At 72.3% G+C, this 47,165-nt stretch carries 39 protein-coding genes; 29 read left to right on the top strand and 10 right to left on the bottom strand.

Annotated features, from left to right (window positions below):
* The 3 genes from G5C51_RS11750 to G5C51_RS11740 all read right to left on the bottom strand — a co-directional run.
* On the bottom strand, positions 1–1,126 hold a 1,126-nt coding region (locus G5C51_RS11750; protein ID WP_206313715.1), incomplete at its 3' end, for a hypothetical protein.
* Positions 1,126–1,419, bottom strand: coding sequence for a cupredoxin domain-containing protein (locus G5C51_RS11745; RefSeq protein WP_240929575.1), 294 nt, complete (start codon positions 1,417–1,419; stop codon positions 1,126–1,128). The genes G5C51_RS11745 and G5C51_RS11750, both read right to left, overlap by 1 nt.
* Before the next feature lie 122 nt (positions 1,420–1,541).
* Positions 1,542–3,614 (bottom strand): right-handed parallel beta-helix repeat-containing protein, encoded by a 2,073-nt coding sequence (locus G5C51_RS11740; protein ID WP_165236145.1) that lies wholly within the window; start codon positions 3,612–3,614, stop codon positions 1,542–1,544.
* Positions 3,615–3,709: 95 nt separating this feature from the next.
* On the opposite strand from G5C51_RS11740, the gene glgP reads away from it, so the two are divergent.
* From glgP to G5C51_RS11660, 16 genes are all read left to right on the top strand, one after another.
* Positions 3,710–6,364, top strand: a complete 2,655-nt coding sequence (gene glgP / locus G5C51_RS11735; RefSeq protein ID WP_165236142.1) for an alpha-glucan family phosphorylase — start codon at positions 3,710–3,712, stop codon at positions 6,362–6,364.
* 100 nt (positions 6,365–6,464) lie between these two features.
* Positions 6,465–8,705: a glycogen debranching protein GlgX gene (gene glgX, locus G5C51_RS11730; protein ID WP_165236139.1), complete on the top strand. Its 2,241-nt coding sequence runs from the start codon at positions 6,465–6,467 to the stop codon at positions 8,703–8,705.
* 35 nt (positions 8,706–8,740) lie between these two features.
* Positions 8,741–10,534: an ABC transporter ATP-binding protein gene (locus tag G5C51_RS11725; protein WP_165236136.1), complete on the top strand. Its 1,794-nt coding sequence runs from the start codon at positions 8,741–8,743 to the stop codon at positions 10,532–10,534.
* Entirely contained in the window at positions 10,531–12,426 is a 1,896-nt protein-coding gene (locus tag G5C51_RS11720) for an ABC transporter ATP-binding protein (RefSeq protein ID WP_165236133.1), read from the top strand. Before G5C51_RS11725 ends, G5C51_RS11720 begins: the two co-directional genes overlap by 4 nt.
* A gap of 205 nt (positions 12,427–12,631) precedes the next feature.
* A complete protein-coding gene (locus G5C51_RS11715) occupies positions 12,632–13,828 on the top strand; it encodes a L,D-transpeptidase (protein ID WP_165236130.1) in 1,197 nt (398 codons plus the stop codon).
* Between the two features lie 45 nt (positions 13,829–13,873).
* Positions 13,874–14,647 (top strand): enoyl-CoA hydratase/isomerase family protein, encoded by a 774-nt coding sequence (locus tag G5C51_RS11710; protein WP_165236127.1) that lies wholly within the window; start codon positions 13,874–13,876, stop codon positions 14,645–14,647.
* Between the two features lie 230 nt (positions 14,648–14,877).
* On the top strand, positions 14,878–15,381 hold the full coding sequence (locus tag G5C51_RS11705) for an ATP-binding protein (protein ID WP_165236124.1): 504 nt from the start codon (positions 14,878–14,880) through the stop codon (positions 15,379–15,381).
* Positions 15,382–15,475: 94 nt separating this feature from the next.
* Positions 15,476–17,173 carry a sensor histidine kinase gene (locus tag G5C51_RS11700; protein ID WP_165236121.1) on the top strand — a complete coding sequence of 566 codons (1,698 nt, stop codon included), beginning with the start codon at positions 15,476–15,478 and terminating at the stop codon, positions 17,171–17,173.
* Between the two features lie 64 nt (positions 17,174–17,237).
* Positions 17,238–17,819, top strand: a complete 582-nt coding sequence (locus tag G5C51_RS11695; RefSeq protein ID WP_165236119.1) for an Rv1733c family protein — start codon at positions 17,238–17,240, stop codon at positions 17,817–17,819.
* A gap of 403 nt (positions 17,820–18,222) precedes the next feature.
* On the top strand, positions 18,223–19,563 hold the full coding sequence (locus G5C51_RS11690; RefSeq protein ID WP_338118102.1) for an enolase C-terminal domain-like protein: 1,341 nt from the start codon (positions 18,223–18,225) through the stop codon (positions 19,561–19,563).
* Positions 19,560–20,318, top strand: a complete 759-nt coding sequence (locus G5C51_RS11685; protein WP_165236113.1) for an SDR family NAD(P)-dependent oxidoreductase — start codon at positions 19,560–19,562, stop codon at positions 20,316–20,318. The genes G5C51_RS11690 and G5C51_RS11685 overlap by 4 nt, the downstream gene beginning before the upstream one ends.
* 29 nt (positions 20,319–20,347) lie before the next feature.
* Positions 20,348–21,346, top strand: a complete 999-nt coding sequence (locus tag G5C51_RS11680; RefSeq protein WP_165236160.1) for an aldo/keto reductase — start codon at positions 20,348–20,350, stop codon at positions 21,344–21,346.
* Positions 21,347–21,350: 4 nt separating this feature from the next.
* Positions 21,351–22,055, top strand: coding sequence for a (Fe-S)-binding protein (locus G5C51_RS11675; RefSeq protein WP_165236110.1), 705 nt, complete (start codon positions 21,351–21,353; stop codon positions 22,053–22,055).
* On the top strand, positions 22,055–23,512 hold the full coding sequence (locus G5C51_RS11670; protein ID WP_165236107.1) for a LutB/LldF family L-lactate oxidation iron-sulfur protein: 1,458 nt from the start codon (positions 22,055–22,057) through the stop codon (positions 23,510–23,512). The genes G5C51_RS11675 and G5C51_RS11670 overlap by 1 nt, the downstream gene beginning before the upstream one ends.
* Positions 23,513–23,550: 38 nt before the next feature.
* Positions 23,551–24,207, top strand: coding sequence for a LutC/YkgG family protein (locus G5C51_RS11665; protein WP_165236157.1), 657 nt, complete (start codon positions 23,551–23,553; stop codon positions 24,205–24,207).
* A 9-nt stretch (positions 24,208–24,216) separates the two neighbouring features.
* Positions 24,217–25,068 (top strand): amidohydrolase family protein, encoded by an 852-nt coding sequence (locus G5C51_RS11660; RefSeq protein WP_165236104.1) that lies wholly within the window; start codon positions 24,217–24,219, stop codon positions 25,066–25,068.
* Here the strand turns inward: G5C51_RS11660 and G5C51_RS11655 are convergent.
* From G5C51_RS11655 to G5C51_RS11645, 3 genes are all read right to left on the bottom strand, one after another.
* Positions 25,065–26,462, bottom strand: coding sequence for an FAD-binding oxidoreductase (locus G5C51_RS11655; protein ID WP_165236101.1), 1,398 nt, complete (start codon positions 26,460–26,462; stop codon positions 25,065–25,067). The two genes, G5C51_RS11660 and G5C51_RS11655, sit on opposite strands and share 4 nt — an antisense overlap.
* Before the next feature lie 98 nt (positions 26,463–26,560).
* Positions 26,561–29,263, bottom strand: a complete 2,703-nt coding sequence (locus tag G5C51_RS44025) for an AAA family ATPase (protein ID WP_165236098.1) — start codon at positions 29,261–29,263, stop codon at positions 26,561–26,563.
* Positions 29,264–29,300: 37 nt separating this feature from the next.
* Positions 29,301–29,747 (bottom strand): GNAT family N-acetyltransferase, encoded by a 447-nt coding sequence (locus G5C51_RS11645; RefSeq protein ID WP_165236095.1) that lies wholly within the window; start codon positions 29,745–29,747, stop codon positions 29,301–29,303.
* A gap of 101 nt (positions 29,748–29,848) precedes the next feature.
* Between G5C51_RS11645 and G5C51_RS11640 the strand changes: the two genes are divergently transcribed.
* The 3 genes from G5C51_RS11640 to G5C51_RS11630 all read left to right on the top strand — a co-directional run bounded on the left by G5C51_RS11640 (position 29,849) and on the right by G5C51_RS11630 (position 32,344).
* Positions 29,849–30,421, top strand: a complete 573-nt coding sequence (locus G5C51_RS11640) for a maltokinase N-terminal cap-like domain-containing protein (protein ID WP_165236092.1) — start codon at positions 29,849–29,851, stop codon at positions 30,419–30,421.
* Between the two features lie 248 nt (positions 30,422–30,669).
* Positions 30,670–32,106 (top strand): pyridoxal-dependent decarboxylase, encoded by a 1,437-nt coding sequence (locus G5C51_RS11635; RefSeq protein ID WP_165236089.1) that lies wholly within the window; start codon positions 30,670–30,672, stop codon positions 32,104–32,106.
* 13 nt (positions 32,107–32,119) lie between these two features.
* Complete coding sequence (locus G5C51_RS11630; RefSeq protein ID WP_165236086.1) at positions 32,120–32,344, top strand: hypothetical protein; 225 nt, start codon at positions 32,120–32,122, stop codon at positions 32,342–32,344.
* 4 nt (positions 32,345–32,348) lie between these two features.
* Here the strand turns inward: G5C51_RS11630 and G5C51_RS11625 are convergent, their stop codons facing one another.
* Positions 32,349–34,058, bottom strand: a complete 1,710-nt coding sequence (locus G5C51_RS11625; protein WP_165236082.1) for an FAD-dependent oxidoreductase — start codon at positions 34,056–34,058, stop codon at positions 32,349–32,351.
* 38 nt (positions 34,059–34,096) lie between these two features.
* The gene (locus G5C51_RS11620) at positions 34,097–34,960 is read right to left on the bottom strand and encodes an AurF N-oxygenase family protein (RefSeq protein WP_165236080.1); all 864 of its coding nucleotides are present in this window, start codon (positions 34,958–34,960) and stop codon (positions 34,097–34,099) included.
* Between the two features lie 220 nt (positions 34,961–35,180).
* Here G5C51_RS11620 and G5C51_RS11615 point away from each other — a divergent pair, with 220 nt between their 5' ends.
* Positions 35,181–36,821 (top strand): GMC oxidoreductase, encoded by a 1,641-nt coding sequence (locus G5C51_RS11615; RefSeq protein WP_165236078.1) that lies wholly within the window; start codon positions 35,181–35,183, stop codon positions 36,819–36,821.
* 77 nt (positions 36,822–36,898) lie between these two features.
* On the opposite strand, the gene G5C51_RS11610 is transcribed toward G5C51_RS11615, so the two are convergent.
* Entirely contained in the window at positions 36,899–37,333 is a 435-nt protein-coding gene (locus tag G5C51_RS11610; RefSeq protein ID WP_165236076.1) for an SRPBCC family protein, read from the bottom strand.
* A gap of 77 nt (positions 37,334–37,410) precedes the next feature.
* On the opposite strand from G5C51_RS11610, the gene G5C51_RS11605 reads away from it, so the two are divergent.
* From G5C51_RS11605 to mnhG, 6 genes are read left to right on the top strand one after another with little or no spacing between them, the layout of a single operon-like run.
* Positions 37,411–40,299 (top strand): Na+/H+ antiporter subunit A, encoded by a 2,889-nt coding sequence (locus G5C51_RS11605; protein WP_165236074.1) that lies wholly within the window; start codon positions 37,411–37,413, stop codon positions 40,297–40,299.
* Positions 40,296–40,847, top strand: a complete 552-nt coding sequence (locus G5C51_RS11600; RefSeq protein WP_165236072.1) for a Na(+)/H(+) antiporter subunit C — start codon at positions 40,296–40,298, stop codon at positions 40,845–40,847. The genes G5C51_RS11605 and G5C51_RS11600 overlap by 4 nt, the downstream gene beginning before the upstream one ends.
* Positions 40,844–42,391, top strand: coding sequence for a Na+/H+ antiporter subunit D (locus G5C51_RS11595; protein WP_165236070.1), 1,548 nt, complete (start codon positions 40,844–40,846; stop codon positions 42,389–42,391). Before G5C51_RS11600 ends, G5C51_RS11595 begins: the two co-directional genes overlap by 4 nt.
* A complete protein-coding gene (locus G5C51_RS11590) occupies positions 42,388–42,933 on the top strand; it encodes a Na+/H+ antiporter subunit E (protein ID WP_165236067.1) in 546 nt (181 codons plus the stop codon). The genes G5C51_RS11595 and G5C51_RS11590 overlap by 4 nt, the downstream gene beginning before the upstream one ends.
* Positions 42,930–43,223 (top strand): MrpF/PhaF family protein, encoded by a 294-nt coding sequence (locus tag G5C51_RS11585; RefSeq protein WP_165236064.1) that lies wholly within the window; start codon positions 42,930–42,932, stop codon positions 43,221–43,223. Before G5C51_RS11590 ends, G5C51_RS11585 begins: the two co-directional genes overlap by 4 nt.
* Positions 43,220–43,564, top strand: coding sequence for a monovalent cation/H(+) antiporter subunit G (mnhG, locus tag G5C51_RS11580; RefSeq protein WP_165236061.1), 345 nt, complete (start codon positions 43,220–43,222; stop codon positions 43,562–43,564). The genes G5C51_RS11585 and mnhG overlap by 4 nt, the downstream gene beginning before the upstream one ends.
* On the opposite strand, the gene G5C51_RS11575 is transcribed toward mnhG, so the two are convergent.
* A complete protein-coding gene (locus G5C51_RS11575) occupies positions 43,561–44,088 on the bottom strand; it encodes a CGNR zinc finger domain-containing protein (protein ID WP_165236058.1) in 528 nt (175 codons plus the stop codon). The genes mnhG and G5C51_RS11575 overlap by 4 nt on opposite strands.
* A 26-nt stretch (positions 44,089–44,114) precedes the next feature.
* Here G5C51_RS11575 and G5C51_RS11570 point away from each other — a divergent pair, with 26 nt between their 5' ends.
* From G5C51_RS11570 to G5C51_RS11560, 3 genes are all read left to right on the top strand, one after another.
* The gene (locus G5C51_RS11570; RefSeq protein ID WP_240929574.1) at positions 44,115–45,356 is read left to right on the top strand and encodes an MFS transporter; all 1,242 of its coding nucleotides are present in this window, start codon (positions 44,115–44,117) and stop codon (positions 45,354–45,356) included.
* On the top strand, positions 45,356–45,793 hold the full coding sequence (locus G5C51_RS11565) for a hypothetical protein (protein ID WP_240929573.1): 438 nt from the start codon (positions 45,356–45,358) through the stop codon (positions 45,791–45,793). The genes G5C51_RS11570 and G5C51_RS11565 overlap by 1 nt, the downstream gene beginning before the upstream one ends.
* A 132-nt stretch (positions 45,794–45,925) precedes the next feature.
* Complete coding sequence (locus tag G5C51_RS11560; protein ID WP_165236055.1) at positions 45,926–47,068, top strand: LacI family DNA-binding transcriptional regulator; 1,143 nt, start codon at positions 45,926–45,928, stop codon at positions 47,066–47,068.
* Positions 47,069–47,165: the final 97 nt, after the last annotated feature.

Raw genomic sequence — 47,165 nt, 5'->3', positions numbered from 1 at the left:
GGGCGGCCGGGGGCGGGTTGTCAGTGCCGTATGCGAGGGTGACTGTGCGTGGGGCTTCGGTGGCGAAGAGTGAGAAGTAGTGGGCGATGAGATAGCCGGTGGCGATGGGGAGGAGGGAGTGGGCGAAGGCGCGTGAGCCGGCTTTCCGGGTGGAGATGAGGGCGTCGGAGTTGAGGCCGTCGGAGTTGAGGCGGGCGCCTGAGATGAGGCGGGCGGCGGAGGTGCAGAGGGTGAAGAGGGCGGCCGCGGCGGCGATGGCGGCGAGCAGTCCGAGGGTGGCTGCGCCGGTGCGGCCGAGGGGGGAGGTCTGGAGGGTGTCGATCCAGGAGGGGGTGGCGGAGAAGCCGTCGTAGGCGGTGGAGCCGAGCAGCACACAGGCGGTGGCGGCGAGGCCGGGGAGCTGCGGGACGGCGTCGAGGCTGTGGAAGGGGTGCCGCAGCACGAGGCGGCCTTGGGGTCCGCGGCCCAGCGGTGAGAGGTGCCCGAGCAGGGCGGAGTAGACCTCGAAGGCGTCGCCGCGGGCGAACCAGGCGCTGCCGTAGCGGGCGGCGGCGAGGAGGTGCGCGATGGCGTAGCCGGTGATGAAGGTGAGGAGGGTGGTGCGGGAGGCGGGTTCGGGCGAGGCGAGTTCAAGCCAGGTGAAGGCGGTGAGCCCGGCCGCGGCGGGCCAGAAGCCGAGTCGCGACGGCAGCGGCCGGCCGCCGGCGTCGGGGTCGCGCCGCAGGGCGCGGCACAGGAGGAGATGGAGGGTGCGGAGTGGATTGAGGAGTCGCCATACGGGACCGAAGAGGAGCGAGGCGGGCACGAGCCCGACCCAGAGGACGACGTAGATCGCGCCCGGCGCCGGGTTGCGATCGGGGTCGTCGGGGCCGAGCAGCAGATGCCCGAGGACGAGGGCGGCACCGGCGAGTCCGGCCACCCGCAGGCTCCGACGCAGCACGCGGCCGTCGACAACTCGCCGCAACCAGGCGGGGAGCGGCCGTCCGGCGGCGGCGGAGAACCGCGACTCGGGCCAGAGCAGCCCCAGCGCCAGAAAGGAGACGAAGAGCGCGGCGAACGCGCCCGCATACGCATAGAAGACCGAGATCGGCAGGTCCTGCCGGTCACCGACGCCGTGCGCGAGCATCACCGTACGAGCAGCTGGGTCAGCACGAGATGCGCGGAGTGCGTCTCCACCTGGAACAGTCCGCTCCGGTCCGCGGTGAATGCCACGGTCGCGGCCTTGCCCGGCTTGAGTTGGGCGGACTTGTCGTAGCCGTGGACGTGCAGCTCGTCGGCGACATCGCTGGTGACGCGAAGCTCTACGCGCGCGCCACGCTCGACCTCGACGCGGCCTGGCTTCGGGCTGACTTTGCCGCCGGCGATACGGATGACGACCTCACGCCGCTCCCCGGGCGCGGGCTGGGTCGCCGGTGCCACGGACCCGGTGGCCTCCTCGTGGCTGGTTCCGGGCCGGTGATGAGTGGTCGGCAACGAGCAGCCGCTCACGGCCAGAAGAACCGCGGCGAGCAGCGTGGTGCACGCACCCCGAACCGCGGGCGTCACGACACCGCCCCCGCCGCCGCGGCGGGTGGAGTGTCCGCGGGGCCGGATTCCATCGCATCCGCCTCTGCCGACCGCGAGGGCGTCCGCAGGCGGGCCGCGGCCACCACCGCCCAGACGACCCACACCACACCGAGCAGCATCCGCGCCCAGGCCGGGCTCAGCGGGATCCACGGGAGCATGAACACCGCCTTGTCGAAGGCGTCGAGCAGCGTCAGCGCCCCCATCGCCATCGTCACCCAGGCGAACGCCCGCCGTTCCTCCCGCAGCACCCACCCGGTCGCCGCCCACCAGCCGCCGAGCAGCACCAGCGCCACGACCGGGATCAGCGTGTCCGCGTACGACCCGGCAGACCCGACCACGTCGAGCACCAGACCCGCCGCCCCTGCCAGCGCCGCAGCCCCGGCCACGCGGCTGGACCGCAGGCGCCACCACAGCACGCCGCCGACCAGCGCCAGCACCCCGGCCACCCCGAGCGCGAGCTGCACCTCGACCCGTTCAACACCCCGCGCGCCGTACCAGTCGCACCCCGCCGGCAGTTTCCGCGCGCCCGCGTCGTACTCCGCGCACACCATCAGCTGCGCCAGCTTCCCCGGCTCGCCGGCCACCCGGTCCGTATCCCCGGAGACATCGCCCCGCCTGTCGCCGCAGGACGGGAGCGATCGCGGGTTGGAGGCGCCCGCGCTCGCCTGCCAGCAGTTGCCGCCGCCCTGGCCGTCCCACCACACGTCCATGTCGTTCGGGTGCGAGCGGCCCGCGCGGTCCGTCCCGAAGCGGTTCCCCGCGTACCGGTTGTGGTGCGACGTGTCGAATTGCTTGCCCAGCGCGCCCTCGCCCCGGATGAAGGCGGGGACGGCGCTCAGGAAGATCCCGGCCCGCTGATGGCCGTGGATCCAGTTGTTCTCGTAGATGTTCCAGTTTCCGCCCGCCGTGATGATCCCCGTCCCCGGCGGCATGGAGATCTGCGGGCACACCACGCCGCGCTCGTATCCCCGCTCGGCAGGCGGCTTGGCGCAGGTGCCGTCGCGTACGTACCGGTAGTAGTTCGCGTTGTTGTCGTGGATGTCGTTGCGCTCGAAGCGGGCGTGGTTCTGCGGCAGGCCCGGGTGGCCGGGGAAGGCGCTGTCCATCGAGGCGCCGCCCATGTTGTGGTCGAACTCGTTGTCGTGGACGTGGACGGAGTCGCCCGCGGTGCCGGAGTAGCCGACCATGTTGTGGTGGCTGCGGCAGCCCGTGATCTCGATCGAGTAGCGCGGGACGTCGTAGCCCCGGCCGTTGTTGATGTCCGACGCGCTGCCCGGGTAGATCCCCGAGTCGCCGTTCCCGTACGACTCGCAGTTCTTGTACAGGCCGTGATCCGAAGCGAAGGTCAGGAAGCCGTACTCGTCGTTCCAGCGGGTCAGCATGTCGTCGATGACGAAGCCGTCGCCGGCCAGCACGTACAGCGAGTTGAAGGTGGACCGCTGGGCCGTGAAATTCCGGAAGTAGACCCCGTCCGAGCCGTCCGCGCGGATCACGTTCAGCTTCTTGTACTGGCCGTCGATGATGACGTCCGAGCGGGACTGGCCCGTGCCCTCGATCTGCAGGTTCTTCTTGCCGAGGATGGCGACCAGGTTCTGATTGGACGGGCAGCGCTTCTGCTGCGCGTACGACAGGATCTGGTAGCCGAACGACGACTTGCGGGCCTTCAGCCGGGCGCAGGCGCCCGAGGGCTTCGGCTGGGTCGGCTGCTCCTGGTAGACGCCGGGCAGGATGGCGATGTTCATGTCCGGGCGGTCGACGGCGTCGACCGCGGCCTGCAGATGCCGGTAGCCGTCGCGCAGGCAGCGCTCGAAGTACCGCTCGTTGCGCTCCCGCAGCGGGCGCGGATAGTCGGCGATGCGCCGCTCGAAGTCCGCGCGGTCGGTCTTGCACACCAGCAGATCCGGCGCGCCCTCGCGGTACTTCGGCACGCTCCCGGAGCCGTCCGGGAAGGACACCGGCCGCTCCTCGTGCGCCCCCGCGGGAGCCGCACCCACCAGCACCACGAGCAGCGCCGCTACAGCGGCCAGGGCCTTACGCGTCCACGACATGCGCGGAAGAGTAGAACAACTCTCATCTTTTGTGAGCCCTATCGGCGTACGATCATTCTGGGCAAATCGGCCATCGCGCGGCTACCTTCGTGTACGTGAAGGCGATTCGTAGGTTCACCGTCCGCCCCGTCCTCCCCGAACCGCTGCGCCCGCTCAGCGAGCTGAGCCGGAATCTGCGGTGGTCCTGGCACCCCGAGACCCGCGAGCTGTTCGAGTCCGTAGACCCCGACCGATGGCGCGAGACCGGGGGCGACCCGGTGCGCCTGCTCGGCTCCGTCGCCACTGACCGCCTCACCGCGCTCGCCGACGACCGCCGCTTCCTGCGCCGGCTCGAGGCCGTACGGGAGGATCTGCGCGACTACGTCACCGGGCAGCGCTGGTACCAGCAGACGCAAGCCGGCGGGGGCGACCTGCCCGCCGCCATCGCGTACTTCTCGCCGGAGTTCGGCATCACCGGAGCGCTGCCGCAGTACTCCGGCGGTCTCGGCATCCTCGCCGGCGACCACCTCAAGGCGGCCAGCGACCTCGGCGTGCCGCTGATCGGCGTCGGCCTGCTCTACCGGCACGGGTACTTCCGGCAGTCGCTCTCCCGCGAGGGCTGGCAGCAGGAGCACTACCCGGTGCTCGACCCCAACGAGCTGCCGCTCGCCCGCCTCGCCGAGGACGACGGACGCGCGGTGCAGATCCGCCTCGCCCTGCCGCACGGGCGCTCGCTGCGCGCCGCGGTGTGGGTGGCGAAGGTCGGGCGGGTGCCGCTGCTGCTGCTCGACTCCGATGTGGACGAGAACGACCCGGGCGAGCGGGACGTCACCGACCGGCTCTACGGCGGCGGTTCCGAGCACCGGCTGCTGCAGGAGATGCTGCTGGGCATCGGCGGGGTGCGGGCGGTACGGGCGTACTGCCGGATCACCGGGCACCCCGGGCCTGAGGTCTTCCACACCAACGAGGGGCACGCCGGGTTCCTCGGCCTGGAGCGGATCCGCGAGTTGATCGCGGCGGCGGGGCAGGGCGACGACAAGGACGGCCTCGACTTCCAGGCCGCGCTCGAATCCGTCCGCGCCGGCACCGTCTTCACCACCCATACGCCGGTGCCGGCCGGCATCGACCGCTTCGACCGCGAGCTCGTCGCCCGGCATCTCGGCGACGACGCGGAGCTGCCCGGGATCGACGTCGAGCAGGTGCTGCGGCTCGGCCTGGAGTCGTATCCGGGCGGCGAGCCGAACTGCTTCAACATGGCGGTGATGGGGCTGCGGCTGGCACAGCGCGCCAACGGCGTGTCCACGCTGCACGGGAGCGTCAGCCGGGCGATGTTCGCCGGGCTGTGGCCGGGCTTCGACCCGGAGGAGGTGCCGATCGCGTCCGTGACGAACGGGGTGCACGCGCCGACCTGGGTGGCGCCCGAGGTGTTCCGGCTCGGGGCGCGGCAGATCGGGGCGCAGCGTACCGAGGACGCGCTCTCCGTCGGGGCCTCCGAGCGGTGGGACGCGGTCGCGCAGATCCCGGACGGCGATGTGTGGGAGCTGCGCAGGTCGCTGCGCGAGCAGCTGGTCGAGGAGGTACGGAACCGGCTGCGCGCCTCGTGGCGGGAGCGCGGCGCGGGCGCGGCCGAGCTCGGCTGGATCGACGGGGTGCTGGACCCCGACGTGCTGACGATCGGGTTCGCGCGCCGGGTGCCGTCGTACAAGCGGCTGACGCTGATGCTGCGCGACCGCGACCGGCTGATGGAGCTGCTGCTGCATCCGGAGCGGCCGGTGCAGATCGTGGTCGCGGGGAAGGCGCATCCGGCCGATGACGGCGGCAAGGCGCTGATCCAGGAGCTGGTGCGGTTCGCGGACGATCCGCGGGTGCGGCACCGGATCGTCTTCCTGCCGGACTACGGGATGACGATGGCGCAGAAGCTCTACACGGGCTGCGACGTCTGGCTGAACAACCCGCTGCGGCCGCTGGAGGCGTGCGGGACCTCGGGAATGAAGGCCGCCCTGAACGGCTGCCTCAACCTGTCGATCCGGGACGGCTGGTGGGACGAGTGGTACGAGCCCGACTTCGGCTGGGCGATCCCGACCGCCGACGGCTCCGCGACCGATGACGAGCGGCGGGACGAGCTGGAGGCGGCGGCGATCTACACGCTGCTGGAGGAGCGGGTGACGCCGCGGTTCTACGACACGGACGGCGGCGGGCTGCCGCGCCGGTGGATCGACATGGTGCGGCAGACGCTGGTGCACCTGGGGCCGAAGGTGCTGGCCGGGCGGATGGTGCGGGAGTACGTGGAGCGGCTGTACGCGCCGGCCGCGCGGGCGCACCGGACGCTGACGTCCGACATCGCCTCCGAACTGGCGGCGTGGAAGGCCCGGGTGCGGGCCGCGTGGCCGCGGGTCGCCGTGGAGCACGTCGAGGCGAGCGCGCAGCCGGCGGCCGCGGAGCTGGGGTCGACGCTGAACCTGCGGGTGCGGGTGACGCTCGGCGAGCTGGCGCCGGACGACGTGGAGGTGCAGGCGGTCGCGGGGCGGGTGGATGCCGGTGACCGCATCTCGGAGGCGACGGTGGTGTCGCTGAAGCCGTCGGCAGGGCCGGACTTGGAGGGCCGGTGGGTGTTCGAGGGGCCGCTGTCGCTGGACCGGACGGGGGCCTTCGGGTATACGGTGCGGATTCTTCCGGGGCATCGGCTGCTGGCGTCGCCGGCGGAGTTGGGACTCGTGGCGGTGCCTACCGAGGGCGGGGCCGAGCAGGAGGCAGGTGTGCTGCTGCGCTGACCGGGCGGCCCCTGGTCCGCGTTGCGTGGTGGTCGCGCGGGAACAACTGTTTCGAGGACGGGACTCCTCACCATTTGCCGCGAGCCGCTGGAGGCCATACGTGTCGAGCGCTGCCGACCAGGAGGCACTGCCCGAGAACGACATACGCCCGGCCGCGGCTGTGTGGCCGGGTGCACCACAGCCGCTGGGGGCGCGCTATCGGGCGCCGGGTAACGGGGCCGTCGAGGGCACCAACTTCGCCCTGTGGGCGGGCGGTGCGGAGGCGGTCGAGCTGTGTCTCTTCGACGAGGGCGGTGGCGAGCGGCGGCTGCCGCTCACCGAGCTGACGCATGAGATCTGGCACGGCTTCGTGCCGGGCGTCCGGCCCGGCATGCGGTACGGGTATCGCGTGCACGGGCGGTGGGATCCGTGGACCGGGCACCGGTTCAATCCGGCGAAGCTGCTGCTCGATCCGTATGCGCGGGCCGTGGACGGGGCCCGCGGCGGAGCCGCTGATGGATTCAGCGGCACGCCCGCCGAGGTCTACGCGCATGTGCGGGACTGGCCCGACCGGCATCTCGCGGACACGGTGCGCGATGAGCGGGACTCCGCGCCGTACGTACCCAAGGGCGTCGTGGTGGGCGGGGACGTAGGGGCCGATGAGTGGCTCGACGATCGCCGGCCCAAGACGCCCTGGCCCGACTCGGTCGTCTACGAGCTGCATGTGCGCGGCTTCACCATGAGGCACCCGGGGGTGCCGGAGCGGCTGCGGGGCACGTATGCGGGGCTCGGGCATCGGGCCGCCGTGGAGCATCTCGCCGGCTTGGGTGTGACGGCCGTCGAGCTGCTGCCGGTGCATCAGTTCGCGCACGAGGACGCGCTCGGGCGGCGGGGGCTGCGCAATTACTGGGGGTACAACTCCATCGGCTACTTCGCCCCGCACGCCGGGTACGCCGCCACCGGGACCCGGGGTGAACAGGTCGGGGAGTTCCGGCAGATGGTGCGGGCGTTGCATGCCGCGGGGATCGAGGTGATCCTCGACGTCGTCTACAACCACACCGCCGAGGGCAGCGAGCTCGGGCCCACCTTTTCGCTGCGCGGGATCGACAACCGCGGCTACTACCGGCTGGGGCCCGATCCGCGGCACTACGCCGACTACACGGGGTGCGGGAACACCCTGGGCGTCGTGCAGCCGCAGGTGCTGCGGCTGATCACGGACAGCCTGCGGTACTGGGTGACCGAGATGGGCGTGGACGGCTTCCGGTTCGACCTGGCGTCGGCGCTGGCGCGGGTGGCGCGGGGCGGGGACGACGGGTTCGACATGCTGCATCCGTTTCTCGCCGTGATCTCGCAGGATCCGGTGCTGCGGCGGGTGAAGCTGATCGCCGAGCCGTGGGATGCCACGGCGGGGGGCTATCAGGTGGGGGGCTTTCCGCCGCTGTGGTCGGAGTGGAACGACCGCTACCGGGACGCGGTGCGGGACTTCTGGCGGGGGGCGCTGCCGGATGTGCGGGACCTGGGGTACCGGCTGTCCGGGTCGAGCGATCTGTACGGGTGGGGCGGGCGCCGGCCGTACGCCTCGGTGAACTTCGTGACCGCGCACGACGGGTTCACGCTCCGGGACCTCGTGTCGTACGAGCGGAAGCACAACGAGGCCAATGGGGAAGGGAATCGGGACGGGACGGACGACAACCGGTCCTGGAACTGCGGGCATGAGGGGGAGACCGACGACGCCGGCATCAACGAACTGCGCCGCAAGCAGGTGAAGAATCTGCTCGCCACCCTGCTGCTCTCCACCGGCGTCCCGATGCTGGTGGCCGGGGACGAGATGGGCCGTACGCAGCGCGGCAACAACAACGCGTACTGCCAGGACAACGAGGTGAGCTGGGTCGACTGGTCGCTGCTCGACGACCCGGGGTGGGGCTCCGTGCACCGCCTCGCGCGGCGGCTGATCGAGCTGCGCCGCACCCACCCGGTGCTGCGGCGGCGCGCCTTCTTCGCCGGGCGGCCGCACGGGGACGGCGGGCTGCGGGATCTGGCGTGGTTCACGGCGCGCGGGACCGAGATGAGCGAGGCGGACTGGTACGCGCCGCGCGACACCTTCGGGATGTTCCTGTCGGGTACGGACATCGCGCAGCGCGGGCCGCAGGGCGAGGCGGTGCTGGACGACAGCTTCCTGGTGGTGCTGCACGCGGGCGGCGCGGAGACGGACTTCGTGCTGCCGGGGGCGCCGTGGGCCAGGGAGTACGAGGTCGTGGTCGACACCGCCGCGGAGGAGACGGGGGCGGAGAAGCGGGTGCCGGGCGGGGAGCGGCTGCCGGTGGCGCCCCGCTCGGTGATCTTGCTGAGGAAAACGGGATGAGGTCTGTCAGTAGCGGAACGTAGTCTCGTGAGTTGATGCCTCCTGCAAACAAACGCCGCTCTGCCGTCCGCTCCCTACTCCGTCTGTGGCCCTATGTGCTTCCCGTGCGAACGCGGGTGTTCGGTGCCGCCGCGGTCGCCGTCGTCGCCTCCTGTCTGGGGCTCGTCATTCCGCTGGTGCTGAAGTGGATCGTGGACGGGCCGGTGGCCGACCGTGATCCGGCCGGCGTGTGGCTGGGCGGCGGGATGCTGCTGGCGCTCGGGGTGGCGGAGGCGCTGCTGTTCGGGCTGCGGCGGTGGCTGGTGGCGCGGCCGCTGGCCGGCGTGGAGGCGGCGATGCGGGCCGATCTGTACCGGCATCTGCAGCGGCTGCCGGTGTCGTTCCACGACCGGTGGGCGTCCGGGCAGCTGCTCTCGCGCGGCACCACGGATCTGATGCTGCTGCGCATGTTCCTCGCCTTTCCGATGACCTTTCTGCTGGTCAACGGGGTCACGATCATTGCCGGGTTCGGCATTCTGCTGTCGCAGCGGTGGTCGCTCGGGCTGGTGCTGCTGGCGCCGGTGCTGCCGCTGGTGGCCGGCTGCTTCCTCTTCGAGAAGAAGTACTTCAAGGTGGCCCGGCGGGCGCAGGACCAGGTCGGCGATCTCACCACGGTCGTCGAGGAGTCGGTGCTCGGGATCCGTATCATCAAGGGCTTCGGACGGCATCGCAGCCAGGCCCGCGCCTTCCGCGAGCTGACCCGCACGCTGCGCGGGACGGAGCTGAACAAGGCGCGGCTGCTCAGCGCGATCATGGCGCTGATCACCACACTGCCGGAGCTGGCGATCGGCATCGCGCTGGTGCTCGGCTCGGTGCAGGTGGCGGACGGCGACCTGTCGGCCGGGACGCTGGTGGCCTTCCTGTCGACCGCGCTGGCGCTGCGCTGGCCGGTGGAGTCGATCGGCTTCCTGCTGGCGATCAGCAATGACGCGGCATCGGCCGCGGACCGCTTCTTCGAGGTGATGGACGAAAAGCCGGCGGCGGCCGGCGACGCGGCTCCACGGCAGCGGACGAAGAGCCTGCCGGCCCAGCAGGCCGGCATGAGCTTCGACGGCGTGGTCTTCCGCTATCCCGATGCCCCGCCCGACACCCCCGCCACCATCGAAGGCGTCGATCTGCACATCCGGCACGGCGAGACGATGGCGCTCGTCGGCGCCACCGGGTCCGGCAAGACCACGCTCACCGCGCTGGTGCCGCGGCTGTACGAGCCGACGTCCGGGCGGATCACCCTCGACGGGCGCGACATCACCGCCATGCCGCGCGAGGAGCTGCGCGAGCTGGTGGCGGTGGCGTTCGAGGAGCCGACGCTGTTCTCCGCCAGTGCGGGGGAGAACGTGCTCATGGGCGCGGCGAGCGCCGAAGAGCACGATCTGCTGCGGGCGTTGGACGTGGCGCAGGCCTCCTTCGTGCACGACCTGCCCGACGGGCACGCCACCCAGGTCGGCGAGCAAGGGCTGAGCCTGTCCGGCGGGCAGCGGCAGCGCCTCGCGCTGGCGCGGGCCATCGTCGGGCGGCCGCGCTTCCTGGTGCTCGACGACCCGCTGTCGGCGCTGGACGTGCACACCGAGGCGCTGGTCGAGGCGGCGCTCCGGCGCGTACTGGCGGAGACCACCGCGCTCGTGGTGGCGCACCGGCCGTCCACGGTGCTGCTCGCCGACCGGGTCGCGCTGCTGTCCGGCGGGCGGATCGCGGCGGTGGGCACGCACGACGAGTTGCTGCACGGCAATGCGGAGTACCGCGAGCTGATGTCGGGCGCCGAGGCACAGGAGCAGGAGGCGATCAGCCGATGACCACCACCGCATCGCACCCGGAGCAGGAGAAGTCCGGGAAGCGCGCCGACGATCCCGAACTGCCCGCGGGCCAGGGCCAGAAGGCCGGGCCCGGCGACCCCTTCGACCAGGACGTCCTCCCCGCCCCCAAGGGCGCCCCCCGCCGCCTGCTCGCCTCGCTGCTCGGGCCGCGCAAGGCGCGGGTGTGGCTGACTGCGGTACTCATCCTGCTGCAGCAGGCCGCCGTGCAGGCGGGGCCGCTGCTCGTCGCGTACGCCATCGACCACGCCGTGCCCGGCTTCCGCCGCGACGGCTGGTCCTGGACCGGGCCGCTGGCCGCCGTAGCCGCCGGGTATGCGGTGTGCGCCCTCGCGGGCGGCGTGCTGCAGCTCCTGTTCGTACGGTCCGCCGCGCGCGTCAACCAGGACGTGCTGGTCGATCTGCGCGGGCGGATTTTCCGGCACGCGCAGGCGCTCAGCGTGGACTTCCACGACCGGTACACCTCGGGACGGCTCATCTCCCGCTCCACCAACGACGTCGAGGCGCTGCGCGAGCTGCTCAACGAGGGGCTGCAGGAGCTCATCGTCGTCGCCCTGTCCACCGTCTACATCGCCGCGATGCTGCTGTGGCTGGACCTCGGCCTCGGCGGCGCGGCGCTGCTGTCGTTCGTGCCGCTCTTCGCCTGGGTGCGGTTCTTCCAGCGGCGCTCGCACCGGCTGTACAAGAAGCGGTCGACGGCCATCGCCGCCGTGATCGTGAAGTTCGTCGAGACCATGAACGGCATCCGCCCGGTGCAGGCCTTCCGCCGCGAGCCCGCCAACGACGGCGACTTCCACCGCCTGAACCGCCACCACGAGCGGATCAACGGCGACTCGATCCTGGAGATGGCGCGGTACGTCGTCGGCTCCCGGCTGACCGCCAACTTCTTCGTCGCCGCGGTGGTGGTCTGGGGCGCGTACCGGGTGGCCGAGGGCGAGCTGGCGCTGGGCGTGCTGGCGGCCGCGGTGCTCTATCTGCGGCGGCTCTACGACCCGATCGACCGGCTCGCCATGTTCCTCAACTCCTATCAGTCCGCGGCCGCTTCGCTGGAGAAGATCTCCGGGCTGCTGGCCCAGGCCCCGTCCGTACCGGAGCCGGCCGAGCCGAAGACGCTGCCCGAGCGGGCCGCGGGCGCGCCGGGGCGCGAGGTGGTCTTCGACGGCGTCAGCTTCGGCTACCGGACCGGCGGCGAGGTGCTGCCGCGCTTCGACCTGACCTTCCCGGCCGGGCAGACGGTCGCGGTGGTCGGCGCGACCGGGGCCGGGAAGTCCACCCTCGCCAAGCTGCTGGCCCGCTTCTACGACCCGACGGTCGGCGAGGTCCGCCTCGACGGGGTCGACCTGCGCGAGCTGGCCACCGCCGAGCTGCGCCGCGGGGTGGTGATGGTGACGCAGGAGGCGTTCCTGTTCTCCGGCACGGTCGCCGAGAACATCGCCATCGGCAGGCCGGACGCCGGCCGCGAGGAGATCGAGCAGGCCGCCAAGGCCATCGGCGCGCACGACTTCATCACGCGCCTTCCCGAGGGGTACGACACCGATGTGCGCAAGCGCGGCGGCCGCATCTCGGCCGGGCAGCGGCAGCTGGTCGCCTTCGCCCGCGCGCTGCTCGCCGACCCGGCGGTGCTGATCCTCGACGAGGCCACCTCGTCACTGGACATTCCGGGCGAACGGGCCGTACAGGCCGCCATGCACACGGTGCTGCGGGGCCGTACCGCCGTGGTGATCGCGCATCGGCTGTCGACGGTGGAAATCGCCGACCGGGTACTCGTGATGGCCGAAGGAAAGGTCGTCGAGGACGGCTCTCCCGAGGAACTGATCGCGGGCCGGGGCCGGTTCGCGGAACTGCATCAGGCGTGGCGCGAGAGCGTCGTGTGAGGCGGAAAGCGATTGGAACTGAACGGTGACATTCGCCAGAGGTGGCCCGACCGATGGTGTGGTTATCTATCTGAGGTGCGCGTATCGCGCTCGGGGGTATGCATAACGGGGCGTGCGAGGGGAGATCTCGGTCTTGATGGTGGAGCCGACGCGGGCAGGGACAGCCCGGACCGACCGGCCGGGGAAGCGTACGGGACGAAGCCTGATGGCGGTGCTCGCCGGCGCCGTAATGGTGCTAGTCGCGGCGTGCGGTGGCGGCGACGGGGACGACGACAAGGGCAAGTCCGGCGAAAAGGGCAAGGACGACAAGAAGGCCTCGCAGGCCGTCGTCGAGATCGCCCCGAAGAACGGCGCGGACGGTGTCGCCACCGAGGACGCGCTGAAGGTGACCGCGAGCAAGGGCAAGCTGACCTCTGTCAAGGTCGCGGACGCCAAGGGCAATGCGGTCAAGGGCGATATATCCAAGGACCGGACCGAGTGGAAGCCGGCTGACCACCTGGCCACTCAGACCAAGTACACGGTGAACGCCGTCGCCGAGGACGAGGAAGGCCTGAAGGCCGCCAAGCACGCCACCTTCACCACCGTCGTGCCGAAGAACACCTTCGTCGGCTACTTCACCCCGGAGAACGGCGAGACCGTCGGCGCGGGCATGCCGGTCTCGATCAACTTCAACCGGCCGATCGAGGACCGTCAGGCGGTCGAGGACGCGGTCAAGGTGACCGCGGACCCGGGCGTCGAGGTCGAGGGCCACTGGTTCGGCAACCAGCGCCTGGACTTCCGCCCGAAGACCTACTGGGTCTCCGGCACCAAGGTCAGTCTGAGTCTCCGCCTTGACGGCGTGCAGGGCGCCGATGGCGTCTACGGCAAGCAGTCCAAGGACGTGAAGTTCACCGTCGGCCGCAGCCAGGTCTCCACCGTCGACGCCAAGACGAAGAAGATGACGGTCGAGCGGGACGGCAAGGTCATCAAGACCATCCCGATCACCTCCGGGGCGCCGTCCAACCCGACCTGGAACGGTCAGATGGTGATCAGCGAGAAGCTCAAGGTCACCCGCATGAACGGCGCCACGGTCGGGTTCACGGACGACGACGGCGAGGGCGAGTACGACATCAAGGACGTGCCGAACGCGATGCGGCTGTCCACGTCGGGCACGTTCATACACGGCAACTACTGGCTGGCCAAGTCGTCCTTCGGCCAGGTCAACGGCAGTCACGGCTGCGTCGGCCTCTTCGACCAGCGCGGCGGGCGCAGCAAGACGACGCCGGGCGCGTGGTTCTTCAACAATTCGATGATCGGCGACGTCGTCATCGTGAAGAACTCCAACGAGAAGACGGTCGCCCCGGACAACGGCCTGAACGGCTGGAACATGTCCTGGGACGAGTGGACCGCGCCACAGGACTGACCGCGTTATGGCAGGTCATGGGGGCGGGCGGCTAGCCTCGCCCCCATGACTGCTGCTGCAACCCTCGACGTGGCCGACGGCGTCGGCACCCTCCGGCTCGACCGTCCGCCCATGAACGCCCTGGACGTCGCCCTCCAGGACCTGATCCGCGATCTCGCCGACGAGGCGGCCCGGCGCGATGACGTGCGCGCCGTGGTGGTCTACGGCGGCGAGAAGGTCTTCGCGGCCGGCGCGGACATCAAGGAAATGCAGGCCATGGACCACGCCGCGATGGTGGCGCGGGCCCGCGGGCTGCAGGACGCCTTCACCGCGGTCGCGCGGATCCCGAAGCCGGTGGTCGCGGCCGTTACGGGCTACGCGCTGGGCGGCGGCTGCGAACTGGCGCTGTGCGCGGACATCCGGATCGCCGGGGAGTCCGCGAAGCTCGGCCAGCCGGAGATCCTGCTCGGGCTGATCCCGGGGGCCGGCGGCACCCAGCGGCTGGCGCGGCTGGTGGGCCCGGGCCGGGCCAAGGACCTGATCTTCACCGGGCGGATGGTCAAGGCCGCCGAGGCGCTCGAGATCGGCCTCGTCGAGAAGGTGGTCCCGGACGCGGAAGTGTACGAGCAGGCGCACGCCTGGGCCGCACGCCTGGCGCAGGGCCCGGCGATCGCGCTCCGCGCCGCGAAGGAGTGCGTCGACGGCGGCATCGAGACGGATCTGGACACCGGACTCGCCCTGGAGCGGAGCTGGTTCGCGGGCCTGTTCGCCACGGAGGACCGGGAGACCGGGATGCGCAGCTTCGTGGAACAGGGCCCGGGCAAGGCCAAGTTCCGCTGATGCGCGGCGTGGTGGGAGCCTGCGGCGGGGATTAGGCCGACCTTAAGTGAACCTTAAGCGAATCCGGGGCGATACGGTGCGTGATCAACTGGATACGCCGTAACGCCGCAGGCCAAGGCGTCCTGTTCAGCCTTAAGTGCTTCTGGCATATGACAACGTCCACCACCGGAACGGTCAGTTCCGGTGGATTGATTCCGGCAGATCCCCTCCAAATAAGCGCCGTCGGCGCCATGATGGTGGGCATGGCGGGCCTCGAGGGAATGCAGCAGTCGCAGCGGCGGGCACCCGCCGCGCGCCCCGGGCCGCTGGACGAGGCCGCGCTCAAGGCCCTTGACCTGTGCGGCAATCCGTCGGTGGACGAGGTGCGGCTGCCCTCCCGGCCGGAGTCGGCGGCGACCGCCCGGCGGCTCACCGAGTCGGTCTGCCTCGGCACCTGGGGCCTGTCGGCCCAGCTCGCCGAGCATGCCGTGCTGCTTGTCTCGGAACTGGTCGGCAATGCCGTCCGGCACACCGGGGCCCGTACCTTCGGGCTGCGCATGCTGCGCCGCAGGGGCTGGATCCGGATCGAGGTCCGTGACCCCTCCCGCGGTCTGCCCTGCCTGATGCCGGTCCGCGAAATGGACACCAGCGGCCGCGGCTTGTTCCTGGTTGACAAGCTCGCGGACCGCTGGGGCGTGGATCTGCTGCCGCGCGGCAAGTCCACCTGGTTCGAGATGCGCGTCGCTGACCGCTAGGTGGCACCGTCGCAAGAGAAGAATCCGGGGGCTCCGCCCCAGACCCCCTGCCGAGTTCGTCCCGCGATGCGTGGGTGGTCGATAACGTGGGGTAATGGCGGACAGTGACAAGGCCGTGGCGCGGCTGCAGTTGGATGAGCTGCTCGACGAGCTCCAGGTGCGTATCGACGGCGTGCGCGGCACCCGGGACCGGGTGCAGGGGCTGCTGGAAGCGGTGCTCACCGTCGGTCGCGAGCTGGATCTGCGGCAGGTGCTGCACAGCATCGTCGAGGCGGCCGTGGTGCTTGTCGATGCCGAGTACGGGGCGCTGGGCGTGATCGGCGAGGGGCAGCGGCTGGCGCAGTTCCTGACGGTGGGCGTGGACGAGCGGGAGCAGGCGGAGATCGGACCGCTGCCCGAAGGGCACGGCATTCTCGGCGAGTTGATCCGCCATCCGGAGCCGCTGCGGCTCGAGGAGATCTCCCAGCATCCGGCGTCCTACGGCTTTCCGCCGGGGCATCCGCCGATGCACTCCTTCCTGGGCGTCCCGATCCGGGTGCGGGACGAGGTGTTCGGCAATCTGTATCTGACGCAGAAGCGCGCGGCGAAGGAGTTCGACGTCGAGGACGAGGCCGTGCTGGCCACCCTCGCCGTCGCCGCCGGCGTGGCGATCGAGAACGCCCGGCTCTACGAGGAGGCGCGCAGCCGGCAGCGCTGGCTGGAGGCGGCGGCCGAGGTGACCAACTCGCTGCTCTCCGGCTCCGACGAGCACGAGGTGCTGGAGCTGATCACCGAGCGGGCCTGCGCCATCCTCAGTGCCGACCGGGGGAGCGTGTCGCTGCCCACGGCACCCGACGGCGGGCTGCGGGTGGAGCTGGTCAGCGGTGCCGGCGCCGAGCGGCAGCTGGGCCGGGACGTACCGCTGCACGGCACCCTGACCGGCGCCGCCTACCGCACCGGCGAGACCGCCCTCACCGACGACGTCGACACCGATCCGCGGGTGACCGCGAGTCTGCTGCTCGACTCCGGCATCGGCCCCGCGGTGGCCGCGCCGATCGGCACCGGCGAGGGCGTGCGCGGCGTGGTGCTGCTGGCCCGGGTCCGCGGCAAGCCCGCGTTCACCCCGGAGGAGACGGCGCCGCTGCACACCTTCGCCGGGCAGGCCGCCCTGGCGCTCGAGCTGGCCGGGCGGCGGCGCGACGCCGAGCAGGTGCGGCTGTACGCGGACCGCGACCGGATCGCCCGCGACCTGCACGACCTGGCGATCCAGCGGCTGTTCGCCACCGGGATCACGCTGCAGTCGGCGACCCGCTTCGTCAAGGCGAAGGAGGGGCAGGAGCGGCTGGCCCGGGCGGTCGACGATCTGGACGAGACCATCAAGATCATTCGGACCACCATCTTCGGGCTGCGGGTGCACGAGTCCGGACCCGCGGTACGGGGCCTGCGGATACGGGTGGTCGAGGCGCTCGAAGAGGCCGTGCCCACGCTGGGGTTCACGCCGTCGCTGCGGGTGGAGGGCCTGGTCGATACGAACGTGGAGCCGCGGCTCGCGGACCAGGCGCTCGGCGTCCTCGGCGCACTGCTGACGGCGGTCGCCGAGGCCGGCGCCGGGTCCGCGGGGGTCGCACTGATGGCGGCGGACGGGGAGCTGGCGCTGACCGTCGCGGTGGACGGCGAGCGGGGCGCGGCCGTCTCGCTGGGCCTGGACGGGCTGGCGGAACAGGTGCGTGAGACGGGCGGGGAGCTCGCGGTGCGGCCCCAGGAGGGCGGCGGGGCACGGGTGTTGTGGCGGACGCCACTGTCCGTTAGCTGACCCCTCCTCGATGGGTACCCGGTGCGACACTGGAAAGGCCGGGGGGCATTGAGGGGCGCGATCGATGAAGCAGAGGCTGTGGTCGTGGCGCTGGCGGGAGAGTCCGCTGCGGCGCGGGGTTGATGTGGCGGAGGGGTGGCTGATCCTTGCCGCCGTGACGCTGGCGGCGGTCGGCGGACTGCTCGCGGGCGTGCGCACGGCGGGTGCCGTCGACGACTACCTCGACCGGCAGCGGGTGGAGCGCCAGCGCACCCCCGCCGTCCTGCTGCAGAACCCCAAGCAGCCACCGCGGGTGGACGGCACGAGCGAGGTGCACGGGGAGCGGACGCGGGCCAAGGTGCGGTGGCTGGACGGCGACGGCCGGCCGCACCGGGCGATGACGCGGGTCGCGTCGGACCTCAAGGTCGGCCAGACCACGCAGGTGTGGACGGACACGTCGGGCCGCCGGATTCTGCCGGCCCCGGCGTCGGGCGGTCAGGCCGCGGTGCAGAGCGCCTTCACCGGCGCGTCGGCGGCGCTGGGTGTGGTGGCGCTGGTGGCGGTCGGCTGCCGGCTCGGGCAGCGGCGCATCGACCGGGCGCGCGAGCGGTGGTGGGCGGCGGAGTGGGCCCGGGTGGGACCCGAGTGGCGGCGGAACGACGCGTAACGCCTTCCGGCGGGGTGGGTCCTGGTGGGCTCGGCGCCCCCGTTAGGGGTCCGCGACGACCGTTCGGGATGCGGTGGCCCGGCAGCCAGGTCAAATGCCGGGGTGCCGCCGGTCGCCGCGGCTGGGTGTTTCGGGCCGGCCCGGCGCCGCTCAAAGAACCGGGCCGGCCTTCCTTCCCCCCAACGTGCCTCCCCCGACATCACGGATCGGCGGGACGAGGCGTGACGTAATGATTGCGCCGCGTCATGGGCGGCCGCATGGGGCCGAATGGCCCCATCCGAAGCTCAGCGGCCAGTCATCGGAGCAATGCGGCCCGTCGGTGCCAATTCTCTTGCACTGTGCCTGTTGACGTGGGTGATTGGTCTGATGAATATTCACGGCTATGGCAGCGATCCCCGGTACCGTGTCCGACTCTGAGCCCGCGTCCGCCGTCGTCACCGCCGTCGACACGTACGACGTCCGCTTCCCCACCTCCCGCGAACTCGACGGCTCCGACGCCATGAACCCCGACCCCGACTACTCGGCCGCCTACGCGGTGCTGCGCACCGACGCGGGGGACGGGCTCGAGGGGCACGGCTTCACCTTCACCATCGGCCGCGGCAACGACATCCAGGTCGCCGCCATCGACGCGCTGCGGCCGTACCTGATCGGCAGATCCGTGGCGGAGCTCTGCGCCGACCCCGGCTCGCTCGCCCGCGACCTCACCGGCGACAGCCAGCTGCGCTGGCTCGGTCCGGAGAAGGGCGTGATGCACATGGCGATCGGGGCCGCCGTCAACGCCGCCTGGGACCTGGCCGCGAAGCGGCAGGGCAAGCCGCTGTGGCGGCTGCTCGCCGACGCCGACCCCGAGTGGCTGGTCCGGCAGATCGACTTCCGCTACCTCAGCGACGCGCTGACGCCCGAGGACGCGCTCCAACTGCTGCGCGCAGGGCGCGAAGGCGCCGCGGAGCGGGCCGCCACGCTCGGCGAGCGCGGCTATCCCGCGTACACCACCGCCCCCGGCTGGCTCGGCTACAGCGACGAGAAGCTCACCCGCCTCGCCAAGCAGGCCGTCGCCGACGGCTTCACCCAGATCAAGCTCAAGGTCGGCGCCGACCTCGACGACGACCGCCGCCGGATGCGCGCCGCCCGCGCCGCCGTCGGCCCGGACGTCCGTATCGCCATCGACGCCAACCAGCGCTGGGACGTCGGCCCGGCGGTCGAGTGGGTCAAGGCCCTTGCCCCGTACGACCCGTACTGGATCGAGGAGCCCACCAGCCCGGACGACGTCCTCGGGCACGCGGCGATCCGCGCGGGCGTCGCCCCGGTGAAGGTCGCCACCGGCGAGCACTGCCAGAACCGGATCGTCTTCAAGCAGTTGCTGCAGGCCGGCGCCATCGACATCCTGCAGCTCGACGCCACCCGCGTCGCCGGCGTCAACGAGAACCTGGCGATCCTGCTGCTCGCCGCCAAGTTCGGCGTGCCGGTGTGCCCGCACGCGGGCGGGGTGGGGCTGTGCGAGCTGGTGCAGCATCTGTCGATGTTCGACTACGTGGCGCTGACCGGGACGACCGACCAGCGCGCCATCGAGTACGTCGACCATCTCCACGAGCACTTCGAGGATCCGGTACGGATCGAGCGCGGGGCCTATCTGCCGCCCACCGCACCGGGGTTCTCCGGTCAGCTCAAGGCGGAATCGATCGCGGCCTACCGTTATCCCGGCGGGACGTACTGGGCGGCAGAAGGCGAGGAGGCGGCCGTATGAGCGGCGAATTCGAAGGGCTGAAAGCGCTGGTCACCGGCGGTGGCAGCGGGATCGGGCTGGCCACCGCGCGGCTGCTCGCGGAGCGCGGGGCGGAGGTGGCCGTACTCGATCTGAAGCCGGACGCGGTCGAGCCGCCGATACGGGCCTACGCCGCCGACGTCGCCGACGACGCCTCCGTGCAGGCGGCCGTCAGCGCGGCGGCCGGGGACCTGCGCGGCCTGGACATCCTCGTCAACAACGCCGGCATCGGCGCGGCGGGGACGGTCGAGGACAACGACGACGCCGAGTGGCAGCGGGTCCTGGACGTCAACGTGCTGGGGATGGTGCGCACCAGCCGCGCCGCGCTGCGCCATCTGCGCCGCTCCGCGCACGCCGCCATCGTCAACACCTGCTCCATCGCCGCCACCGCAGGACTGCCGCAGCGCGCCCTCTACAGCGCCAGCAAGGGCGCCGTGCTGTCGCTGACCCTCGCCATGGCCGCCGACCACGTACGCGAGGGGATCCGGGTCAACTGCGTCAACCCCGGCACCGCCGACACCCCGTGGGTCGGGCGGCTGCTGGACGCCGCCGCCGACCCGGCCGCCGAGCGGGCCGCGCTGGAGGCCCGGCAGCCGATGGGCCGCCTCGTCAGCGCGGACGAGGTGGCGGCGGCGGTCGCGTATCTCGCCAGTCCGGCGGCCGCGTCCGTCACCGGCACCGCCCTCGCGGTCGACGGTGGCATGCAGGGGCTGCGGCTGCGTCCCGCGGGGCAGTGAGGATGGCGACCACCGAACCCCCGGCGCCGCTGCGTGTCCGCACGCTCGGCCGCAGCGCCGTCCCGGTCACCGCGCTCGGCTTCGGCGGCGCCTCCATCGCGGGCCTGTACACGCCGGTCGACGCGGACACGGCCGCGCGGACCATCGAGGCCGCCTGGCACCAGGGCGTCCGGTATTTCGACACCGCGCCGCACTACGGCGTGGGCCTCTCCGAGCGGCGGCTCGGCGAGGCGCTGCGCGCGAAGCCGCGTGCGGAATACGCCCTCTCCACCAAGGTCGGCCGGCTGCTGGTGCCCCGGGAGGAAGGGGCCGGGGCGGGCGACGACCTCGGGCACGGCTTCGCCGTCCCCGGTACGTACACCCGCCGCTGGGACTTCTCCGCCGACGGGGTGCGCCGCTCGATCGAGCAGAGCCTGGAGCGGCTCGGCCTCGACCGGATCGACGTGGCGCTGATCCACGACCCCGACCGGCACGAGGAAGCCGCCTTCCGCGAGGCCTACCCGGCGCTGGAGCGGCTGCGCGCAGAAGGCGTCGTCGGCGCGATCGGCGCGGGCATGAACCAGGCGGAGATGCTGTCCCGGTTCATGACGGACACCGACGTCGACGCGGTGCTGTGCGCCGGCCGCTACACCCTCCTCGAACAGCCCGCCCTCGCCGAGCTGCTGCCCGCGGCGGCGGCCCGCGGCAAGTCGGTCATCATCGGCGGCGTCTTCAACTCCGGCCTGCTGGCCGACCCCGCGGCCCCCGGCGCCACGTACAACTACGCGCCCGCCGGCGATGAGGTCCGCGAGCGCGCCCGCCGCATGCAGGTGATCACCGAGTCGTACGGGGTCCAGCTGCGCACCGCCGCGCTGAACTTCCCCTTCGGGCACCCTGCGGTCGCGAGCGTGCTGGCCGGCGCCAGGTCGACCGCCGAGGCCGCGGACGCCGCGGCGGCGATGCGGCACCCCATTCCGGCGGCCATGTGGCGGCAGCTGCGGGACGAGGGACTGATGGGGACGGATGTGCCGGTCCCGGGAGAGTATTGAGCCCATGCGGATAGCGCTCTTCATCACGTGCTTCAACGACACGATGTTCCCGGACACCGGCAAGGCGGTCGTCCGGCTGCTGGAACGGCTCGGCCACACCGTGGACTTCCCGGCGGGCCAGGCGTGCTGCGGGCAGATGCACTTCAACACCGGCTACCGCCGCGAGGCGAAGCCGATGGTGGGCCGCTTCGCCGAGGCCTTCGCCGGTTACGAGGCCGTGGTGACGCCGTCCGGGTCCTGCGCCGGGATGGTGCGCGACTACCACAAGGTGCTGGATCCGGAGGTCGATCCGCCGCCCGTGTACGAGCTGTCCGAGCTGCTGGTCGACGTCCTCGGCGTGACGGACGTCGGCGCATATTTCCCGCACCGGGTCACGTACCACCCGACCTGCCATTCGCTGAGGATGCTGCGGGTCGGCGACAAACCGCTGAAGCTGCTGCGGGCGGTGCGCGGCATCGACCTCGTGGAGCTGCCCGCCGCCGAGTCCTGCTGCGGCTTCGGCGGCACCTTCGCGCTGAAGAACGCCGACACGTCGGACGCGATGCTCGCCGACAAGATGCGCCATGTGCAGTCGACCGGCGCCGAGGTGCTGACGGCGGGCGACAACTCGTGTCTGATGCACATCGGCGGCGGCCTGTCCCGGCTGCGTACGGGCGTGGGCACCCGGCACCTCGCCGAGATCCTGGCCGCGCAGGAAGGAGACGCGTGATGCCCGACAACGTGACCTGGCTGGGCACCCCCGCCTTCCCCGAGGCGGCCCGTACGGCCCTCGGCAACAACCAGCTGCGCACCAACCTCCGCAAGGCCACCGGCACCATCCGCGACAAGCGGCTCGCGGTGACCGGCGAGCTGGCGGACTGGGAGCAGCTGCGGGACGCGGGCGCGGCCCTGAAGCTCCGCACGCTGCGGCATCTGGACTCCCATCTCGTACGGCTGGAAGAGGCGGTCACCAAGGCCGGCGGCACGGTCCACTGGGCCGCGGACGCCGCCGAGGCGAACCGGATCGTGACCGAGCTGGTGCGCGCCACCGGCCAGACCGAGGTGGTCAAGGTCAAGTCGATGGCGACCGCGGAGATCGGCCTCAACGAGGCCCTCGCGGAGTCCGGCATCAGCGCGTACGAGACCGACCTCGCCGAGCTGATCGTGCAGCTCGGCGACGACCGGCCCTCGCACATCCTGGTCCCCGCCATCCACCGCAACCGCGCCGAGATCCGGGAGATCTTCCGCGGCGCGATGGGGGAGTGGGGGCGGGCGGCGCCCGACGACCTCACCGACGAGCCGCGGGACCTGGCGGAGGCGGCGCGGCTGCATCTGCGGGAGAAGTTCCTGCGCGCGAAGGTCGCCGTCTCCGGCGCCAACTTCGCGGCGGCGGACACCGGGACGGTGGGGGTCGTCGAGTCCGAGGGGAACGGCCGGATGTGCCTGACCCTCCCCGAGACGCTGATCACCGTCATGGGCATCGAGAAGGTGCTGCCGTCCTTCGCCGACCTGGAGGTCTTCCTGCAGCTGCTGCCGCGCTCCTCGACCGGCGAGCGGATGAACCCGTACACGAGCATGTGGACCGGCACGACGGAGGGCGACGGCCCGTCGGACTTCCACCTGGTGCTGCTCGACAACGGCCGCACGGCGACGCTGGGCGACGAGGTCGGGCGGCAGGCGCTCGGCTGCATCCGCTGCTCGGCCTGCCTCAACGTCTGCCCGGTGTACGAGCGGACCGGCGGGCACGCCTACGGGTCCGTGTACCCCGGGCCGATCGGCGCCGTGCTGACGCCGCAGCTGGTGGGGGTGGCGGACAAGCAGGCGGCTTCGCTGCCGTTCGCCTCGACGCTGTGCGGGGCGTGCTACGACGCGTGCCCGGTGAAGATCAATATCCCGGAGGTGCTGGTGCATCTGCGGGCGCGGGCGGTGGACGAGAAGCGCGGCCCGGTGCCGTCGCCGGAGACGCTGGTGATGAAGGCGGCGGCGATGACGCTGAGTTCGCCCCGGCGGCTGGGCTGGGCGCAGCGGTTCGGCGCCATCGGCGGGCGGCTGGTCTCGCGCGGCGGGCGGATCGGGCGGCTGCCGGGTCCGCTGAAGCGCTGGTCGGATACGCGGGATACGCCCGTACCGGCGAGGGAGAGCTTCCGCGCTTGGTGGCAGCGGACGCGCGGAGAGGGGCGCTCGTGACGGAGCATGCGAACGACAAGGCGGGGACGAGTGCCCCGGTGACCGCGGGCGGCGCGCCCGCGGCCCGCGCGACGATCCTCGGGCGGATCAGGACCGCCCTTGCCGACGTGCCGGCGAGCGAGCAGCCCGACGACGTCGAAGTCCCGCGCGATTACGCGCGTTCGCACGCCGGCTCCGACCACGTGGCGCTCTTCGCCGAGCGGGTCGCGGACTACCGGGCGACGGTCACCCGTGCCAGGGCCCGGGAGGCCCGGAAGGTGATCGCGGGGTCGCTGTCCGCGCGCGGGGTGAAGAGCCTCGTGGTGCCGGACGGCTTCCCCGCCGACCTGCTGCCGGACGAGAACGGGCTCGCGGTGCTCACCGACGAACCGCCGCTGTCCGTACGGACCCTGGACGCCGCCGGCGGCGTGCTCACCACCTGCGCCGTCGGGATCGCCGTCACCGGCACCATCGTGCTGGACGCGGGCCCGGGGCAGGGGCGGCGGGCGCTGACGCTGCTGCCGGACTATCACCTGTGCATCGTGCGCTCGTCGCAGATCGCCGAGGACGTGCCGGAGGCGCTGGAGCGGCTGGAGCCGACCCGGCCGCTCACCTTCATCTCTGGGCCTTCCGCCACCAGCGACATCGAGCTCGACCGGGTCGAGGGCGTGCACGGGCCGCGCACGCTGGACGTAGTGATCATCGAGGAGCCGTAGGGAGCCGCCGTGGCCTTCACCGACGCCCACCACCATGTCTGGGATCTGTCCGTACGCGACCAGGAGTGGATCACGGGCGCCGCCATGGCCCCGATCCGCCGCGACTTCGCGATGGCCGACCTGGAGCCGGAGGCACGGGCGGCCGGGGTGACGCGCACCGTGCTCGTGCAGACGGTCACGGTGGCGGCCGAGACCCCGGAGTTCCTGGCGCTGGCGGCGGCGCACGACCTGGTGGCCGGGGTGGTCGGCTGGACGGACCTGACGGCCCCTTCGGTGGCCGAGGAGCTGGCGCGGCTGCGCGAACTCCCCGGCGGCGAGCACCTGGTGGGCATCCGCCACCAGGTGCAGGGCGAGCCGGATCCGCGCTGGCTGGAGCGCGAGGACGTGCTGCGCGGGCTGCGCGCGGTCGAGGCGGCGGGGCTGACGTACGACCTGCTGGTGCTGCCGCACCAGCTCCCCGCCGCGGTGACCGCGGCTCGCGCCGTGCCGGGCCTCAGCTTCGTCCTGAACCACCTCGCCAAGCCGCCGATCGCCGCCGGCGCCCTGGAGCCCTGGGCCGCCGACCTCCGCCGGCTGGCCGCCCTCCCGAACGTCGCCGCCAAGCTCTCCGGCCTGGTCACGGAGGCCGACTGGCGGCATTGGTCGGTCAAGGACCTGCGCCCGTACGCGGATACGGCCCTGGACGCCTTCGGCCCCGACCGGCTGATGTTCGGCTCGGACTGGCCGGTGTGCCGGCTGGCGGCGTCGTACGCCGAGGTGGTGGAGGCGGCCGAGGCGCTGACGGACGCACTCAGCCCCGCCGAGCGCGACCTGTTCCGGTCGGGCACGGCGAGGCGGGTGTACGGGCTGGACGGGCGCTAGACGGACGCCGCCGGCTCGATGTTCTGGTTGATCCGGAAGACGTTCTCCGGGTCGTACTCGGCCTTGATACGCGCCAGCCGGGCGTAGTTGTCGCGATAGCTGGCGCGGACCCGCTCCTGGCCCTCGTCCATCATCATGTTCACGTAGGCGCCGCCCATCGAGTACGGGTGCAGGGCGTCGAAGTAGTCGACGGTCCAGCGGCTGACGAGATCCGCGTTCGCCGCGTCGGCGTCCACGCCCGCGTAGACCGAGGCGAAGTTCGCGTCGCGGAAGGACCAGGCGGTGTCCTCGGAGGCCAGGTCGTGGGCCGCGCCGCTGACCGGGTAGAGGTGCATCGTCGACTGGCCAGTGGGCAGCTCCGCGGCGAACTTGGCGTGCAGCGCGGCCGCGTCGTCCGGGATGTCGCGGACGAAGTCGGCGCGCCAGTACCACTGCTGGCCCGGCGGGTAGAGGCCGTCGAAGGCGGCCTGGATGCCGGGGTGCGGGACCTCGTGCGGTCCGTGCAGCAGCGGCTCGGGGAGCACGTCGAGGAACGGCTTCATCGCCGTCTGCGCCGCCTCCAGGTCGGGCTTGGCGTAGTGCCAGACCACGCCGCAGATCTTGTGGCCCCAGAGGTCCTCGGGGAACGGCTCGGCGGGCGGCACCGCGCCGATCAGGAAGAAGCCGTTGAGGTCGCGCGGTGCGGTGCCGATGAAGTCGCGGTAGGCGACGAGGACTTCAGCCGTCTGCTCGACCGGCCAGAAGGTCGGCCCGGCGATGACGTCGCCGACCGGGTGCGCCCGGAAGACGAACGAGGTGACGACGCCGAAGTTCCCGCCGCCGCCGCGCAGCGCCCAGAACAGCTCCGGGTTCGTGGTCGAGTTCGCCCGCACGCTCTCGCCGGAGGCCAGCACGACGTCCGCCTCGAGGAGGTTGTCGATGGTCAGGCCGCCGCGCCGGGTCAGGTGCCCGACGCCGCCGCCGAGCGTGAGGCCGCCGACGCCGGTGGTGGAGATGATCCCCGAGGGGACCGCGAGGCCGTGCTCGTACGTGGCCCGGTCCACGTCGCCCCAGACGGCGCCGCCGCCGACGCGGACGGTGCGGCGCTCGGGGTCGACGCTGATCTCGTTCATCGGCGACAGGTCGAGGACGATCCCGTCGTCGACGGAGCCGAGCCCGGCGCCGTGGTGGCCGCCGCCGCGGACGGCCAGCGGGAGCTGCTGCGAGCGGGCGAAGCGGATGACGCGGGCGGCGTCGGCGGCGTCGGTGCAACTGGCCACCACGGCCGGGCGCTTGTCGTGCATGGCGTTGTAGATGGCGCGGGCCTCGTCGTAGCCGGCGTCGCCGGGGCCGGTGATCCGGCCGCGGAAGCCGGTGAGCTCGCGGCGGGCGGCCTGGGCGGGTGTGGTCGTCATGAGTGTGCTCCCCCTCGGGCGATGTCGATGGGGCAGTTCTACGCGGGGAGAACGGCGCGCGTATGGGGGGCGATTGCCTATCCCGCGAGGTGACCTACCTAGACCGGGCGCCGCGCCGGGAGCAGGCCCAGGGCAGCGGCACGGGACAGGACGTCGCGGCGGGACTGGGCGCCGAGCTTCTCCAGGACGGCGGCGACGTGGTTGTCCACGGTGCGTACGGACACCACCAGACGCGCGGCGATCTCGGCATTCGTCAGCCCCTGCGCCAGCAGCCGCATCACCTCCAGCTGGCGGCCGGTCAGCCCGGCGGCGTTGCTACGGGTGGCGGGCGCCGGGCCGCGCGGAATGTGCCGCACGCCCTCGGCCTTCAGCCCCGCCCGGACGACCCGCGCGAGCGGCCGCGCGCCGAGGGCGTCGAGCTGGGAGAGGGCGGCGAACCGGTCCTCGGGGAGCGGCGATCCGGCGAGGGCGGCGGCACGCTCGTACGGGCAGCCGGCTTCCTGCCAGGCGGCGGCCGCTTCGCGCCAGAGTCCGGCGGCTTGCAGGTCGTACGGGTGGCTAAGAGGCTGTGGGCGGGCGTTCCGCGGGGCGGATCCCGTCCCACCGAAAGCCGGACCGCACGCGGCGGCGTCACCGGCACCGAGCTCCGGCGCCCCCGCCCACCACAGCCAGTACCCCAGCTCCGCCCGCAGGTGCTCCACACCCAGCCGCTGCGCCTGCTCGTACACCGGCAGCGCCGCCGCGACCACCGCGGGATCGTCGCCGCGTAACGCCGCCGCCTCGGCCATCGCCGCCGCCACCGGTCCGGTCCGCTGCAGCTCCCCGGTCCGTACGGCCAGCTCCCACGCCTGCGCCAGCAGCTCCTCGCCGCCGGGGCTGCCGGTGCGCACGCGGATCCGCCCGAGCACGGTGAGCGCCGGGCAGCGGGCCGGGACGTGCAGGTCGGCGGCGAGGCCCGCGGCGCGGGCGGCGGCGTCCCAGCGGGCGGCGGCGAGTTCGCGCATGGCGCGTTCCGCGTACATATAGCCCAGGAAGCCGAGGTGTTCGGCGTGGTCGGCGAGGTCCATCGCGGCGGTGAGGAAGCGGTCGGCGTCGGCGTACTTGAGGTTCTCCAGCAGGCTCCAGACGATATTCACGTACGCCCGGCAGGCGTGCTCCACCTCGCCGGCGGCCAGGGCCACCCGGAGGCTCTCCTCGAGCACCGGCCGTCCCGCGGCCGCGTCGCCGCTCCGCCAGCGGGCGCAGCCGACGTTGTTGAGGGCGTGCGACAGCAGCGCGGGATCGCCGAGTTCGCGCGCGAGCGCCACCGCGCGCTCGCCGATGTCGATCGCGGTGGCGTGCCGGTCGCCGAGCATGTGGAGCTGCGCCTGGTTGCTGAGGGCGAGGGCCAGGAGCTCGGGGTCGCCTTCGCGTTCGAGTACGGCGATGGCCTCGCGCGCGGCCTCGGCGGCGAGCGGCACATCGCCCGCCCACCAGTGGATGCGGGACAGCCAGCGCAGGTCGGCGCCGAGCTTGCGGTTGTCGCCGAGGGCGCGGCGCAGCGCCACCGCGTCGTGCTGGGCGGCGACGGCGGTCCCGGAGTCGCCGAGGGTGTAGCACTCGATGGCGTACTGCTCCAGCAGCGTGGCCAGTTCGGGCGGCTCGTAGCGCCCGCGCTGCCGCAGCACGAGCGCGAGGTGCGCGGCCGCCTCGCGGTGCGCGCCCGCGCGGGCGGCGTCCGCGGCGGCGGCGGGGCCGTGCCGGGCGAGGGCGTCGAGGTCGCCCGCCTCGGCGGCATGGTGCATGATCCGCGACAGATCGCAGGCGCCGCCGCCGTCGCAGGACGCGGACTCGGGGTACGCCAGCAGGGCGGTGAGCACCTCGCGGTTGAGCGCGATGCGGCGGGCGGCGGGGAGGGAGTCGGCGAGTGCGCGGCGGATCAGTTCGTGCCGGAAGCCGGCCCGGTCAGGGGTGACGACGAGCAGGCCGCGCTGCTCGGCGGCGGCGAGCGCCTGGATGCCGCCGGGCACGAGGGTGTCGACGAGCCACCGCTCCAGCGCCGTCGGCACCACGGCGAGCTGTTCCAGGGCGTCGACGGTGGCCGGGGGCAGGCCGCGCAGGCGGCCGAGGACGGCGTCCACGACGGTCGGCGGGACGCCGCCCTCCTGCCCGTTGGCGAGTACCTCGGTGACGAAGAAGGGGTTGCCCGAGGTCACCGCGTACACCTCCGCCGGGTCCAGGCGGCTGCCCGCGCCCAGGGTGCGTACCGCCGCCTCGCTGAGGCGGGGGAGCGGCAGCCGGTGCAGCCGGTCCGAGCGCGGGACTTGGCCGAGGAGGTGGCGGAGGGGGTGTTCGCGGTCGAGCTCGTCGTCGCGGTAGGTGAGGACGAGGAGGGCGGGGAGCTGCGCCATGCGGCGGACCAGGTAGCGAAGGGCGTCGAGGGTGGCCTCGTCGGCCCAGTGCACGTCCTCGACGACCAGTACGGCCGGGTGCGGAGGCGCGCTCAGCTCGGTACGCAGGGCGTCGTACACCCTCTGGCGGTCGCCGGCGTCCGCCAGCGCCTTGGTCAGGTCGGGGCCGACGGTGCCGACGAGGTCGGTGAACGGGCCGAGGGGGCGGCGGGTGGTGAGGTCGTCGCACTGGCCGACGAGGGTGCGGGACCCGTCCGGGAGGGTCGGCGGCAGCGCTCTGACCAGGCTGGACTTGCCGATGCCGGCCTCGCCGAAAACGAGCGCCACGGAGCCGGCTCCCGCCGCCGCTTCCCTCGCGGCCGTCACGAGCTGCCCGAGTTCTTGGTCGCGCTCGAGGATCCCCCGCTCCACGAAGGGATTGTGGCAGGGGGTGGGCTGTTTTGAGCCGCTACGCCGCGTCCAGCCAGAGGTCCGGGCGGTCCCACTGGACGGCCGGGGGCTTTGCCAGCACCGTGCCGGTGCGGCGGGCGCCCTGGCTGAGGTAGAAGTCCTCCGCGGGCGGGTGGGCGACGATGCGGAGGCCGTCGAGGCCCGCTGCGCGGGCCCGGTCGCGGGCGTGGGCCAGCAGTCGGCGGCCGACGCCGCGGCCCTGGGCCGCGTCCGAGACGAAGAGCAGGTCCAGCTCCGGGGGGTCGAGGACGATGCTGTAGAAGCCGAGGACGCGGGTGTCGTCGGCGGCCACGTAGACCTCGTGGCGGTGGATGTACTCCGTGCTGACCCGGTAGCCCTCGATGATCGACGCGTAGCGGCCCTCGTACGCCCGGGAGGCCCGCATGATCGCGGTCAGCCGCCGTGCGTCCCGCGGCTCGGCCCGCCGGATCGTGATGTCGTTCATACCGCGAGTATGCCGGGCCACCGCCGCGGAAAGGACGCGCGGGTGGGCGGGGGCCGGTGGCATGATCGGCTCGGCGATCGAGGAAGGGTTGGGGCAGGGGCATGGCGATCATTCACCACACGACGATGAAGCCGACCAAGCTGGAGCTGCTCACCGCATGGCTGCCGAAGCAGCCGTGGTATGTCGGTGAGGCGGGGGTGCGGCCGGAGCTGGCCAAGGCCGGGGGGTTCCGGCTCGATGATCCGGAGGGGGAGGTCGGGATCGAGTTCATGGTCGTCAATGACACGGCGGGCGCGAGCCCGGTTTCGTATCACGTGCCGATGACGTATCGGAGCGATCCGCTGCCGGGCGCCGAGGACGCTCTCGTCGGGACGTCCGAGCACGGCGTGCTCGGGCTGCGGCGGCTGTACGACGCCACCGCTGACCCGGTGTTCGACGCCGAGCTGCGGGCGCTCTTCTCGGGTGGCACCGTGCCGCAGATGCAGAGCGTCAACGACACCCCGGACCCGACGGTGACCGCCCGCCTCGACGGGGCTGCCGCCGAGGGCACGATCACCGTCTGCCGCGTCCTGCACCCCACCCCCGCCGACGCCCCGGCGCGCGGCGACGTCACCGCCGGATGGAAGCTGCCGGACGGCACGGAGCTGCGCGGGCGGTTCGTGGTGCTGGGCTGACGATTATCGGAGTAACCAACTTCGTGGGTGAATACGGGGATCGCCCCGCGCTCGACGCAGTCGGGAGTTCCGGCATGCTTCGCGCGCCCCCCTGGCTATGTTGACCCGGCAACATTCATCCCGGAGGCTCGGGTAAGGGCCGAAGCGAGTGCGGAAACGCCGCCGGCCGCCGGCCGGGAGTTGAGTGACAGGCCTCCCGGAATCCCTGAGTCAGTCTCAGGGCAGAGCCGCGAAGAAGGGATTTGTGCATGGAATCAATGCTGCGTGCTTTCAAGTTGGCGCCCGATGGGCGTACCCGGGCCAATACGGAAGACCTTCGCGAATTGGCGCACTACTTCCGTAGCGCACAGCGGAAGATGCTTGGCTATCAGTGGTCGCAGGACATCGACATGCCCAAGCCCATCACCGATTTCCTCGACCTGCACCTCGACAACATCGGTGACCCGATGGCGAATTCGCTCACCAAGCTCAACACCAAATTCCTGGAACAGGAGGTGCTGAAATACTTCGCTCACCTCTGGCACGCGCCGCCGCTGGCAGGTGAGGACTCGACCGCGGATCCGGCAACGCGTGCGGCGTCGTGGGGGTATGTGCTGTCGATGGGGTCCACGGAAGGGACGCTGTACTGCCTGTGGAATGCGCGCGACTATCTGGCCGGCCGAGACCTGTGCGGCACTGTACCGGGAGGGCAGGAATCCGCGGCCCGCAAACCGCTGCTGTTCGCATCCCGGGAGGTGCATTACAGCTTCGCCAAGGCCGCCCAGATGCTGCAGCTCGACATGATGGGCGACGTCGGCAGCCGTGACTTTCCCGGACAATGCCCCATCACCGACGACGGCACCTGGCCGCTTTCCGTGCCCACGGAGGCGTGCGGAAAGAACGACGGTCTGGTCGACGCCGCGGCTCTCGCCCAGCTGATCGACTTCTTCGCGGCCCGTGGGTACGCCCCCATCGTCGTGTGCAATGTCGGATCCACCTTCAAGGGTGCGATCGATGACCCCCGGGCAATCTGGGACTGTGTGCAGCCGGTCCTGGAGCGGCACGGCCTCCTCGGTTCGGAAACCCAGCGGCGGGGCTACTGGATTCATGTCGACGGGGCGCTGGGCGCCGGCTATCTCCCCTTTCTCGAAATGGCCGGGGGATACGGCAACGCGCCGGTCTTCGACTTCCGGCTGCCCTACGTGTGCTCGATCGTGACCAGCGGGCACAAGTGGTTCGGCACCCCGTACCCGACGGGCGTGTACCTCACCCGCAACGAGCTGCGTGTCGCTCCCCCCTCCAAGCCGGGCTACGTCGGCTCCCCGGACACGACGATCGGTGGAGCGCGGGACGGACTGGCCCCGCTGCTGCTGTGGGCGGCGATCTCCCAGCGCACCCACGACCGGCAGATCGAGGCGGTGGAGCGCTGCCTGCGGCTGGCCGCGCACACCCATGAGCGCCTCGGTGAACTGGGCCCGCATATCGCGGCGGAACGCGCCCGGAACGCACTGGCCATCCGCTTCCTTCGGCCCGCGGAGCACATCATGCGGGCCTTCGGTCTGGTGGGCCAGCAGACGCCGGGACCGGACGGCCGGTTGCGCGATGAGGCGCATCTCTACGTCATGCCGCACGTCACCGACGAGACCATCGACAGCTTCCTGGAAGCGATGGCCGCGCCGGACGCGTACGACACCAACAGCGCCTGAACAGGAGGGCATCGTGGCAGAAGACATGGAGCACGCGATCCGCCATCGGCTGTGCGAAGAGATCGACCGCGCGATAGCCCGCCTCCAGCCCACCGCCGACCCCGTCCTCAAGCAACAGCTGACCGGCATGCGCCGCGCCCGTGACATCGTGCGGCCGCGCGAGCGGGACGACCCGCCGGACCGGCGACCGGTCCCGGACGAATGGTCGTGCCGCTGCCCGCAGTGCACTTGGGGCTGAGAGGTCAGCGCACCAGCCGGCGGCTGCGCGCCGCCGCGACCAGCTCCGGGACCGTCGCCAGCTTGACCCGGGTGCGGCCCTCGCGGGCGCCGCGGGCCCGCTCGGTGCGCTCGATCGCGGCCAGTCCGCGGGCGTCCACCAGGTGGCGGGTGCGGCGGCGGGCCAGGCGGCGGAACTCGCGGGTGGAGCGGGCGGGTTCGGTGAGCGAGCCGTCGACGGCGTCGGCGAGGAGGGTGCTGATCGTCTCGGCGGCGCAGGCGCGATTGGCGCCGATGCCGCCGGAGGGTCCGCGCTTGATCCAGCCGACGACGTAGGTGCCGGGGTGACCGGTCACGCGGCCGGCGGTGTGCGGGACGGTGCCGGTCTCGTCGTCGAAGGGGAGGCCGGTGACGGGGGCACCGCGATAGCCGATGGCACGGACGAGGAGGCCGGCGGGGATCGCCGCCTCGGAGCCGTCGGAGCCGTCGGAGCCGCCGCGACCTTCCGAGCCGTCGGAGCCGTCCGCCGAAGCCGCGCGCCCCGTCACGCGTACCGCCCCCACCCCCTCCGCACCATCCGCCGCCACCGGCGCCGAGTGGAACCGGAAGACGATCCGGCGGCCCTCCGCAGGCGGTGCCGACCAGTCGACCGCTGTCCGCGGCAGCCCCGTCAGCAGCGCCGCCGTGTCGTCGGGCCCCGCCGCGTCGATCGCGTCCGCGGTACGCGGATCGTGCGCGTCGACCGTGACCTCGACACCCCGCAGGTGCTTCAGCGCCAGCAACTCCGGCCGCGTGCACGCCAGATGTTCCGGCCCGCGGCGGCCCAGCAGCACCACCTCGCGCACCTTCGACGCGCGCAGTGCCGCGAGCGCGTGGTCCGCGATGTCCGTGCCGGCCAGCTCCGCCGGGTCCGCGACCAGGATGCGGGCCACGTCCAGGGCGACGTTGCCGTTGCCGACGACGACCACGCGCTCTGTCGACGACAAGTCGATCGCGTCCGGGGCGATGTCTGGGTGGGCGTTGTACCAGGCGACGAAGTCCGTCGCGGTGATGCTGCCGGTCAGGTCCTCGCCGGGGATGTCCAGGCGGCGGCCGGTGGAGGCGCCGACCGCGTAGATGACCGCGTCGTGGTGGGCGGCTACTTCGGCCGTCGATACGTCGTCGCCGACGTGCAGCCCGAGGAGCAGGCGCACCCGGGGGTGGTTGTGGAAGCGGGCGAAGGTGCCGCCGATGCCCTTGGTGCCGGGGTGGTCGGGCGCCACCCCGTAGCGGACCAGGCCGCCCGCCACCGGGAGCCGGTCGATCAGGGTGACCTCGGCGCTGGTGTGGAGGAGCAGGTCCTCGGCCGCGTACATGCCGGCCGGACCGGTGCCGATCACCGCGACCCGCAGCGGGCGGAAGTCCGAGGGCAGGACGCGGTCGAAGACGGGCGGGCCCCAGGCGTGGAAGTTCGGGCTGCCGGCGGGGGGCTCCTGCTGATCGGCGTCCGCGTAGTACGCCGCGTTCATGGCCGCGTACTGGCGCTGCGGACCGGTCAGCTCCTCCACCGGGAAGATCGCGTCGACCGGGCAGGCGTCGGCGCAGGCGCCGCAGTCGATGCAGGCCTTGGGGTCGATGTGCAGCATCTCGGTGCTGCCGAAGGCGCGTTCCTCGGGGGTGGGGTGGATGCAGTTGACCGGGCAGACGGCTATGCAGGTGGCGTCGTTGCAGCAGGTCTGGGTGATGGCGTACGTCATGGGTGCGGCTCGGGTCCCTGGGGCTCGTAACGGAGGCGTCAGATCAGGTGGGCGCGTCGGTAGAACACGAGCGCGGGCTTCGTGAGCAGCTTGGCGGAGGCGAGGAATTCCATCAGCCCGGCGCAGCTCGAGCGCATCATCGACTTGTGGTGCTCGTTGGCCTGCGCCTCGGCGATGGCGCGTTCGCTGTCCAGGCCCGCGCGCTGGTAGACCTTCTTGTTCACCATGCTGGTGACGATCACGTACGAGGCGATCGAGATGACGAGGGCGTGGATCTGGCGGCGGACCCAACCGGCCTTCGCCAGCCGCTTCTTGGTCTCGTCCCGGGCGAACTTCATGTGCCGGGATTCCTCGACGACATGGATGTTGTTGATGGTGCGGACGAAGGGCACCACCCGCTCGTCGCGCATCCAGTCGCGCTGCATGACGTCGAGGACCTCCTCGGCGACGAGGATCGCGGCGTAGGCGGCCTCGCCGAAGGCGATCGTCTTGAAGGCGCGGCCGAGCTCGATGGCGACGCGGTGCGGCTTGTACGGGGGCGCGTTCAGCTTGCGGGCGCCGCGGGCGAACATGATGGAGTGCCGGCACTCGTCGGCGATCTCCGTCAGCGCCCACTGGACGTCGTCGGAGGAGGCGTCCTTGGCGTAGACGTCGCGCAGGATCATCTGCTGCAGGATCATCTCGAACCAGATGCCGGTGCAGGCGACCGACGCCGCCTCCTGGCGGGTCAGTTCCTTCTGCTGGGCCTCGGTCATCTCGTCCCAGTACTTGGTGCCGTAGAGCGTGGACCACTCCGGGCTGGCGCCGTGGAAGTCCTTGTCCAGCGGGGTGTCCCAGTCGACTTCCACCGCCGGGTCGTACGACAGCATCGCGGACGATTCGAGCAAGCGGGTGGTGACCATGCCGGAACTCCTCGGCTCGCGTTACAGCTCCATTGCTTGCTGACGGACTGTATAGCAAGAGCCGTTGGGCCGCCTACCCCTTGGTAACGACCTTTCGCGGGCGCCGCAGTTATCACATAGGTTCATTCGGCACGCAGAAGTTACCGGAACGTTGCCGTATACATCTCGTCTCACCCTCAGTAGAACCCGTTGCTATCCAACGGAGAGTGAGGCACGTCACATGGGCAACTCACCCCAGCCCGAGGGTCGTTCGGCCCGATTGAGCCGAAGACGGTTCGTCGCTGGAACCGGTTCCATTCTGGGCGCCGCCGCCGTCGGCACGTACGCCACTCCGGCCCGCGCCGCCGCCCACATCGCGAACGGCGCACAGGTCGCCGCCCTCGTCATCGGCACCGGCTACGGCGGCTCGGTCACCGCCTTACGCCTGGCCGAGGCGGGCGTCGCCGTCCACATGATCGAGATGGGCCAGGACTGGGCCACCGTGGCACCGGGCCCCGACGGCCGGATCCACCCCAAGGTCACCAGCCCCGACTACCGCTCCTTCTGGATGCGGACGAAGACCAAGGCCCCGCTCAGCAACTTCCTCGGCTTCCCGCTCGACAAGGCCGTCCCGAAGCACGCCGGGATCCTGGACGCGGAGGAGTTCCCCGGGATCACCGTTTACCAGGGCCGCGGCGTCGGCGGCGGCTCGCTGGTCAACGGCGGCATGGCGGTCACGCCGAAGCGGCAGAACTTCGCCTCGGTGCTGCCGTCGGTGAATGCCGACGAGATGTACGGCACCTACTACCCGCGGGCCAACGCCGGGCTCGGGGTGGGTCTGGTGAACCCCGACTGGTTCGAGCGGACGTCGTACTACCAGTACTCGCGCGTCGGCCGTAAGCACGCCAAGCGCTCCGGCTTCGCCTGGACCTTCGTCCCGGACGTATACGACTGGGACTACATGGTCGCCGAGGACAACGGCACCGTGCCCAAGTCCGCGCTCGGCCAGGAGATCCTCTACGGCAACAACTACGGCAAGAAGACGCTCGGTAAGACCTATCTGCAGAAGGCGAAGGCCACCGGCCGGGTCACCATCTCGCCGCTGCACGAGGTCACCGGCGTCGCCCCGGTCGCGGGCGGGACGGGCTTCACCGTCACCATCAGGCAGCTCGACACCGCCGGCGCCACCGTGGCCACCAAGACCGTGACGGCCGCCAAGGTGTTCTTCGCCGGCGGCAGCGTCGGCACCAGCAAGCTGCTGGTCAAGCTGAAGGCCACCGGCGCGCTGCCGAAGCTCAACGGCGAGGTCGGCAAGGGCTGGGGCGAGAACGGCAACGTCATGTGCGGCCGCGCCAACCACATGTGGGACGCCACCGGCGATGTGCAGTCCACGATCCCGTGCTCCGGCATCGACAACTGGGACGCCGGCGGCGCCTTCGCCGAGGTCGCGCCGCTGCCGACCGGCATCGAGACGTACGCCTCCTTCTATCTGTCGATCACGAAGAACCCGCACCGCGCCGAGTTCACGTACGACGCGGGCGCCGGAAAGGTCGGGCTGTCCTGGCAGACCGCCTGGAAGCAGGACTCGATCACGATGGCGAAGTCCATCTTCGACAAGATCAACCGGACCGAGGGGACGATCTACCGGATCGACCTGTTCGGCAACAACAGCAAGGTCTGGGGCGACCACCTCACGTACCACCCGCTGGGCGGTGCGGTGCTGAACAAGGCGACCGACAACTACGGCCGCCTGCACGGCTACCCCGGCCTCTACGTCACGGACGGCGCGCTGATCCCGGGGAACACCACGGTGAACCCGTTCGTGACCATCACCGCGCTCGCCGAGCGCAACATCGAGCACATCGTGCGCAACGACCTCTGATCAGCGCGGCTGCGCAGCGCCGCCCCCGCCCGCACCGCGGGTCCGCACCCGGCGCTCCGGACGACCCGCAGATCGCCCTATCCCCGCAGCAGCCGGTCGAGAGCCCGGCCGAAGACCGCCCGCGCGGCGCGGGCCAGCAGGGGGTCGAAAACCCGCGGCATGCCGAGCGGCCGCAGCTCCTCCCGCCATCCGACGCGGGTGCCCGCCCCTTCGCCGTACACCTCGATCTCGGCCCATCCGCGCACCAGTCGGCCGCGCTTCTCCAGCCGGCAGCGGCCCGGCGTACCGCCGTCGCCCGGGGGCTGCCAGCGCACGATCTCCATCGGGTCGTCGAAGCCCACCCGCCGCCATCCAGTACGCGCGGTGAACCGTCCGCCCACGGCGGCGATGTCGCCGGACCGCACGATGCGCGTGGCCGGGATGCCGTCCGCGTGCCGGGCGAAGTCGGTGGCCCGCCGCCAGGCCTCCGCGGCGGGCAGCGGGACGTGCCGCTCGAGGTGGAAATACGCCATCGCGCCGAGGCTACGCGGTCGGCGGCTCTCGGCGTGGCCCGTTCACCGTGTCCCTGATGTACGGATATGCATAGGTAATGACCTGGCTGGTCCTCGCCCACTTCGCCGTCGCGCTCTGCGCCGCCCCGCTGATCCGGCGGTCGGGGCCGCGCGGTTTCGTGGTGCTGGCGCTGCCGCCCGCGGTGGCGTGCGGCTGGGCGGTGGCGCAGTGGGGGAGCGTGGCGGTGGGCGGGGCGCGCACCGAGGCGTGGTCGTGGATCGGTCCCTACGGGGTCGATGTCGCCTTCCGGCTGGACGCGCTCGCGTTGGTCATGGTGCTGCTGGCCGCCGGCGTCGGGGCCCTGGTGCTGCTCTACTGCGGCAGCTACTTCGCCGGCGGGACGCGCCGGCTGGGGCAGTTCGCGGGCACGCTGCTCGGGTTCGCGGGGGCGATGCTCGGGCTGGTGCTGGCGGACGACCTGATCACCCTCTATCTCTTCTGGGAGCTCACCACCGTCCTCTCCTTCCTGCTGATCGGATACGACAGCGAGAAGCGCGCCGGCCGCAGGTCCGCGCTGCAGGCGCTGACCGTCACCACGGTCGGCGGGCTCGCCATGTTCGTCGGGTTCCTGATGCTCGGGCACGCGGCGGGGACGTACCGGATCTCGCGGATCATCGAGGACCCGCCCGCCGCCACCAACACCGTCTCGGCCGCCGTGGTGCTGGTGTTGTGCGGGGCGCTCGCCAAGTCGGCGATCTGGCCGCTGAGTCTGTGGCTGCCCAACGCGATGGCCGCGCCGACGCCGGTCAGCGCCTATCTGCACGCGGCGGCCATGGTGAAGGCCGGGGTGTATCTGGTGGCGCGGCTGGCGCCCGCCTTCGCGGACGTGCCGGCGTGGCGGCCGCTGCTGCTGACGCTGGGGACGGCGACGATGCTGCTCGGCGGCTGGCGGGCGCTGCGGCTGAACGACCTCAAGCTCGTCCTCGCCTACGGGACCGTCAGCCAGCTCGGCTTTCTCATCGCGCTCGCGGGCGCGGGCACGTACAACACCGCGCTCGCGGCGATCGCGATGATCCTGGCGCACGGGCTGTTCAAGGCGCCGCTGTTCCTGGTGACCGGGATCGTCGACCGGGCCGCCGGGACCCGGGATCTGCGGCGGCTCTCGGGGGTGGGGCGGGCGCTGCCGTGGGTGGCCGCGACCGCGGTCGTGGCCGGGGCGTCGATGGCGGCGCTGCCGCCGCTGCTCGGGTTCGCGGCGAAGGAGGCGGCGTTCGCGGCGCTGCTGGACGGCGGGACGGCCGAGCGGTGGGTGCTGGCGCTGACCACCGCGGGGTCGGCGCTGACCACCGCGTACACGCTGCGGTTCCTGTGGGGCGCGTTCGCCCGTAAGCCCGGGGTCGAGGACACCCGGGTGCGGCGGGCCGGGCCCGCCTTCCTGGCGCCGCCCGCGGTGCTCGCCGTGGGCTGCGCGGTGTTCGGGCCCGGCGTCGGGTGGCTCACCGGCCTCTTCGAGCGTTACGCGGCGCAGTTCCCGGCGCCCGCGCACCCGTACCACCTCGCGCTGTGGCACGGCCTCGGGATCGCGCTCGGGCTTTCGGTGCTGGCCTGGGCGGGCGGCGCGGCGCTGTTCGCGGCGCGCCGGCAGGTCGCGCGGATCGGGCGGCGGATCGCCTGGCCGACGGCCGACGAGGCCTTCGGGCGGAGCGTGCTGGGGCTCGAACGCGCCGCCCTCCAGGTGACCGGCACCGTGCAGAAGGGGTCGCTGCCCAGCTACGTCGTCACGCTGCTCGCCGTCATGGTCAGCGGCCTCGTCGCCGTCCTCGCCGCCGACCGGCCCTGGCAGGGCGCGCCCGCGCCACGCGTGTGGGACTCCGCGTGGCAGGCCGCCGCCGGCGCGCTGACCTGCGCGTGCGCGCTGATGTGCCTCGTGGTGCAGCGGCGGATGAAGGCGGCCGTGCTGGTCGGCCTGACCGGTTACGGGACGGCGCTGCTGTACGTCGTGCACGGTGCGCCCGATCTGGCGCTGACCCAGTTCGGGGTCGAGACCGTGTCGACCGTCGTGCTGGTGCTCGTGCTGCGCCGGCTGCCGCTCTTCTTCGGCGACGCGCGGCACCGCAACCGGCGGGCCGCGGGCATGGTGTTCGCGGCGGTCAGCGGCCTGGTGCTGGCGTGGGTGCTGTGGCTGGCCGCGGCCGCGCGGCAGGTGACGCCGGCCGGGCCCGCGATGACCGAGGAGACGGAGCACCACGGGCTGAAGGACGTGGTCGCGACGATCCTGGTGGACTTCCGCGCCTGGGACACGATGGGGGAGTCCGCCGTGCTGGCGGCCGCCGTGCTCGGCGTGGCCAGCCTGCTGTACGTATATCCCCGGCAGCGCCCCGCCGGAGAGGCGCAGCAGCTGCCCCGCGGGCTGACCGCCTGGTCGCTGATCGGGCGCCGGATCAGCCCGGGCGGCGGATACCGGGAGGCCGCCCCGGAGGGCAGCTGGCTGGCGGCCGGGGACACCCTCGCGCCCGAGCACCGCTCGGTGGTCTTCGAGGTCATCGCCCGGATCGTCTTCCACCCGATCCTGATGCTGTCGGTGTATCTGCTGCTGTGCGCCGAGAACCTCCCCGGCGGCGGATTCGTCGGCGGGCTGGTCGCGGGCGTGGGGCTGATGATCCGTTATCTGGCGGGCGGGCGGCACGAATTGCGGGCGGCGATCCCGGTGCGCTCCGGCTTCTTCGTCGGCCTCGGCCTGGCGCTGTCCACCACCGTCGCGCTCGCCGGCCTCGCGAGCGGCACCGTCCTGCACGCCTGGACCTGGCACGGGCACCTGCCGCTGATCGGCGACTGGCACGCGGGCACCGCCGTCATCTTCGACCTGGGGGTCTATCTGCTGGTGGTCGGGGTGGTGCTGGACATGGTGCGGGCGCTCGGCGGCGAGATCGACATGCAGACCGAGGAGCGGGCGCGCTACCAGCTCGCCAGGAAGGGGGCGCCGTGACCGTCAGTGCGACCCTGCTGACCTGCGCCGCCGTGCTGTGGTTCGTCGGCGGCAACCTCATCATCACCCGCAGCCTCACCCGGGTGCTGATGGGCATCATCGTGTGCGGCAACGGCGTCAACCTCTTCCTCCTCGCCGCCAGCGGCCCCGCTGGCGCGCCGCCGCTGCTCTACCCCGGGACCTCCAAGTCGGCGATGAGCGACCCGCTGCCGCAGGCCATCGTGCTGACCGCGGTCGTCATCACCCTCGGCACCACGGCCTTCGTGCTGGCCATGGCGTACCGCAGCACGCAGCTGACCGGCTCCGACTTCGTACCGGACGACCTGGCGGACCATCAGGTGGCGCTGCGCGCGCAGCTGACCGCCGAGCGGGCGCGGCTGCGGGAGGAGCGGGAGCGCGAGGAGCGCCCGAAGGAACGGCGCGACCTGCGCCGCGAGCTGCGCCGCCGGATCCGCGACGCCCGCGCCTACCAGGCGCGCGAGGCGGACGCCTCCGACGACCTGTGGGACGACGTGCTCGGCGCGGACCCCCCGGAGGAGCCCCAGTGAACTACCTCGTCCCGCTCCCCGTCCTGCTGCCGCTCGCGGTGTGCGGCTGGTCCGTGGTCCTCGGGCCGCGGGTGACCCGGCTGCACCGGGTGCTGTCCGTCGCGATGCTCGCCGCGGTCGTCGCCATCGACCTGATCCTGCTCATCGAGGCCGACCGGCACGGGCCGCTCGCCGTCCACCTCGGCGACTACGCCCCACCGCTCGGCGTCTCCCTGGTCGCCGACCGGCTGGCCGGGCTGATGCTGACCGTGTCCGGGGTGGTCACCCTCATCGTGCTGCTCTACGCCTTCGGGCAGGACACCGCCGAGGGCGGCGGCAGCGCGCCGTTCTCCTTCTTCCACCCCGCCTACCAGATCCTCGTCGCCGGGGTCTCGCTGTGCTTCCTCGCCGGCGATCTCGTCAACCTCTACGTCGGCTTCGAGATCATGCTGATGGCCAGCTTCGTGCTGCTCACCGTCGGCGGCACCCAGGCGCGGCTGCGGGCCGGGTCCACATACGTCATCGTCTCCCTCGTCTCGTCCATCGTCTTCCTCGCCGGCATCGCCGCGACATACGCGGCCGCGGGCACCGTGAACTTCGCGCAGCTCGCCGTCCGGCTGCCCGATGTCCCGCTGGGCGTACGGACCTTCAGCGAGGTGCTGCTGCTCACCGTCTTCGGCGTGAAGGCCGCCGCGTTCCCCGTTTCCGCCTGGCTGCCGGACTCGTATCCGACGGCGCCCGCGCCGGTGACGGCCGTCTTCGCGGGCCTGCTCACCAAGGTCGGCGTGTATTGCGTGATCCGCGCCGAGACGCTGCTCTTCCCCGGAAACCGGCTGTCCGCCGTGCTGATGGCGATCGCCTGCGCGTCGATGGTGATCGGCATCCTCGGCGCGGTCGCGCAGACCGACCTGAAGCGGCTGCTGTCGTTCTGCCTGGTCAGCCATATCGGGTTCATGCTCTTCGGGGTGGCGCTCGGCACCCGCGCCGGGATCGGCGGCGCGATCGTCTATACGGCGCACCACATCACCGTGCAGACCACGCTGTTCCTGGCGGCGGGCATGCTGGAGCGGCGCTACGGGACGACGGAGCTGACGCGGCTGGGCGGGACGGCGCGGTCCGCGCCGTGGCTGGCGGCGCTGTGGTTCGTGCCGGCGATGAACCTCGCCGGAATCCCGCCGCTGTCCGGCTTCATCGGGAAGCTGGGCGTGATGCGGGCGGGGGCGGCGGATGGCGGGGACTGGGCGTATCTGCTCCTCGCCGCCGCGGCGGTGACCAGCCTGCTGACGCTGTACGCGATGGCGAAGGTGTGGAATCTGGCCTTCTGGCGGGCGGCGCCGGTGCACGGACCGGAGGACGGAGAAGAGGGAGGCGGGGGAGTCGCGACCGCCGTGGCCGTGCGCGCCCCAGCGAAGATCCCCGGCCTGATGACCGCCGCGACCGCCGCGCTCGTCGGCCTCGGCCTCACGTATACGGTCCTGGCCACCCCGCTCACCGGCCTGGCCGACCGCTCGGCGGCCGAACTCCTCGACAGAGCCCCCTACATCGAGGCGGTGCTCAAGCCATGAACAAGCGCCTGGACCTGCCGCTGATCGCCTGGCTCACCATCATCTGGATGTTGCTGTGGTCCGGCGTGACCTGGGGCAATCTCATCAGCGGCGTGGTCGTCGCGGTCATCCTGTGCCTGGTCTTCCCGCTCCCGCCGGTGGCCATGGAGCTGCGGCTGCGCCCGCTGGGCATCCTGCGGCTTGCCGGCTATCTGGTCTACGACATGGTCGCCTCCAGCGTCGAGGTGACCCGGCTGGCGCTGCGCGGGAAGCGGCGGCCGGCCGCGGTGGTGCGGGTGCCGCTGCGCTGCCGCACCGACCTGATGATCGCCGCGACCGCGGTCGCCGTCTCCAGCGTGCCGGGCGGCGCGCTGGTCGAGGTCAACGCCGGTACGGCCACGCTGTATCTGCACCTGTCGGGCGCCGACGACCCCGCGGTGGTGGCGCGCGCCCGCCGCGACGTCTGGCAGCTGGAGGCGCTGGCGGTACGGGCCTTCGGCACCCGCGAGGAGATCGAGCGGGTCCAGGCCGCTCCCGTAGACGGAAAGGCACCGCAACCATGACCACAGCCGACGACATCCTGCTCAACGCCGCGCTGGCGCTGATCGTCCTTGCCGGGGTGCTGCTGCTGGTCCGCATCTGGCGCGGCCCGTCGATGCTGGACCGCGCCGTCTCCGTCGACGTCGCCGCGGTCCTCATCATCGCCGGCATCGCGGTGGACGCGGCGATGACAAGGACCCGCTACTACCTCTCGATCATGCTGGTGCTGGCCTTCCTCGGCTTCACCAGCTCGGTCGGCATCGCCCGCTTCATCGCCACCCGCGACCGCGTCACGCGCAAGGAGCGCCGATGAACTGGACCGCCGCCGCCGACCTCGCCGGCGCCGTCCTGCTCCTGCTGGGCGCCGCGACCTGCCTCACCGGCGTCATCGGCATGCTGCGCCTGCGCGACGTCCTCACCCGCAGCTCGGCGGCCACCAACCCGCAGACCTTCGGCATGATGCTGCTCCTGGCGGGCCTCGCCCTGCGCCTGCGCACCGGCGTGGACGCGGGCACCCTCGTCCTGGTCGCCTTCTTCCAGCTGCTGACGAGCGCGGTCGCCGCCCACCTGGTGGCCCGGGTCGCGTACCGCACGGGAGCGGCGGACGCGTCGGCGCTGCTGTACGACGAACTGGGGGAGGACACCGAGCACTAGCCGGCAGTCTTCGCCGCCTGCGCCCGGTGGCGGCGGACCGCGTCGCGGTTGGCGCAGCGTTGGGAGCAGTAGCGCTGGCGGCCCGTGCGGGAGGTGTCGGCGAAGATCGTGAGGCACTCCGTCACCGCGCAGCGGTGGAGGCGGTGCATGCCGCGGCCGGAGAGGTGGAAGGCGGTGCCGACCGCGATCAGGGTGTGCAGGACGGCGCCGGCCGGCTGGTGGTCGTCGCGGTAGTGCACGTGCCAGCCGGTGCCGGTGTGGTTGGTGAGCCGGGGGTGGGCTGAGGCCGTCGCCAGCATCTCGTTGAGCAGCGCCGCGCGGTCGTGTTCGGCGTCGGCGTCGACGATCTTCTCCCAGGCGTCGAGGGCCGCCATGGTCCGTACGAGATCGGCGGGCGTCGCATCGTCCAGCGCCAGCCCGGCGGCGCGGCAGCGGGCCGTGAGCTCGGCGGGGTCGCCCGGGCGCCGGTTGGCGAGGTCGGCGGCCAGGTTGACGACGTCCTCGCCGTAAGGGTTGAGATGCATAAGACCATTACAGCAGGGTGGGCCGCATGAGGCAACGCATCCGCAGCAGGCCCGGCCACCCGATGACGCTCGCCGCCGAGCCGCGCGACCCGTGGCGCTACCGCTGGGTCGTCCTCGGCGTCGCCACCTTCACGCAGGCGGCGGCCGGTTTCTTCGTGCAGGGCATCGGGTCCATCGGCGTCCACCTGCAGCAGGGCCTGGAGTTGAGCACGACACAGCTGGGCCTGCTTGTATCGGCGGCCCAACTGGCCCCGCTGGCCGGTCTGCTGGCCGCCGGCGAGCTGCTGGACCGGGTCAACGAGCGCTGGGTGGTGGGCATCGGCGCCGTCGTCGTCGCCCTGTGCCTCGCGGCGGGCGGGCTCGCGCCCGGCTATCCCGCCCTGCTCGCCGTCCTGTTCGTCGCCGGGATCGGCTACAGCGCGGTGCAGCCGGGCGGCAGCAAGTCGGTGGCGGCGTGGTTCGACACCTCGCGGCGGGGGCTCGCGATGGGAATCCGGCAGGCGGGCCTGCCGCTGGGCGCCGCGCTGGCGTCGGCCGCGCTGCCGTTCCTGGCGGAGGCGTACGGCTGGCGGGCGACGCTGGTCGCGGGCGGGGCGATGGCGCTACTGGGGGCGGCCGTCTTCATGGCCTGCTACCGGCGGCCGCCGGTGCGGAGCGGGGGCGCGGCGCGGCGGCCCGCACCGGAGGGCTACTCCCGGCGCCAACTCCTCCGCTCCCCGGCCATGGTGCGGATCATGCTCTCCGGCACGAGCCTGATCGCCACGCAATACGGCGTCGGCGTGCTGACCGTGCTGTACCTGCACAAAACGGCCGCCCTCGCCGTCGGCCCCGCCGCCCTCATCCTGGTCGCCGCCCAACTGGCCGGCGCCGCCGGCCGCATCGTCCTGGCGGCTCTCAGCGACCGCATCGCATCCGGGCGTTACGCCACCGTCGCCGCCTGCATGATCGCCGTCATCGCCGGCATGACAGTGCTGCTCACCCCCGCCGGCCGCTCACCCGCGACGGCCGCCGCGGTCCTGATCTGGCTCGGCTTCTTCGGCTACGGCTGGTACGGCCCCTGGGTCGCCGCCGTAGCGGAGGCGGCCCCACCGGACCGCACCGGCTTCGCGCTGGGCCTGGCCATGTCCGCCAACCAGATAGCGATCATCCTCATCCCACCCCTGCTGGGCCTCCTCATCGACACGAGCGGCAGCTTCACCCCGGCGTGGGGACTGCTGATCGCCATGACCCTGACCGCTCTGCTGGCCACGGCACGGAGGCGGTCCTGATGCCCCGCCTCCTCCCGGAGACCGGCCCACAGCGCGTCCTGGCCGCCTTCCTCGTCTCCTGCTCGCTGATCTCGCTGGCCGCGGACGGTCCCGCCTGGGCGGCGGCCACGCTGCTGCTCACCGGCGCGATGGTGCACACCGTCGGCGAACTGTGGCATGCCGCCGCCGGCTTCGAGGTGTCCTTCGCGCTGGCGCCGCGCCACGCGACCGGCCAGTACCTGGGCGTCTTCGGCCTCGGCGCGGGACTCGCCGAGGCCCTCGGCCCGGCGCTGCTGATCTCGCTGTGCATCGGCTGGGGCCGCCCCGGCTGGTACGTCGTGGGTGCCCTCTTCGCCGTTACGGGCCTGGCCGCCCCCTGGGCCGTCCGCCGGGCGAAGGTGCCCGCCGAGCCGGTGGCGACGAGAACGGCAGCCGCGACGGGAGCCGCCGGATATTAGTCGAATATTAGTCACCCCGGATCTCTTGACCCTGCTCACGGCCCGGCGGCAGAGTTCTCGCTAATCCGCATTAGTCAACGAGGGCAGTGCCCGGATCCGTGACTAATGCGCATTAGCTGGAGGGGCTGACGAATGGCTGAAAAGGGACCGGTGCGCTCCCGTCGGGGGCGGCCGCGACAGGCGGAGGTCGCGCGCCTCGCCGGGGTGTCGCAGACGACGGTGTCGCTGGTGCTCGGCGGGAACAAGCAGGGCATCGCGCTGCACGAGGACACCCGGCAGCGGGTCCTCGACGCCGCCCGCGAGCTCGGCTACGTACCGGATCCGGCCGCGCGCCGGCTGGCCGCCGCCCGCAACAACCTGCTCGGCGTCTTCAGCTTCACGGCCACCTTCCCCACCGCGGTGGAGCACTCGTACTACCCGATCCTGGTCGGCGTCGAGCAGGAAGCCGCGGCCCAGGGCTACGACCTCGTCCTCTTCACCGCCTCCAGCCCCGGCGGCGCGCAGGCGGGCGCGGCCGGCGCGCTGGAGCGGGTTCGGCTCGCCGACGGCTGCCTCTTCATAGGCCGCCACATACCCGCCGACGAACTCCACCGCCTCGTCGACCACGGCTACCCGGCCGTCCACATCGGCCGCCGCGACGAACTCGAGGGCCTGGCCTGGGTCGGCGCGGACTACGTCGCCGCCAGCGCCGCGGTCGTCCGCCACCTGACCGCCCTCGGCCACGACCACATCGTCCTGGTCCGCGAGGACGACGACGCGCCCGCGTCGACCGACCGCGAGCAAGGCTTCCGGACCGCGCTCGGGGAGGCGGGACTACCTGGCGGCGGCGACACGATGCGCCTGCCCGGCGGCGACGCGACGGGTCTGCACGCCCCCGACGCCGCAGCGGCGGTCATCCGCACCGCCGACCCCGCCACCGACATCACCGCCGACTGGCTCCGGGCCCGCCAAGCCGAGGGCGTCACCGCCTTCGTCGCCGAGGAGACCGACACCGGCGCCGCCTGGCGAGCGCTGCTCGCCGCCACCGAGGCCGCCGGCCTCCAGGCGCCCCGCGACCTCTCCCTCGCCCTCCTCGGCTCCCCGCCCGCCGACCTCGGCGACCGCCCCGTACCCACGGGCTTCGACATCCCCCGCGCCGAACTAGGCGCCGCCGCCGTCCGCATGCTCACCGCCCAGCTAGCCGGCCGCCAGACCGCCGAGCCACTGGTCGCCTGCACCTTCCGACCAGGCGGCACGGCGGGCCCACCACCCGGCAGCGCAACCAGCCAGACCTAGCCACACCTAGCCACACCGACCCACCCGGCCCCCAGGGCCAACCGCACCAACCCGCACCAACCCGCAAGGAGACCACCCCACATGCCCACCCCCATAG

It is taken from the genome of Streptomyces coryli (assembly GCF_011044975.1).
GTDB lineage: Bacteria > Actinomycetota > Actinomycetes > Streptomycetales > Streptomycetaceae > Streptomyces > Streptomyces coryli.
Note: the sequence above shows the minus strand (reverse complement) of the source record. Positions and strands in the feature narration are given on the sequence as shown.

What these genes read in the sequence shown, in the direction of transcription:
- G5C51_RS11625 (WP_165236082.1), bottom strand. Translation starts at nt 34,058, where the DNA reads ATGACGTACGCCATCACCCAGACCTGCTGCAACGACGCCACCTGCATA.
- G5C51_RS11575 (WP_165236058.1), bottom strand. Translation starts at nt 44,088, where the DNA reads ATGCATCTCAACCCTTACGGCGAGGACGTCGTCAACCTGGCCGCCGAC.
- G5C51_RS11655 (WP_165236101.1), bottom strand. Translation starts at nt 26,462, where the DNA reads ATGACGACCACACCCGCCCAGGCCGCCCGCCGCGAGCTCACCGGCTTC.
- G5C51_RS11570 (WP_240929574.1), top strand. Translation starts at nt 44,115, where the DNA reads ATGAGGCAACGCATCCGCAGCAGGCCCGGCCACCCGATGACGCTCGCC.
- G5C51_RS11620 (WP_165236080.1), bottom strand. Translation starts at nt 34,960, where the DNA reads ATGGTCACCACCCGCTTGCTCGAATCGTCCGCGATGCTGTCGTACGAC.
- G5C51_RS11590 (WP_165236067.1), top strand. Translation starts at nt 42,388, where the DNA reads ATGAACAAGCGCCTGGACCTGCCGCTGATCGCCTGGCTCACCATCATC.
- G5C51_RS11700 (WP_165236121.1), top strand. Translation starts at nt 15,476, where the DNA reads ATGGCGGACAGTGACAAGGCCGTGGCGCGGCTGCAGTTGGATGAGCTG.
- G5C51_RS11715 (WP_165236130.1), top strand. Translation starts at nt 12,632, where the DNA reads ATGGCGGTGCTCGCCGGCGCCGTAATGGTGCTAGTCGCGGCGTGCGGT.
- G5C51_RS11740 (WP_165236145.1), bottom strand. Translation starts at nt 3,614, where the DNA reads ATGTCGTGGACGCGTAAGGCCCTGGCCGCTGTAGCGGCGCTGCTCGTG.
- G5C51_RS11685 (WP_165236113.1), top strand. Translation starts at nt 19,560, where the DNA reads ATGAGCGGCGAATTCGAAGGGCTGAAAGCGCTGGTCACCGGCGGTGGC.
- G5C51_RS11565 (WP_240929573.1), top strand. Translation starts at nt 45,356, where the DNA reads ATGCCCCGCCTCCTCCCGGAGACCGGCCCACAGCGCGTCCTGGCCGCC.
- G5C51_RS11725 (WP_165236136.1), top strand. Translation starts at nt 8,741, where the DNA reads ATGCCTCCTGCAAACAAACGCCGCTCTGCCGTCCGCTCCCTACTCCGT.
- G5C51_RS11610 (WP_165236076.1), bottom strand. Translation starts at nt 37,333, where the DNA reads ATGGCGTATTTCCACCTCGAGCGGCACGTCCCGCTGCCCGCCGCGGAG.
- G5C51_RS11710 (WP_165236127.1), top strand. Translation starts at nt 13,874, where the DNA reads ATGACTGCTGCTGCAACCCTCGACGTGGCCGACGGCGTCGGCACCCTC.
- G5C51_RS11615 (WP_165236078.1), top strand. Translation starts at nt 35,181, where the DNA reads ATGGGCAACTCACCCCAGCCCGAGGGTCGTTCGGCCCGATTGAGCCGA.
- G5C51_RS11670 (WP_165236107.1), top strand. Translation starts at nt 22,055, where the DNA reads ATGCCCGACAACGTGACCTGGCTGGGCACCCCCGCCTTCCCCGAGGCG.
- G5C51_RS11705 (WP_165236124.1), top strand. Translation starts at nt 14,878, where the DNA reads ATGATGGTGGGCATGGCGGGCCTCGAGGGAATGCAGCAGTCGCAGCGG.
- G5C51_RS11635 (WP_165236089.1), top strand. Translation starts at nt 30,670, where the DNA reads ATGGAATCAATGCTGCGTGCTTTCAAGTTGGCGCCCGATGGGCGTACC.
- G5C51_RS11585 (WP_165236064.1), top strand. Translation starts at nt 42,930, where the DNA reads ATGACCACAGCCGACGACATCCTGCTCAACGCCGCGCTGGCGCTGATC.
- G5C51_RS11560 (WP_165236055.1), top strand. Translation starts at nt 45,926, where the DNA reads ATGGCTGAAAAGGGACCGGTGCGCTCCCGTCGGGGGCGGCCGCGACAG.
- mnhG (WP_165236061.1), top strand. Translation starts at nt 43,220, where the DNA reads ATGAACTGGACCGCCGCCGCCGACCTCGCCGGCGCCGTCCTGCTCCTG.
- G5C51_RS11675 (WP_165236110.1), top strand. Translation starts at nt 21,351, where the DNA reads ATGCGGATAGCGCTCTTCATCACGTGCTTCAACGACACGATGTTCCCG.
- G5C51_RS11720 (WP_165236133.1), top strand. Translation starts at nt 10,531, where the DNA reads ATGACCACCACCGCATCGCACCCGGAGCAGGAGAAGTCCGGGAAGCGC.
- G5C51_RS11640 (WP_165236092.1), top strand. Translation starts at nt 29,849, where the DNA reads ATGGCGATCATTCACCACACGACGATGAAGCCGACCAAGCTGGAGCTG.
- G5C51_RS11605 (WP_165236074.1), top strand. Translation starts at nt 37,411, where the DNA reads ATGACCTGGCTGGTCCTCGCCCACTTCGCCGTCGCGCTCTGCGCCGCC.
- G5C51_RS11645 (WP_165236095.1), bottom strand. Translation starts at nt 29,747, where the DNA reads ATGAACGACATCACGATCCGGCGGGCCGAGCCGCGGGACGCACGGCGG.
- G5C51_RS11695 (WP_165236119.1), top strand. Translation starts at nt 17,238, where the DNA reads ATGAAGCAGAGGCTGTGGTCGTGGCGCTGGCGGGAGAGTCCGCTGCGG.